Below are 56767 nucleotides of genomic sequence, written 5' to 3' on the forward strand. Positions count from 1 at the left end.
GCCGGTCTGCGGGACGGCACGAGGCAGGCCGTCGAGCCACTGCGGCCGGTGGTCGTGGTCGCCGAGGAGGAGGTCAACGACGTCCGCGCTGGGCAGGTGAAGGCCCTCGTCGAGGAGCTGGTCACCGCGGGCTGTGCCGAGCCGGCCCTCGACAGTGAGATCGCCGATCCCGCCACCGGTCGTCTGCTGGGTGTGGCGGAGGCGTACTGGCCGGACGGGTTGCAGCCGGGGCTGGGTAACCCGGTCGTGCTGGAGCTGGACGCCAACCCGGAGCTGGCCCGGATGGAGGAACTCGGCTACGAGGTCTTCACCTCGGTCGACGCCCTGCGCGGTTACGTCGCCCGGCGCAACGAGCAGGCGGCGGGTCTCGCCGACGCTGAGTCGCTCGTAGAGGAGCCGGACGCCGACGAGACGACCACCGGGTCCGAGAACGCGCCGGGCGTACCGGCCCAGTCCGGCGGCGACCAGGGGACGGTCGCGGACTTCGAGCGCGCCATGCGCGGGGTGTACGAGACGGCGCGGCGCGAGGCCGGCTACAACGCCACCTACTTCCTCGGCATGATCGCCGAGCACGGTGGGCTCTCCACCGCCAAGAAGCTGCTCGCCAGCCCGGTCGTGTCCGACGGGTTCGCGGCGCTGTGGGAGCGCGGGAGGCTCGACCTGACGGTGGAGGCCCTGGTGGTCAAGCCCGAGTACGAGTCGCTCTTCACGCCCCACGAGCTCGACATCGCCCGGCACCGACTGCGGCAGTTCGACTACGACACTGGGGCACGGCGGTGAGCGCCAGGACCACCCTGCTCCTGCCCGATGCGCAGGCGGACCCGCCGGCGGTTCAGGCCGAGCGCGTCATCACCGAGGTGCTGGCCGACCTGCGCTCCGGCCTGCACCTCGGCGTCGTGGTCGACTCGCCTCCCGGGGCCGGCAAGTCGACCCTCGTCGTCCGCGCCGCCGCCGAGCTGGCCCGCGCTGGCGAGCCGCTGATCGTCATCGCGCAGACCAACGAGCAGGTCGACGACCTGATCGACCGATTGGCGCAGAAGGCGCCGGAGCTGCACATCGGGCGGCTCTCGGCGACCGACTACACGGCGACCGACCGGATCAAGCAGTACGCGACGGTCCGGGTCGCCGCCAAGGTCGCCGACCTCGGTGGTCCGTCCGTCATCATCGGTACGGCCGCCAAGTGGGCCATGGTGTCTGACGGGTGCTGGCCCTGGGCGATCGTCGACGAGGCGTACCAGATGCGGTCGGACGCGCTGCTGCGCGTGGCCGGACGGTTCGAGCGGGCCTTGTTCGTAGGTGATCCCGGTCAGCTCGACCCGTTCTCCACCGTCGATACCGAGCGGTGGATTGGGCTGACCTGGGACCCGATGCAATCCGCGGTGGCGGCGCTGCTGCGGCACAACCCCGACCTACCGGTGCACCGGCTGCCGGTGTCGTGGCGACTGCCGCCCTCGGCAGCGCCGGTGGTGGCCCAGGCGTTTTACCCCTTCACTGGGTTCCAGTCCGGCACGACCGCTGGTGAGCGGTCGCTGTCGTTCACCACTGCCGGGTTCGGGCACGGGCCGGTCGACTCGGCCGTGGAGACGGCTGCGGCGAACGGATGGGCGCTGTATGAGCTGCCGGCCCGGCACACGTTGCGGACCGATGCGGAGGCGGCTGTGGCATGCGCGGCCCTGGCACGCCGGGTGCTGGAGCGGGGAGCGGTCGCGGTCTCGGAGCGCGAACCGGGCGGCGCGCCGGTCACCGCGGACCGGATCGCCATCGGGGCCGCGCACCGCGACCAGGTGGCGGCTATCCGCGCGCAGCTTGGCGCGGCCGGAGCGGACATCACCGTGGACACCGCCAACCGGCTCCAGGGCCGGGAATACGACGTGACGATCGTGCTGCACCCGCTGTCCGGGCGGCGGGACGCCACCGCGTTCCACCTTGAGTCGGGGCGACTCTGTGTGCTGACGTCCCGGCACCGGCAGGCCTGCATCGTGGTGGCTCGTTCGGGGATCGCGGAGCTACTCGACGCCCACCCGAGTGCTGAGCCGGTGCACCTCAACGTGCCGGTCAAGTTCCCCGACGGCTGGGAATCGAACCAGGCATTTCTGGCACGTTGTTTTCAAGATCGCGTGCGTGCCGGGAGCTTGAGGAAGCAGGAGGCATTGCAATGAGCGAAGCGTCGGGGGAATCGCTGTTCTCCGTACTCACCGTCGGGGCGACCGTTAAAGGTCTTGCCGGGCCCGTCCCGGCGAAAATCCTGTCCGTTGACCGGCTTACCGACGACTCTGCGTCGGTTGCCTACCGCACTGAAGAAGGCGGACTTGCCGAGAAGATAATTTTCGCGGACATGCTGCCGCACCTCAAGGCCGTCAAGCCAGGCAGCGCGTTCACTTTCGACGCCGACCCGGACGCATTTCTCCTCGCCGCCGAAGCGCGCCGGATGCGGCTCGCGCACCTGTTCGACCCCCTGGCTGCGCTCGGCACCTCGGATGTGGACCCGCTGCCGCACCAGTTGCGTGCCGTGTACGGTGAGATGCTGCCCCGGCAGCCGCTCCGCTACGTCCTCGCAGATGACCCCGGCGCGGGAAAGACCGTCATGGCCGGTCTCCTCATCAAGGAACTCCTGTTGCGTGGGGACGCCGCGAACGTCCTCGTCGTCTCGCCCGGCGTCTTGGTGGACCAGTGGGACGAGGAAATGCGGGAGAAGTTTGCCCTTGAGTTCGAGATGCTCACCCGCGACAAGATCCTCGGGGAGGCGAACCCTTTCACCCGCGGTGGGCTGTGGCTCGCTCGGCTCGACATGCTTGCACGTAACAGCGAAGGCATCCTCGACAAGGCGTGCAACATCGACTGGGACCTCATCATCTTCGACGAGGCCCACAAGATGTCCGCGAACGTGTTCGGGTCCGAGGTCAAGAAGACCAAGCGGTACCAGATGGCCGAGGAGATCGGGAAGCACACCCGCAACCTCCTGATGATGACCGCGACGCCGCACTCGGGGAAGGAAGAGCAGTTCCAGTTGTTCATGGCGCTGCTCGACTCCGACCGGTTCGAAGGTGTCGCCCGTGAAGGCACCCGCAAGGTCGACGTGTCCGACCTGATGCGGCGCCTCGTGAAGGAAGAACTCCTCACCTTCGACGGCACCCGCTTGTTCCCCGAACGGTTCGCCTACACCGTTCAGTACGAACTGAGCCAGGCCGAGAAGGACCTGTACGCCGCCGTCACCGACTACGTCCGCGACCAAATGAACCGAGCCGACAGCATGGAGGGCGACAAGCGGCGCAAGGTCGCCGTCGGGTTCGCGCTCGCCACGCTGCAACGGCGGCTCGCATCCTCGCCCGCCGCGATCCACCGGTCGCTGGAGCGCCGCAAGAAGCGCCTCGAGAGCGAACTGCACGAGGCCCGTATCATGGCGTTCGCCATCAGCGACGACATTGACGTGCCCGAGGACGAGACCGACCTCGAAGACCTCACCGATGCTGAACGTGAGGCCCTTGAAGACCAGGCCGTCTCGGGGGCCACCGCGTCGCGGACGCCCGAGGAGCTCGAAGCCGAGATCGCGATACTCGACCGGCTCCTGGTGAAGTCGCTCGCGGTGAAAACCAGCCTGTCTTACGCCAAGTGGGACTCCCTGCGCGACACCCTCGACGACGCCGAAGAGATGCGCGACTCCACCGGCGCGCGCCGCAAGGTCATCATCTTTACCGAGCACAAGGACACCCTCAACGACCTCGTCGCCCGGCTCACCAACCACCTCGGACGCGACGACGCCGTCATCACCATCCACGGAGGCACCAAGCGCGAAGACCGGAAGAAGGCCAAGGAGACGTTCGAGCAGGACGAGAAATGCGTCTTCCTCGTCGCCACCGACGCCGCCGGTGAGGGCGTCAACCTGCACAAGAACGCGCACCTGCTCATCAACTACGACCTGCCGTGGAACCCGAACCGAATCGAGCAGCGGTTCGGACGTGTCCACCGCATCGGGCAGCCGAACGTGTGCCACATGTGGTCGCTCGTCGCGAAGGACACCCGCGAAGGCGACGTATACACCCGGCTGCTGGAGAAACTGGACGAGCAGCGGTCCGCGCTCGGCGGACGCGTCTACGACGTCCTTGGCAAGTTGTTCGAAGGCAACAGCCTCCGCGACCTGATGATCCAAGCCATCCGCGAAGGCGACAAGCCCGAGCGCCAGAAGTACCTCACCGAGGTCGTGGACGCGAAGGTCGGCGACGGCATCGCCGACCTACTCAACGCGAACCAGTTGGTGCCCTCCAGGCTCGACGAGTCGGAGATCGACGAGGTCCGCAAGCAGATGGAGCGTGCCGAAGCCGCCCGGCTCCAGCCGCACCACGTTGAGGCGTTCTTCCACAAGGCGTTTAAGGGCCTCGGCGGGAACCTTCGCATGCGCGAGAGCCATCGGTTCGAGATCAAGAATGTTCCTGCCGACATTAAGGAGCACGACCGCGTCACGGGCTACGGCGCACCCATCGTCAACGCCTACCACCGCATCACCTTCGATCCAAAGTACGTGCGGGTGCCCGGCAATAACCACATAGCCACGCTCATGCACCCCGGCCACCCGCTCATGGCTGCCACTATCGGCGTTATCACCGACCGGCACCACGACGCGCTCCGCCGAGGCGCCATCCTCATCGACCGCCCCGACCTGTCCGTAAGCCCGTACGTCATCTGCCTCCTCGAACACGACGTAACCGACGGGCGGACCGGACGGGACGGGCAACCGCAGGTCATCTCCCGCCGAGCCCATTACGTCCGCGTCAACGCTGACGGCAGTATCACCGCGCTCACGCAGAGCCCCATCCCGAACATGGACGCTGTCACCGACGACGAACGCGCCGCAGCCCACGAGGTGCTCAAGGAGCCGTGGTGCCAGGCCGCCGACCTGGACGCCCGTGTCGTCCGGCACGCCTCGATCACGGTGGCCCGCGAGCACGCCGAAGCCGTCACGGCTCGCACACAAGAGCGCGTCGCCAAGACCGAACGGCTCGTCCGCGAACGGCTCATCAAGGAGATCAACTACTGGGACCAGCGGGCGTTCGAACTCGGCGAGCAGGAACGTGCCGGGAAGAAGACCCGCCTACCTGCATCGCAACTGCGCCAGCGGGCAGAAGCGCTGTCACGTCGGCTAGACCGTCGCCTCAAGGAACTGGACAAGGAACGCGACATTTCCGCCCGGCCGCCGCGGGTCACCGGCGCATGCCTCGTCATCACCCAAGGCTGGCTCGACGCACAGACAGACCCCGAAGGCGCAGCGAACCGTGCCAGGGAGACCACGCGCATCGAACGGCTCGCTGTAGAGGCGGTGTTGCGCGTTGAACGTGCTCTCAAGCATCAACCCATCGAGATGCCGCACAACAACCCTGGTTACGACCTTGAATCCGAGACGCCCAACGGGCGCGACTTCATCGAAGTCAAGGGCCGGTTCGATCGTGGGGAGACATTCATTCTTACCCGACAGGAAGCCGTCACTGCCCTCAACAAGGGCGAACACAGCGTCCTGGCGCTCGTCCGAGTAACCGCCGACGATAGCACCATCGTCCGCTACCTACGCCAGCCGATAACCACCCCGATAGATCCCCGAGCAGCCCGCGTCGAGTTCGACTGGGACCCGTTCTGGAACGATGCCGAGGAGATGATCCAGCAGTGACCGAGAGTAACCGCAAGAGGAAGTTAATCGAGGTCGCTCTGCCCCTCGTCGAGATCAACGCCGCCTGCAAAGCCGACAAGGACCGCAAGACCGGCACCATCCGTAACTTGCACAAGTGGTTCGCCCCCATGCCCCTTCCAGCATGGCGCGCTCTCCTCTTCGCCGCACTCATCGACGACCCGGAAGACGACAACCAGCGCGTCTACCTGCTCGATGTCATCAAACGCCTCGTGGCCAACGGTGCAGATCTGCCAGACAAAGACACGCTTGAAGAAGCCAAGGGACTCCTCGTTAAGCAGTTCCCGCACGGAGTGCCGGCGGTCATGGATCCGTTTTGTGGCGGTGGGTCAACATTGGTCGAGGCTCAGCGCCTCGGTCTTCCTTCATACGGGTCTGACCTAAACCCTATTCCTGCCCTTATCTCCCGGACACTCACGGATACCCTGCCTCGTGTTTTTGGCCAGCCGCCAGTACACATAACAGCCGATGACGATCGGGCCCTCATCGGACGCGCAAGGCAGTCGTCCTACCAGGGGTATCGCGGGTTGGAAGAGGATGTTGCCTATTACGCCAACGTGGTTCTCGACAAGGCGCACGACCGGCTTCGTAAGCACTTCCCCCGCAGGTCTGACGAGGTTCCAGTCGCTTGGGTGTGGGGACGAACCGCCTACTGTGTCAACCCGGCATGCGGGATCGAGACAGTGCTGGCTACCACTTGGTGGCTTTCCAAAAAACCCGGCGAACTGGCATGGGTTCAGCCGAGGATCGAGAACGACCAGGTGATCCTCGATGTGGTCTCGGGGCAACGCAGCGGGCAGCCACAGGAGAGCCCGAAGACGGGCCGGGGTGCAAACTTCAACTGCCTCGCATGCACAAGTCTGATCGATGAGAATAGTCTGATCCAGCAGGGGGCCGAGGGCGGTATCGGCTACCTGCTGATGGCAGTGGTTGCCAACGTGGGCAAACGCCGTATATACCGGGCTGCGACGGATGAGGAGCACTCCGCTGCCTTCTCTGTCCCCACCGTCGATGATCTCGTGCGTGTGTCTCAGCCCACGAACCCAAGATGGTTTAGCGGTCCGAGATTTGGCTTCGGTGACTTTGCTGACATGTTCGCTCCCCGCCAGCTGTTGACTCTTGCCACATTCGCCGACCTCGTCGGCGAGATGCACGGCCAACTCGTCGGCGAGGGTGTTAACGAGGAGCGCGCCAAGGCAATTTGTTCCGTGCTTGGTCTAGCAGTAGGACAGATGGCCCGCTTCGGCTCGACTCAGTGTCAATGGAGGCTGAGGTCATCCGCCCATGCCAAAGCCGAAGCAGCCTTTGCTCGCGCCGACATGCAACTGATGTGGGACTTCGCAGAGACCTACTATGCGAGCGGCAGCGTCGGGGACTGGATTGATATATGTGCCTCGATGTGCAGGTCTTTCGAATACGCTCCCAAAGGGGAAGGCGAGGTTAAGCGGGTCGACGCTAGAGCTGCGAAGGCATCTTCTCCATGCCTCGTTGCGACAGATCCGCCGTATTTCGACGCGATCGGTTATGCAGATCTATCAGACTACTTCTACATGTGGCACCGTCGGGCGCTCAAGAACGTTCACCCTGACTTATACGTGACAATCGCCGCGCCGAAGTCTGGGGAACTTACAGCGGTTCCCAGTCATCACGGAAATAACAAGAACAAGGCTCGTGACTACTTCATCGAAGGCTTTACTAAAACGTTCGGCAACCTGACCGAATCGTTGGGTAGAGACCTGCCGATGTTGGTCGTGTACGCGTCCAAGGAACAGAAGGGTGGAAAGGAGGAGGAGACCCGGTGGGCCTCTATCCTCACCGCCATGGTGGCTGCGGAACTGGAGATCGTTGGCGCGTGGCCGATCCACGGCACTGGCTCCACGAGAATGATTGGGATCGGGACGAACGCCGTGGCGTCATACATCGTGATGGTGTGCCGCCCGCGCCCGCCTCACGCCCTAACCTCAAGTCTCGCTGACTTCAACCGTGCGTTGCGTCGAGAACTTGGTCCGGCCGTCCGGGACCTGCAGGCGGCATCGATCCTGCCTGTGGACCTCGCTCAGGCGGCCATGGGCCCAGGCATGCAGATTTACTCGCGTTATCGCGCGGTCTTGGACCAGTCAGGGCAGCGAGTTCTGGTGGACCAGGCCCTGCGACTTATCAACGCTGCACTCGCCGAGGTGTTGGACGAGCAGGAAGGCGAGTTGGACCCAGAATCCCGCTTCGCGGTGCGGTGGTGGGAGACCCATGCTTGGAACTCCGGCACCTTCGGAGAAGCCGACAAGGGGGTCCGACCGCTGGGCATCACCGTTGACGACGTTGCCCGGGCTCAGGTGGTCACCAGCCACGGCAACAAAGTGCAGTTGCTCGGCTTGCGGGAGCTTGATCACAAGTGGGTCCCGTCTGCCGATATTCGACCTACTGCATGGGAGGCGGTGCACCACCTTGCGCACCGGCTGATTGACCGGGGCGGCGAATTGGAGGCCGCGCGGCTTATGGCCGTGCTCGGTAACTTGCAGGACCCGGCGATGGCGCTGGTGTACCGGCTGCATGACATCGCGGCAAAGAAGGGCCGCACGGGGGACCAGGAGCGGTACAACGCGCTGATCAACTCGTGGACTGAGTTGGTGAAGTTGAGTTCGGACGGGTCGACTGCGGCTGAGGGGTTGTTCTGAGATGGCGTTGACCAACAAGGAACGCGTTGGGCGCGTCCTTGATCTCGTGGCCGAGGGGCTCGGTCCGTGGATGATCGGGCTTTTGGAGGCCAAGTACGGCCCGGATTGGGCGGACCAGGTCGTCCGGGCTGCTGGTACGACGAGCCGTGACACGACGCCGAACGCGACCGACCCTGCGTACCTGTTCTGGGTATTCGACAAGCAGTGGCATGGCCTGTTCAAGGAGCACGTCAGTTTCGAGGACAAGCGTGCTGTGTCGGCTCTGTGGGATGCCAGGAAGGAGTGGGCGCACGGCGCGAAGATCTCCTCCGAGCGGACCGAACGCGTCCTGATGGACGGTGAGCACCTGCTCCGCTCCATCGGCGCCGTCGAGCAGGCAGACGCCGCTGACGAGATGCGCCGGGACTTCCGTCGGGTCATGTTCGAAGAAGACCAGAAGCGGCTCCAGCGCGCGAAAGAGAGGTCCCTCTCCGTTCAGGTTGACTCTACCGGCCTTCCCGCGTGGCGTGATGTGGTGGAGCCCCACGATGACGTGGCGCGTGGGTCGTTCCAGTTGGCCCAGTTCGCGGCCGACCTTCGGCAAGTCCACCAAGGCGTAGCTGGGCCGGAGTACGGCGACCCGACTGAATTTTTCGGCCGCACCTACCTGACCCGTGGTCTGAGGTACCTGCTGGAGCAGGCCGTGCAGCGGCTCAACGGTGTCGGCGGCGAGCCGGTCATCGACCTGATGACGACGTTCGGTGGGGGCAAGACGCACTCGCTCCTCGCGGTCTACCACGCGGCCTCCGGCATGTCAGCGGACAAGTTGCCCGGTATGCGTGAGGTCCTCGACAACCTCGGCATCGCGGAACTGCCCGCCGAGGTCAACCGCGCGGTCCTCGTCGGCAACGACCTGTCTGTGCTCGGCTCCACGAAGCCGGACGGCACGGTCGTGAACACGATGTGGGGCGAACTCGCGTGGCAGTTGGGCGGACCCGAAGGGTTCGCGATGCTTGCCCGCTACGATGCCGAGTCCGACTCCCCGCCGACGACCGACTTGGCCGCGCTGTTCCGCAAGTACGGCCCCTGCGTCATCCTCATCGACGAATGGGTCGCCTACCTGCGGAAGTTGTGGTCGCGAGAAAAGACCGCTGCGGCAGGGACCTTCGACACGCATATGACGTTCGTTCAGTCCCTGACTGAAGCGGCTGCCGAGGTGCAGAACTGTCTCCTCGTTGTCTCCCTGCCGGCCTCGGATGTCGTTCGTGACATGCAGTCCGCCGACTCGCCCCATATCCAAAACGCGCATGAGGTCGGGGGCACCGCTGGCTTGGAGTCGCTGCGCCACCTCCGGTCGGTGATCCACCGCAAGGAGGCCGCGTGGCAGCCTGCCACCGTGGACGAGTCGTACGAAATCGTGCGGCGCCGGATCTTCAAGCCGTTCGGGAACGCTGAAACCGCCTCACGCGATCTAGTAGTCAACAAGTTCGTGGAGCACTATCAGAAGTTCGGCATGGATCTGCCGAGCGATGTCATGCAGCCGGGCTACCGAGCGGCGATGAAGACCGCCTACCCGATCCACCCGGAGCTGTTCGAACGGCTCTACCAGGACTGGTCCACGCTGGAACGGTTCCAGCGCACACGTGGCGTCCTTCGGCTCATGGCCACGGTGGTCCACGCGCTTTGGACCAGCGGTGACAGGTCGCCGATGATCCTTCCGGCATCGATCCCGCTAGACAACCAGAAGGTGTTCGAGGAGATTACCAATCATCTGGACGACACCTGGAAGCCCATCGTCGACGCTGACATTGCCGGGAATTCCTCGGCGTCGAGCACCATTGACAACGAGATCAAGATCCTCGGACGAACGATGGCGGCTAAGCGCGCCGCCCGCTGCGTCTTCCTCGGCACGGCACCGATGGCCAATCGACGCGAACGAGACGGGTCGGCGGCAACCATCCGAGGGATCGAGCAAAAGCGCGTCGTGCTCGGCGCCACCTACCCTGGTGACAACCCGTCTCACGTAACGGACGGGCTGCGGCGGTTGGGTGACCAAGGCAGGTACATGAACCGGGACCAGGACCGCTATTGGCTCAGCCTGCAGCAAACTGTTTCCCAAATTGTTCAGGAACGTGCGGACGCGTACCACGACGATCAGGTCTTCGATGAGCTCGCCTCGGTGGTGCGGCAGGAGACCGACAAGGGGCTGTTCGAACGAGCCCACCGTTTCCCTGGCGGCAGCATCGACGTAGACGATGACCCGTCCATCGGGCTCGTGATCTTCGGCCCCGACCGGGCGTTCTCGAAGAAGGCCAAGTCGACCGCCGAGGCGGCTGCGCTGGAGTTCTTGAACAAGCGGGGCACTAACGCCCGTATCCACAAGAACAGCCTGGTGTTCCTGGCCTCCGAGGTTGACCGGGTCGACGTCATGCTCAACGCAGTCCGCAACCGGATGGCGTGGGAGTACATCCTCGACAACAAGGACTCGCTCAACCTCGACCAGCACAACATCAAGTTGGCTACCTCACGGGTGAAGCAGGCCCAGCAGACCGTCGCCGATTCCATCCGAGAGGCGTACCGCTGGATTCTCGTCCCGCACCAGGAACCCGGCGAGGCGAGCATTGGTCTTGAAGCCATCCTCATGAATGGGGAGGGCACCCTCGCGGCTCGGGTCACGAAGAAGGCCGAAGCGGGCGAGTTTGTGGTTCGGAACTACTCGCCGGCGTTGCTGCGCATGGACATCAACCGGCTGAACCTGTGGAAGGACAAGCCTCACGTCCCGGTGGAGACGCTAGCGGGGTACTTCAGCCAGTACGTCTACATGCAGAAGGTCACTAACCCGAAGGTGGTCATCGACTGCGTGTGGCGGCTCGATGAGGTCCTTCATGTCGATCTTGACGGCTTCGCCTACGCGGATGCCTACGAGAACGACCGCTATGTTGGCCTCACGATGACGGGCCCGTCCGACGTCCGGCCCGGTGGTCTCATCGTTGCGCCGGCGGTGGCACGGGCACAGATGGAGAAGGACGTGGCCGCCGCCCAGGCAGCCAAGGCAGCAAGCGGTGGCTCTGCCACCGCGAGCGGCGCCACCACGACGACAACCTCAGGCGCTAGCGGGTCGACAACGTCGAGCGGCTCGACCAACGGCGGAACCACCACCGGTGGCGGGTCGGAGGCAGGGACGCCGGTCACACGGTTCCACGCTACAAAGGAACTGACCGCCGCCCGGGTGGTGCGCGACGTGTCCCAGATCTATGAGGAAATCATCTCCCACTTCGTCAGCGCCGGAGTCAACGTCAAGGTGACCATCGATGTCGAGTCCGACCAGATGAACAAGCTCGGCGATGACAAGCGCACCGCCATCGGAGAAAACCTCAAGGCCCTCGGCTTCGGCGACGAGGACTGGTCGATGGACTGACCTACCTCAGAAATCTAGCGGTGGCTTGCTGACTGTCGGCAAGCCACCGCTGACGGATGGAAGGGCTGAGCTCGCCTCAGGTGAGTGCGTCGACGGGCATTAATAGTTCTTTGGGCAACTGGAGGCGAGTGGTGGTCCAAGCTGCGTGGGAGCTGGTGCTGGATGCGGCACCGACCTGATTAGGCGCGGCCATACGGAGTTCACCAGGGCTCAACTCCTCGACGAGGTGGTGCGCCGGGACCCGAGTCGGCTTCCCCAGTCACTTGGCCCGGTCATCCAGCGCATGACGGTCAACGCGACGGGCGGTCCGCCAAGTCCATGTGGCACACCGCTGGAGCGTGTCGCCCACGGCCAGTATCGGCTCGTGACCCAGCTATCGGCGACTGGTCGGACGGCTTCGGGACCGACTGAACGGCAGCCAGCACCCGAAGCGCCGGACAGCGGCGAGGTTGACATCGTCTTGGTGGGCTGCAGTAGGACGAAGGCGAGCAGGCCATGCTCCCTCGGAGTCTCTACCGATCTCCGCTGTTCGAACGGCGCAGCCGGTATGCCGAGACCCGCGGACGCACCTGGTACGTGTTGGACGCCGAACACGGGCTGGTGCATCCCGACAGCCTGCTGGAGCCGTGCGACGTGGCTCTTGCCGACCAGAGCGAGGACTACCGGCGGGCGTGGGCGCAGTGGGTTGTGGCCAAATTGCGGCGGGTCGAGGGCAACCTTCATGGTCGCGTCGTCGAGGTTCACGCGGGGGAGGCGTATGCCCGTTCTTTGCTGCCGTTGCTCAGCGCCGCTGGCGCGACCGCGTTGCAACCGACGGTCGGGTTGCGGCAGGGTGAGCAGCTGCCCTGGTATGACCGGCGTCCGGAAACACCTGCCACCGACCCGCCAATCGGCTGGCTCACGAACATGACCACCGCCGACGGACCACACCCGATGCCCGGATTCACCTACCGCTCGCCGAACCTGGCGGAGACATTCGAATCAGCAGCCGAACTCACGGTCACCGTCGCCGGGGCGAATCACCGGGTGCGGCTCGCAGCATGCGACCGCGAAGTCTACGGACGTGTACGACGCCGGATAGTCGTCTTCGTGGGCTCAAAGCCGGTCGCCGAGGCGGTCGCCGCGGACGATTACCCACATTCGCGGACGCTTCTTGGACTCCTCGAGGACGCCGACGGGCGGATCGTTCGCCCCGGTGAGACCGTGCCCGAGGCCTACGCCGGGTTTTCGCTCGTCCCCTTGGCCGATGGAGTGACCGGGCCGCCTGCCCGCAGTGGCCTGGCCGTGTGCCTCAGCGAGGATGACATCGTCGGATGGGCGGCGTTCGCATTGGCCCACAAGGCGGTCCGTGCCCGCGGCCTTCCGGCGCCAGCGTCTGACCCGCTGCCGGCCCGCGTGCCCATCCAGCGGAGCGCGGGCCCGAGCCCCACCGTGGATGCCCTTTTGCGGTACGGGCGTGAGCACGTCAACGAGCGCGTCGGAAAGGCGCCCCAGTTCACCCCCCACGACGAGGCCAACCGCCTCGTCGTCGAGGACCAGTTCGCGTTCCTGCTCGCGGTAGTCAAGCGTTGATAGAAGCCACTCCCGTATGCGCGAGCGCTGAAATCCGACACTCAGCGGTCTTCCTGTCAGAGTGACAGTAAGTCTATGGTCGGTCCATGTCTGACGATCGCTGGGTGCCACCGCCGGTTCTACTGACGGTTGACCTCGTCATCCTCACCTTGCGGGAGTCCTGCCTTCATGTGCTGTTGATCGAGCGCGGGATTGAGCCCTATCAGGGCGCCTTGGCTCTGCCTGGCGGTTTCCTCGGCCACGAGAAGGAAGACCTGGTGACGGCTGCCCATCGGGAGCTTGCCGAGGAGGCTGGCTTGGGGCCGGATCAGTTGCACCTCGAACAACTTGGCATCTACGGTGCGCCGGATCGTGACCCCCGAGGGCGGGTGGTCTCCGTGGCTTACCTGGCCATTGCCCCTCGGCTACCCGAGCCGGTTGCCGGCACCGACGCGTCCCGGGCGTGTTGGACCTCGGTGGCGCAGGCGCTGTCCGTTGACTCGCAGCTCGCCTTCGATCATGAGCGGATCCTGACCGATGGGGTCGACCGGGCGAGGGAGAAGTTGGAGCGCTCGGCGCTCGCCACCGCCTTTTGTGGTCCGACCTTCACGATCTCGGAGCTTCAGGACGTCTACGAGGCGGTGTGGGGCGTGCCGCTCGATGCGCGGAACTTTTACCGGAAAGTGCAGAGCGTGGACGGCTTCATCGTCCCCGCCGGCCCGAGTCGCAAGACCGATGGTGGGCGCCCCGCTCGGCTATTCCGTCCCGGGCCCCGCACGATTCTTCACCCTCCGATGATCCGACCCATCAGCCAGGCAGACAGGGAGACAGCGTGAGCACGAACAGCGGTCTCGTCGTGATCCTCACGGCTCTGGACCTCGAGTACGCAGCGGTCCGCGACCAACTGACCGACCTACGTGTACGGCGGCACCCCGCCGGCACCCGCTTCGAGGTCGGCCGGATCGGCCAAAGCGACTGCCGGGTCGCCCTGGGGCTGGTCGGCAAGGGCAATCATCCGGCTGCGGTGCTCGCCGAGCGGGCGATGGCCGAGTTCTCCCCGGCCGCTGTGCTATTCGTGGGAGTCGCCGGTGGCCTTTGGCCCAACATCCGACTCGGTGACGTCGTCGTCGCCAGCAAGATCTACGCCTACCACGGCGGCACCAGCGAGGACGACGGTTTGAAGGCCCGACCGAAGGCGTGGGAGATCCCCCACGAGGCCGACCAGATCGCCCACCACGTCGACAGGTCAGCTGTGTGGCGTCGTGGACTTCCCATAGGCGCAGCACCCAAAGTCCACTTCGGGCCGATTGCCGCAGGGGAAGTGGTGCAGGACTCGGGGATCTCCGAACAGGCCCGCTGGATCCGCCAGCACTACAACGACGCCGTAGCGATCGAAATGGAAGCGGCCGGTGTGGCCCAGGCGGGCCATCTCAACCGTGCCCTGCCCGTGGTGGTCGTGCGCGGCATCAGCGACCACGCCGACGGCAGCAAGGCAGCCACCGACGGACAGGACTGGCAACTGAAGGCCGCACGCCACGCCGCCGCGTTCGCCACCGCATTGGCGCGAGAACTGATCATCGACGGGCCGTCCAGCCGAGGCGGCGCGGACCGGGACGGGAGCCCCACGATGCCGACGACCAACCGCAACATCGCCACCGGAAACGCCCACGTCGGGGTGCAGGCCGGACAGATCTACGGCAACGTCACGGTCGGCGCTGGCGCCGATCAGCCGATCGATCTGGCAGCGAGCATCGCAGACCTGCGAACCCACCTCAAGCAGGCCCACCTCGACGGACAGTTGGACGAAGAAACCTACGCCGCGGCCGAGTCGGAACTGGAGGCGGCGACGGCATGCGTCTCAGCGGGCACAGCCGAGAAGAAGAGTGGCCTGATGGTCGCGCTCAAGCGGTTGCGGGGTCTGGTAGCCGACGTGTCTGAGCTTGCGGCGCGGCTTGCGGCGATCATCGCCGTGGTGCGGGGCATGTGATGACGACCCCGACCGCGACCAACGTCGCCCAAGGAGATGCGCACGTCGACGTACAGGCAGGTGTAGTTCACGGTGACATCAACTTCTACCGGCTGCCGCCAAATCCGAGTCCGGAGGAGCAGTTCGCGTTCGCGCTGAAGTATCTCGACGCGCGAGTTCGTGATCAGGCGCGCGAGCTCATTGAAAAGGCGGTCGCAGGTGGGTATGTGACCACGCAGGTCCAGTTCTACCGCCTCATTGCCCTATTGAGCGGACGTACCCTGCGCCAACTCGCCTCCGAGGAACTGGAGCGCCTCACCGCCATCTGCGCCAGCCTCCCCCACCTCGACGACCATGACGAGTGGACTGCGGGGTTGAAGGTAATCATCCGCCTCCTGGCCCCCGTCGGCGCCGCCGAGACGGATCTCGTAGTCAAAGAGATCGACGCGCTGAACCGGCGTCAACGCGACGGGATCTACGGCCACCTCGAGGCGCTACTCGAAGGCGCGATGCAAGAAGAGATGTGGCGGAAGTCCGTCGCCCTGGCGGACTCGCAGCGCACAGCGGAGGACCGATTCAACCGCGTCTGGAAGTTCTTTCACCCCACACCCGCGCAGCCTCGGACCCTACCGGTGCAACCCGCTGCTGTTGCGCTGCGCGACTGGTTACGCGCCGGCGCCGGCGCGGCCGTGTTCACTCTCGCCGGGGTGCAGATGATCGTGCTGGTGACGGCCGGCGGCACGCTCGACCCGTTCCTCGGTCTACTCGCCGCCCTGGTCGGGCTGGCCGCGTTTTGCGTCGGTGGGGCGGACCGGTACTACCGCGGGACACGGCTGCGCGCAAAGGAAGCCCAGATCCGTCCACCCCGGCAGCGGCGACGAGATGCACCACCGGGAGGCTTCGCCCGCAAGGTGGACCGGCTCTTCGACCGCTACTTCCGCTGGTACGTGCCCGAAGGAACCGACCGAGCCTACTGGCTCGACCAGACGGCGGGGATCCGGCGGCACCTCCGCGACGAGGTGGTCGAGCTCTACCGGGAACAGCGCATCGAGGCCGAACGGGTCGCCTGGCTCGTCCGATACCTGGTGGGAGATGTCCGAGGGCAATGGGAACGAGACACGCTGACGGCGTACCGCCAGCAGCTGCGTAACCCTGCCAGGACCAAGGCCCTCCACGTCGGGGGACTGGCCCTCCTTGCCGCGGGGAGCCTCTGGGCCGTTCCTGCCGTCGTGACCAGCGCCCCCTTGTCTGGCACAGGTTGGTTCCTGCTCGCGGTGGCGTCGGCGGTGCCGGCGGTGCGCTCGTCGTTCCGGATCGTCGCCGAGCGACGCTCGGTCGCCGACGACCATGCGGAACGCAAAGACAAGGACACGGCCCGCTGGGCGGCATACCACAAGTGGTGCCACGAGCTGTCCGACAAGCCGTCGGACACCGAGATGGCCACCTGGTTGGAAAGCGACCGCAAAGTCCTGGTCGACCAGGCCATGCAGCAATACCGACTCCGCCCGAGCCAGGTGATCGCACACGCCTTCATCGAGGCGCCGGCATCCTCATGCAAAAAGGCCCGCTACCCGCAAGGACCATGGCGGTACTCCCGGTATCGCCTGCTGCTGTTTCTCCTCACCGACGACGGCGTCCGGCAGGTCAACATCGATCTCGACTTCGAAACCTCCGCAAGCCGCACCACCCAACGGCTCAACTACCGCTTCGACGCCGTCGCCGCCGTACGGATCGACGGCATCGCCACCCGACAGCAGACCTTCGAGCTGACTCTGTTCAACGGAGAACCCATCTCAATCCAAGTGAGCGATCCTGACGACGGGACGCTCCAGCACGACGAGAACCCAACCAAGATCGCTGAGCTGTCGCTAGACGCTGCCGGGCTCAGTCACACCCTGCACGTCCTCGAAGGCGTCGCCGCCGAAGGCAAGGAATGGGTCAAACACCGACGCGACCGCGCAGACGAAAGGCTTGCCAACCTTGCGAGCGCCATAAGCGGGCTACTCGATTAGTTCAGGGTGGTATCAACACTATTGCCAAGATTGGGTAGGAGTCGACCTATTTGGATGGTGCACCTTCACAATCGTCGTCGATCAGGGCATCCCCGCCGAGCGTGCTTGGCGGGCGCCGTACGAGCTCAAGCTCCGCCTGGGTCATCTCGGCCCGGCGCGGGTTGCCGCCGAGCCCAGCCAGGTGAGGGCGGCGATGGCACAGACACCCGCGCTGCACCGCTTTGTGAACAGAATGCCACGCTGGCTGGTGCGGGCGGCCCGAATGGTCGTTGAGCAGTACGGCGGCCAGCCGGCGCGATCTGGGCCGGCGCACCAAAGGCTGTGGAGCTCGCGACGCGCCTGGACATCTTCCCAGGCATTGGGCAGAAGAAGGCGGCTATGGCAGTCGAGATCCTCGCCCGGGACTTGTGGGTGCCCATCGCTGAACTGTCGGGCAGTGACATTGCCTTCGACGTCCACGTGCGCCGGGTGTTCCTGCGGACGCAGCTTGCCGAGTACGACGACCTGGACCACATGGTGGACGTGGCCAGACGTCTGCACCCCGAGCGACCCGGCGAACTCGACTACCCTGCCTGGCTAATCGGGCGGCGGTGGTGCGGTGCCGGAGTTCCTGACTGCGGAGCCTGCGTGTTGCGTGAAGTCTGCCCCCGCGACGTGGATCAGGCGGCGGCCGTTCGAGGTAGCGGACAGCAGCGTCTGTGGTTGTACCGACGGCTTGGTGCCCTCACCCCATGCTGGAGTTGCCAGCTGAGTCGGCGACGAACGTGCCCTTGCCTTGTTGGCCCTCGACGAGGCCTCGGTCGCGAAGGATCCGTAGTGCCGCTTGCGCGGTCGAGACGCTGACCTTGTACTGCGGCCAGCTGGGCGTACGTGGGCAGCTTGTCGCCTGGCGACAGCTCTCTGCTCTCGGCCTGCTCTGTTATGGCGTTGACGACACGTAGATACTCCGCGGGTCGGTTGGACATGTGATGGCACTCCTCGCTCGGCTCAGCTCGCCGCTCTTGCTCACTTTCACCCTGAGCGTGCGCAGCGGGTGGTGGCCGAGCGGCAGGTGCGCCGCGGGTTCGGCAGCGTAGAGGAGTTCGCGGCCGTCGCGAATCTCGCGCCGCACGAGTTCGCCCATCTCAAAAACCTGGTGATCTGCGTACCGCGGCAGGGGCTGCCCGCCAGCTAGTCAATCGGATGAGGACGGGTCTCTGCGGTGCGCAGCAAGACATCGAAGACTGGCGCATTCTCCCAGATCGGCTGCAGCTTGGTGACCTTGCTCCAGCCCCAGGAGCGGTACGCCGCTTGAGCGGCAACATTGTCGGGACGGACTAAAAGCGTGGTTCGCGGCTCAGCCCGGCTAGCGACTAGCTCGTCATGCAGCGCTGCCGCAATGCTTTGACGTCGCCAGGCGGGGTGAACCAGTAGCTCGCTGAGGGCGAAGGTGCGCGTGCCGTTCTCCACGGTGAACCCAGGCGGCACGGGCTCGTGGATCCCGTCCCACCACCGCGTCTGCGCTGGGAGTGGGAATCCATAGATGTAGCCCACCAAGGCCCCGTCGACCGTAGCGGTGACCAACTCCCACCCCAGCCGCTGCATATGCAGGTCGAGCTGACGCCGGTAGCGGTCCTCGCTGTAGAACTCGCCGCCGCCCGCGTAGACCTCCAGGTAGAGGTTCACAAGCTGATCGAGGATCCCCTTAGCCTCGTCAGCGCTGTGGTGGCGAAGTTGCAAGCCCTCGATCACACACTCACCCCCTGGTCGTAGGCATCGACGAACTGGCGGGTTGTCATGGTTGCCTGCTGTGGCGCAGCCAAACTCCGGCGCACCTGTGCAAGATGCTGACTTACCCTCTTCGAGTTGATCTGGTTCACCGCAGGCAGGACGTCCAGAGCGATGCGTGCAGCCTCGTTGACGTCGCCCTGCCGGTGCGCCGCCTCCGAGAGGCGCACCGTGTAGTAGACCTCGTTCCGTCGATGGCTGGGTGACGGGTTGGCGGTGATCGCGCGCAACGACTGAACAGCGCGCTCTGCTCTGCCGAGGGCCAGATAGGAGAGCCCCTCAATCCCGTTCAGCTCCTGCTCGTTCACGAAGTGAACAAAACTTTGGTCATCCTCGTGGACGCCGCGGTCCAACTCCCGGCGGGCCTTGGTCATCTCGCGACTGAATCCACTGGTGTCACCGAGAACGGCGTAAGCAGGTGCCCTCCGCAGGTGCAGCAACGTGGTGAGTCGAGGGGTGGCCCAGCCGGCGGAGATCCGTAGGGCCGCTTCCGCGCATTGCAGCGACTCGCCAGGTTGACTCTCGTAGATCAGTAGCGACAGGTGCGCGAGAGCGCGGACTTCCACACGTGGGTCATCCGCGATTCGGGCACGAGCAATCGCCTCATTCAGATACGGCCTCGCCTCAGACCGGCGTCCGGCGTCGATGGCGAGCCAGGCGGCCTCGATGGAGAGATCGGCCAGGGCGCTTTGGAGCGCGTCACCGACCTCTCTGCTGTAGCTCGCCCTCGCCGCCCAAGCCGACAACCTGGAGTGCGTTTGGATGGCGACATCGCAGAGCATGTCGGCGCCGGCTGCCGCGTCTGCTCGCCGGAGATCGTCAACCAGGGAGTTGGCTAGTTGAACCTGCTCCAGGCCGATGCTCCTGGGCACCTCGGCAGGCCCCGCGAGCAAGTACGTGTGACCGCCCGCCGCGAGTCCCGCGAGCGCGGCCAGTACGTTGAAGCGCCGGCGGTCCGTAGCGCCACCCCCTTGGCTTGGTGCCTGCTCCACGTTAACCGCCATGGCAGCCCGCTCGCCTTGCTTGGCCACCTGATCGGCGCCAGGGGCGCTATCTGTTTCGCCTCCCGTGAGGCTCGCATCCCTCCAGCAATGCTGATCAGGAAGGCGGAACCAGAGGCTCCCCGCCGGCACCCGGAGGAGCTGTACCCAGTGCGCCAGCCGATCCAGGTGCACGAGCGGCGGGCCGTTCTCCACCCGACTCAACTGGGCCTGCGTAATCCCCAGCCACCCCGCCACCACGGTCTGCGGCAGGGCGACCCGCCCGTGGTACGGATGGCAGCGGTACGCCCGGATCACCCGCCCCAGATGCCGCTCTGCCAGCGCCCGCCGGACCGGCTCGTGGTCCCAGAAGCTCACCGGCACCACTGGCGGCGCGCTCAGCCGGTCTCGCTCGGCGACCTGGCACGGCGTACACCGTCCGCTGTCGTTGTCCCGGGCCAGCCTTCCGCCGCACCGGGGACAGTTCGCGTGGGTCACCGGCGGTTCCTTGCCGGGACGGCAAGATCGGCGAAGGGCCTCCAGCGGGCTGCCGAATCATTTTGTCCTACCGAACGGAGGCGGTTTGCGAACTCGGCCACGACGCTCGGCGACGTAGCTAGAAGCGGTACGGCGGCTGCGATCATCTTCAACTCCCGAGCCTCTCGCAGGACTATCCATGATGGGTCGGCGGTGACGTCGAAGCCGTAGGCGGTGGCCAACGAACGGTGCCCCCCTGTTCCTCCGAACCTCGCCTCGCCGACCGCAACCGCTGCCAGATCAACCTGCCACGGGCCGACGCACGTGGCGTCGAAGTCACACATGACCGTCCGGCCCGACGACTCTCGGAGAAGGTTGCCGGCGTAGGCGTCCCCGTGGATCAGCGTCCGCGTCCCGCGTTCGATGAGGGCCGCGACTTCCGGCTCCAGGCGGTAACACCAGTCGGCCAGGAAATCCCGGTCGGGTTTGCTGAGTCCGTCGGCGTCGGCCAGCCGTCGCCGTGCGTCGCCAACTGGGTCCCAGATGGGCAGCGGAAAGGGGGGCACGCCGAGAGCATGAAATTTCCGTAGCACCGTGCCGAGGTCTTCGACGGTCAGGGCCGGTGGATGCGGTGGGACGAATTGCCACACCGAAGCGACCAATTCCCCGACTTCGATTGGCTGCTCGACGTCGCGCGCTAGACGGATCGTCGGCGCGTCGATTTCGGCGAACCACCGCCCGAGCTGGACCACCTTCGTCACCCTGTCCCGCAGCTGATGGGTCCGCGCGATCCGGATTACGATTCCAGCCCTTGGCAACGCGAAGACGGCGTTGTTGGTCAACCGCAGCAACTGGGCATCGTCGGCCGGAACGTCCAGGGTGGCGGCGATGTCTCGCATGGCTGCCGTCATCGTTGCCTCGGAGAACCGCCCGCTCATGCTGCTACCGCAGCCCGAGCAGCGAGGACGCGATCGAACTCGGTCACCTCGGGTAGCTCCCGATGCTGGGCGAGGTCGCGACGCAGATTGACGACCCGATCGATCACGCGCTTGGAGCTCATCGCCTGCGACCTCTCCAGCACTCGGGTGCCAATTGCAAGCGCCTGCTCGGGCTCGTCAGCGAGGAACAGCGCGCTACACAACCCGACCTCGTTCAGCACGGTGCTCCGTACGTTCGCCGGCCCAAAAGCGGCGATGGCGTCCTGGACCCAGCGCACCGCCTCGGACGCCTGCCTGCTGTCTCGGCGTGCTCTGTCCCGGTAGACGCGGCCGTACTGCGCGAACAGCTCGCCACGGTCGTAGAAGCTCATCCAGTCCGGCTCGCGGTCGCTGTTGATGCGCTCAAACTGGTCGCTCGCCTTGCCGAGGGTGGTCACAGCGCTCTGGTGATCCCCGAGGGCGGCGGTTGAGGCGGCCTCCGCGCCCCAGAGCAGGGCCTTGACCGCTGGAGTTGCGTGCGACCCGAGCTGCGCGTGAGCGAGTTGCAGGGTTGCGAGGGCGTCCCGGTTGTGTCGCAGGTGTTGAAGCTGCTTGGCCTGTGAGTACCGGATCATCGCAGCGAGCGGGACGTCCCCAGCGGTCAACGCGGCGCGCTCGCCAGCCACGAAGTGCCGCTGGGCGTCGTCGTGGCGGCCTGCGTCGAGAGCGGTCCACCCCGCCAGGTGTCGAGCTGCCGCCACCGCCGCGACGAGCCGCGGAGTGAGCCCCGTCGGGTGCGACCAGTCGAGCATCCGATACACCGACTCGGCGAACCGGGCCATTTCCCGGTACAGCAGACCGCCACCACATTCGTAGTCCACGGAACGGTAAAGCTCCAGTACGGCGTTCAGTCGGGTGACATCCGCAGCGCCTACACGTCGGGGCTGGACAATCTCGGTGCTTCCCAGCAGTCCTGCTCCCGCAGCGACAGCGGCGATGCCGGCTAACAACGCCCGCCTACCCTCGTCGGGTGCACCGCTTCGCGGCGCGGCTGAGGCGCTGGCGGCTCTACCGCTTTCGCTCGCTCGATGGCTTCGACCAGGGAGCGCGAACCAGAGGTATGCCTCGGGGATGTGGAGCACCTGTGCCCAGTGCGCAAGCCGGTCCAGGTGCACCAGCGGCGGGCCGTTCTCGACCCGGCTGAGCTGCGCCTGCGTGATCCCCAGCCACCCCGCCACCACGGTCTGCGGCAACGCGACCCGTCCGTGGTACGGGTGGCATCGGTAGGCCCTGATCACCCGCCCCAGATGCCGCTCCGCCAACGCTCGCCGGACCGGCTCGTGGTCCCAAAAGCTCGTCGGAACCACCGGCGGCGTACTCAGCCGATCCCGTTCGGCGGCCTGGCAGGGCGTACACCGTCCGCTGTCGTTGTCCCGGGCCAGTCGTCCGCCGCACCGAGGGCAGTTGGCGTGTGTCACCGGCGGCTCCGTCCGTCTCGCCTCATCGAGCCTATCCATTGAACATGGCGCGTGGAGAGCTGGTATACGCACGACGCATATCTTCAAGGACCGCCAAACAAGGGAACAGACGGCAGTTGCTCAGGATGGGCGAACCATCCGCAGCGCCTCGATGACCACGGTCCAGCGCTCCGGCCCGTGCGCCGAGTCCAGCGCCTTTCCGTCGGCGACGACAACACCGGCAGCGCGCAGGACCGACAGGTGACCGGCGTAAGCCGGATGTGCGGCCAGCTCCGCCTTGACGTGCGGAAAGGCAACGATCGGTAGGCCCGCGCCCAGCGACTCGTTGAGGATGCCGAGCGCCAGAGTGTCGTTGATGCCCAGCGCCCACTTCGCCATCGTGTTGAACGTGACCGGCGCGGCCAGCACCACATCAGCTGGCGGGTGCGGCTCCGGGTCGCCGGGCATCCGCCACTCCACGCGTACCAGATAACCGGTCTTGTCTTGCAACGCCTCTCGGTCGAGCCACGGCGCGGCGGTCGGGCTGACGATCAGGCACACCCGCCACCCGTCGACGATCAGCAGGTCGACCAGCTCGTCAATGTGTTCCGCCGGACCCGCGGCGCAGACCACCAGATACAGGACCGGAGGTTCCGTCATGCCCGCAGTCTGCCCGACTCGGGCGGCCTGTAGTCGAGCGCATACGGAACGCGCATGCTGCCGACGATCACCGTGACATGCCGTCGTACCCGGTCAACCGCGAGGGTCGACGCATGGCCCGGGGCGGGTGCTGGCTCCGGAGCTGTGCCGACCCGAACGGCGCAGCTCCGCACCCGCCCGCCCCGGCGCCACTTCATCCGTCAACGTCTCGGAGCCGGCATGCCCACCCTGATCGACGACTTCCCGGTCCTCACGCCCGTCACCGACGAGGACCTGTGTACCGCGCTGCGGGCGGTCACCATCCACGTTCCCGAACGCTGGCCGCAGGGCGAGCTGTGCCGCAGTGAACGCGTCCCGTACCCGTGCCGGCTCGCCCGCTGGGGTCGGGCGACCATCGAAGCCGCCGGCTTCAGCGAAGCGCAGCTCACGCAGGGCGCACCGGCATGACGTCGAGCGAGGTGGTCGCCCGTTGGCTGCGGCTGGTGGTGGCGGACGCGGAGCTGTCGCCGTACCTCATCGGGGTTGACCTGGGTCGGCTCTCCGCGCACCTCACCGCGTGCCTGGCAAACGCGCTCGACGGCGAGCCGGCGGCGGCGGACGGCTGGCGCGGCCTGGGGTTGTCGGAGGCGCAGCACCGGAGGATCGTCGACTACCTGGTGGGGGTGCTGTGGGCGGCCGAGCTGCCGGACGGCCACATTGCCCGGGCGAGGCGGGCGTTCGAGGTGCCCGCGTGAACCTGGCTGCCGCATGGGCGTCGGTCGACGACCGGGCGGCCGGCGACTTCTGGTGCACCCTCGAAGACCGTCGACCCGGGCTGCTCCCACACCGCGACGCGCCACTGTTCTTCACCGCGTTGGGTCGCCTCATGGTCGGCGGTGACGACGCGGCGAGCCGGGCGGCGCTGCTCATGGTGCTCGGCCGCGCGTACCGTCACTTTGACCTACTCCCGCACGCCACCACCATCGGCGACGCGCTGCTCGCCACCGTGGCCCGGCACGCCAACCCACTGTGGACACGGTCGCTCACCCTCGCCGGGGAGCGCGCCGTGTGCCGCGCCACGCACGCCATCCGTCGCGCCGTCGCCCAAGTCGACGACGGCCCGGCCTGGTGGCACGTCCAGGTGATCAGCCACGAACGGCCGTCGCCCGGCATCGCCATCCTGACGGTACGTCCCTGGCGGCGGTTGCCCTTCCAGCCAGGCCAGGCGGTCCCGGTCTGCACGCCCCGCCTGCCGGGGCACTGGCGTTGGCTATCCCCGGCCAACGCCCCACGCGCCGACGGCACCGTCGAGCTGCACGTCCGCGCCGTACCCGCCGGCACCGTCTCCCACCGCCTGGTCCATGAGGTACGCCCCGGCGAGCTGCTCTGGCTCGGCCCACCGGGCAACACCGGCCTGAGCCTGCCTACCGGTGATCTGCTGCTCGTCGCTGGTGGCACCGGCCTGGCGCCGCTGCGTGCCCTGGTCGAACAGGTCGCCGCCGCACCAGATGGTCGGCGGGTGACGCTGGTCGTCGGCGCGCGCACGTTCATCGACCTGTACGACTCGATCACCCTCGACAAGCTGCAATGCGCCCATGACTGGCTGACCGTGGTGCCGGCGTTCTCCGACGACCTCTGCGCCGAGCCAGCCGAACAGGGCGATGCCCTGACCATCGCCCTCGACCACCACCAGCGCGGCCAGGAGATCTACCTCTGCGGCCCACCCGCGATGCTGGCCGACGCGCGGCCACGGTTGCTCGCTCTCGGCATCCCCGCCGCGCGCCTCCACCTGCCTATTGGCTTCAGCCGCTGATGGCTGTCTACCGCAGTCGACACACCCTGACCGGCGCGCTGACCCCCGAACGGGTCGCCGCGCTGGACCTGCCTCGTACTCGGCTGGGCCGCCGCGGCTATCAGCCCGATTTCGTCCATGAGCTGCTCCACCGCCTCGCCCACGAGCTGCACGAACAGGGCCGCCAACTCGACCTCGTTCAAGCCGAGAACCACCGCATCAAGAAGGCCCTCCGCACCTGGCAGACCCGGCAGGCCGGGAGATTCGGGTGCTGAATGCCCGATCGGTAACTGGCTATCCCGACCAACGCTAGTCGGATGATCGGACCGATCCTGACGAGCCGGAGTTGGCGGGGCAGTGCGTGATCCGAAGATTCACTAGCATCACGCTTCCCCGGCCGCGCGTAACCTCCGGCGGCGGGACAGCCCCGGGTCGGACGAGGAGTCGGTGACATGCCGGAAGAGCACGCTGGCAAGAGCCAGTTCGAACGCTTGGTGGCCGGTCCGTACTACGCCGCGGTGGTCGCTGCGAACCGTGCTTACCTGAAGGTGGCCGTTCCCGACGCGTCCGCAATGGAACGGGAGTACTGGACGCTCTCCTGCCTACCGAACACGACATCGAACCCGCGTCGGCTCTCGGCGGTCTCCATGAAGAGGATGGAGACCTTCGTCCTGCATGAGCCCACCAGGCCGGCGGAGGACGGGATGGCCGAGGGATTTGTGATCGTCCGGCAGTCGGTCCTGGATCGGTACTGGCCCAAGCGTCGGGCCTTCGAAAAGGCGTTCCCAGGGCTGACGCTTGAGGATTGCGACTACGAGGACCCGGGACCGGACCAGGTTCGGGTCAATGGCCGACACGACGAGCTGATCGCCGCACTCGCGGACGAGCGCTTCGCCATTGCGGTGCGTGACCTGGTCGCGCCACTGCTCGCCGTACGGACGATGCAGGGTGCCGGTCATAGTTATTCGCTGGTCGACCACGTGCTGAGTCGCGCCTCCCGCCCCGCCGAGTGGGTTTACCCGGCCAACGAGCGGAGCGAGGCATGGGGGGATGACTTGGGAGTCATAGAGACCTTCCGTGGCATCCGCGAGGGCGACGTCGCGGAGTGGCACCTCTCCTCCTGCTTTCACCAAATCAAGGCTGGCGACCGGATATGGGTCTACGCCACGGCACCCCACCAGCGTGTCGTCGCCACTGGCGTCGCCTGGTCGAACCCGTGCCAGCGTGTCGACGACGGCAGCGTCTACTGGACGTTGGAGATCCGGTGGGACGTTCCATTGACCCGATCTCTGTTGGCGACCGTCGTCGCCGCGTCGGATGTGCTGCAGGTGGGGGTGCAGCGGGTGCGAGCGATGCAGCCGGGGGAGTCCGACAACCTGGCAAAGATCCTGACCGACCGTCGAGCCCCCGAGCCAGAGGGCCTGCCCGAGGGCCGACGGCGCCGGCTTGCGGAAGTCACCGCCCGGCAGGGCCAGGCTGACTTCCGGCAGCGGCTGCTTGCGGCATACGACGGGTGTTGCGCCATCACCGGCTGCGACGTTGAGGCGGTGCTACAGGCGGCCCACATTTCGCCATACAACGGACCCGCCACGAATCGAGTCACGAACGGTCTGCTGCTCCGCGCCGACTTGCACAATCTCTTTGATCGGGGCTATCTCTGGATTGACGGCTCCTATCGGGTCCGGGTTGCGAGCGGGCTTGACCACTACGCCGAGCTGGACGGCCAGCGGCTCTCGCTCCCGCCTTTGCACGACCGACCGGATAAGGAAGCGTTGGCCCGGCACCGCGAGGAAGCGATAAGGCGGTTGCTCGCCTGAGGGCGGTGCGACGGTCTCCCGAAGTAGCGGGTCAGGTGTTCGTGTCGCCGAACTCGCGGACCCCGCCGACGTCCAGCGTGATCCGCCCGTTCTCGGTCCACTGCCCGGTGGCGGCGAGCCAGCTCGGGTCGTCGCGCTCGTCGATGTCGCTCCAACTGTGCCGGTGATGTCGTAGCTGGATCGGCCCGGTCGACGCGCCAGGTTCGAGCACCCCGTCAGTAAAGGTCAACTCAACCCAGCCGGGCGCCGCGGTGCCCGGGATCGGGTAGCCCGGCGGCGCTGGCGTCGTCAACCCGGGTGGCCCGCCCGGCGGGATGAAGAACTGCACGGTTTGCCGGATCCGGTCGCAGCCCAGCGCGGCCCAGTCGCAGTTCGGCACCAGCGAGGTGTTGCCGCCCTCGAAGCGCAGGTGGTAGCGCACCCGCATCGTGCTCAGGTCGAGCGATCCGGTGCCGGTGTTGGTGACCCGGAGGACGTGCTGGATCTGGTTGTTCGTCGGGGCCCAGTCGAGATTGAGGTAGCTGACCGTCGCGCGGCCGCTGGCGGTGCGCACGGTGGTGACGGGCGAGCTGTCGGAGTAGCCGCCGAGCGCGCGGGCGGCAACCGCTATCCGGTACGTCGTGCCGGGTGCGAGGCCGGTCAGCGTGATCGTGGTGTCGAGCGTGGTGCCGAGCCAGCGGTACGTGTTCGGGCCCAGCGGCACCTGCACCTCGTAGTTGATCGGCTGCTCCGCGGCCGGATCGCCGATCCAGGTGGAGGGTGCCCAACTGAGAGTGAGTTGGTGTGGTTGGTTGGCCACCACCGTCGGGCTGCCGGGGGTGCTGATTGCCGGGCCGTCATCGGCACGGGCGGCGTTGACGGTGAGCAGGCTCGCCAGCGCGGCGAGGGCGATGGTGGCGGCGACGCGGCGAGCACGCATGGTGCGAATGCTAGGGCGAACTCGTCGGCGACGATAGGCGGGTGTCAATATCTGGGCCGGGTTCCGCGAGCATTCGCGTGGGTCATCGGACCGCCTGGCCGACGTGGGGTGCGATGACTCGCAGGAATGGCAGGGCGATGAGCAGTGCGATCGCAACGAGGAGGCCGCTCACCCACACCGGGCCGAGGTCACCAGCATTGGCCCCGAGGGTCGCTGCTGCGACGGCGGGGCCGCCAGCAGCACCTATGTTGAGCGCTGCGGTCGCATACGACCCTCCCATGGTGGGGGCGCCCGCCGCCTCATAGAGCACCCTGGCGATCAAGGTGCTGCCCAACGCGAAGGAAAGCATGCCCTGCACGAACACGAGGAGCAGAAGCACTACCGGCTGGGCAGCCAGGGTCGCCAACGCCACCCAGCCAAGCAGTAGCAGCGGGCCACCGACTGCGATCACGATGCCGGGACGCTGATCGGACAGCCGTCCCGCGAGGGTGACGCCGGCAAAGGACCCGAGACCAAAGAGCACCAGCACGACCGAGACCCACAGCTCGCCCAGGCCGGCGGTGTCAGTCACGATCGGCGCCAGGAAGGTGAACGTGGCGAAGGTGGCAGCGTTGACCAGGGCGCCGAGCAGCATGACCAGGACCAGCCTGGGCATGCAGAGCTGGGCGATTTCGGTCCGAAGCGACGAGCGAGCCGGAGTGCCCTGATGGGTCGTTCCGGCACGGGCCGGGATGCTCTTCACGACGCCGTAGGCAGCGGGAAGGCAGAGTAGTGCGATCGCCCAGAAGGTTGCCCGCCAGCCAAGCACCGTGCCGAGCACCGCGCCGCAGGGCACTCCGGCGATGGTGGCCGCCGTCGTACCCGAGAGCAGCACCGCCAGCGCGCGCCCTTTCTGATCAGTTCCGACGAGCGTGGTCGCCCTGCTCAGAGCCACAGCCAGGAAACCCGCGTTGGCCAGGGCTGCGATCACCCGGGTGGCAAGCAAAACCGCGAAACTCGTCGTGAGGGCGCCCACGACGTGGGCCACGGCGAAAACCAGCACGAAGCCCAGCAGGCTGGTTCGGGCCGGCCACCGACGCGCAAGCGCCGCCATCAGCGGCGCGCCGACGACCATCCCGACAGCGAACGCCGAGGTCAAAAGCCCGGCGGCCCCGACCGACACATCGAGACTTGTGGCGATGTCCGGCACCAGGCCGGCGAGCATGAACTCCGACGTACCCATGGCGAAGACCGCCACGGCAAGCAGATAGAGCGGCAGAGGCATCCAAAACTCCGAGGTGAGTGAGAACGAGGAAACGTCTCGTCACCGCGGCCAGCGCCCCAAGGGTGCGCGCAGATGTCCCAGGCAGCAGAACTGCTGGGAAGCGGGCTGAAAACTCAGCGGTTCAGGGGGCTGACGGCGTGACCGAAAGCCCCCACCGTGGATGCCTCAGGGCTCGACATGGCGCAAACACTACTCAAAACCACCGGTCATGACGCAACCGGATTCGGCCTGGGCGAGTGTCGTCAACCTCGTGGCCCGCAACAGCTAGTCATGAGCTGCGGTGAGACTGCCGTCGTATCGAACGGGGTTGACGAGGGTGAGTGTGCCGGCGTCGAGCAGCTGGCGGACGTTCCTGAGTTGGCACGTTCCTATCGATACCGCGATATGGCGTCAGCGGGCGGTGGGCACGGGTGCCTCGGTCGTAGCGTCCGGACAGAGGGCGCGATCCGAGGGAGACGACATGCAGGCGACCGAGGGTGTGGTGTTACCGGGGGAGCAGGCCCCGGTCATCGTGAACATCGACCGGTGGCGGGCCGGGCTGCCACCGGACGCGTGGCCCGACAACCTTCCGACGAGCGGCGAAATCTGGCGGCGCGACGTCTTCGCGGTCGCCGACGCGTACCGGGCCGGTTCCGCGAGCGCGCGGCAACTGCTGACCGCCGTGCTGGTCTGGGGTTACGGACCCATCGGGTACGGCCCGTGGCGCGCGACCAGGTCGCTCGCCGCCGATCCGGAGGGCAAGCGTCTGGCGTACGCGCTGGAAGAGGCGTCGGATGAGGACGCGCTGCGCACGGCGTACCGCCGCTTGTCCGACCCCAACCACGCGCGGCTGCCGTGGTTGGGGCCGGGCCTGTTCACGAAGGTTCTCTACTTCGTCGGCTACCGACGAGGCGTGGGCGGTGTGCAGCCCTTGATCCTCGACCGTGTCGTGGCCAGCCACCTCCCGGCCGAGGCCGGTGTCAGCCGCCGAAACGCCTGGTCAACCGAGGAGTGGCTTGCGTATCTACGGTGGGCAGCCGGGCAGGCTCAGGCCAGGGGGATGGAACCGGACGCGGTGGAGATGGCGGTCGTCCACGACCGGTGAGGCGGCTACGACGCAGCGCGGAGGCGAGCGTCGAGCGCGTCGAGGTCGGGGACGAACCAGACGTGTCCGGCCTGGTTCGACTCGTACACCAGGGCGCGCAACGCGGAACTCTCCGCGAGTTGCGCCGAGATGTCGCCGACGACCGCCAGCCGCAGCCGGTAGTTGACGAACTTCTGCATCACGTCGCCCGCGAAGCGGGTGCCCAGTGCGAAGAAACGCTCGTCGAGCCGGTTGGCCGGCATGGCGACCACCTGGGCGCCGAGGAACGCCGCGCCGATCAGGTCCAGCGCGTCCTGCTCGGTGGCGACCGTCGGGCCGGTCGGGTCGCAGACCAGCACCTGCACCCCGGCGCGTTCCTGGATCTCGTCAGGCATTGCGGACCTCCCGGTTGAGCAGGCCGTTGTCGGCGTTGAGGACGGCGTCGAGCAGATGCAGCAGCTCGGCGGTGGCGGCAGGGTCGCCCAAAATAATGATCTTCATGCGGCGGCGTTCCTCGTCGTGCACCGTCTGCACCCGCAGCGGGTGGGCCTGGTCATGGCCGGTGTTGGCGCTCGCGAGCATGAGCGTGCCGAGCCGGTCGGCGGCGGCCCGGTCGACGCCGTCGATCTGCACGATGCTCGACACCTCCGCTGGCCCGGCAGTCGTGGTGACGGCTCGGGTCTGCCCGGTGAACGCGTCGAGATCGCCGGCGGTGATCCGGTACTGCTTGCCGATCCGCACCGCCCTCAGCCGGCCGGAGCGGATGTAGCCGCGCACCGTCCGCACGTGCAGGTCGAGCCGGTCGGCAACCTGCTCTACCGAATACATTTCTTCCTTCATCACTCCCTATCCTACCCCAATAGGGAAGGTTAGGGAGTTACGGGGACTGCCGGTGACGTGAATCGTTAACGACATCAGCTCCAAAGGGCCTGGAAGACACCAGTACCGGCAGCGGCAGCGGTGCCCGGGGGCAGCCGCAGCCGACCCGAAAAGCAGCCGACCTGTGTCGGACGGTTCCAGTACCGTCTGGAAACCATGGACGCGGGGCTCGGCGACGCCATCATCGGGCGGGATCATCCCGCGGGTCTGCTGCGCGCTGAGCTGGACCGATCCGCCACCAGTCACGGCGGTCTCGTCCTGGTCACCGGTGAGCCGGGCATCGGCAAGACGACGCTGGTCACGGCAGCCGCGAGCGAGGCCCGGCAACGCGGGGCACTGGTGCTCGGCGCCGCCTGCTGGGATTCCGACAGTGCCCCCGGCTACTGGCCGTGGCTGCAGGTGCTGCGTGGTCTGCGTCGCTCCGCTGACGACTGGGCGGTGGCGCGGCAGGCCGCGGAGCCGGCTCTCGCGGCCCTGCTCGGCGAGGTCGGCGCCCCCAGCGAGCAGGTCGGTCTCGCCGCCACCTGGGCCGGCCTCGACACGGGCGGAGGCATCGCCGACCGCCACGCGTTCGCCCTGTACGACGCGGTGACCGCCGCGCTGGTCGCGGTCTCTCAGGAGCGGCCGGTCGTGGTCGTCCTGGACGATCTGCACTGGGCCGACCCGGCCTCGCTGCGGCTGCTGGGGTTCGCCGCCCAGCACACCTGGTTCGAACGACTGCTGCTGATCGGCACCTACCGCGACGCGGAGGTCGAGTCAGGCGACCATCCGCTGCGTCCGCTGCTGATGCCGCTGGTCACGAAGGCGACCACGATCACTCTCACCGGCCTGTCCCGGCACGAGGTGGCCGCGCTGATGGCCCGCACCGCCGGGCGCGAGCCGGACGCCGACCTGGTCGACAGGGTGCACGGGCGTACCGGCGGCAACCCCTTCTTCGTCGAGCAGACCGCACGGCTGTGGCGCGCCGATGGTGCGGCCGGGACGATCCCACCCGGCGTACGGGAGGCGGTGCGTCGTCGGCTGGCCCAGTTGCCGGCGGCAGTGGTCGAGGCGCTCACTGTCGCCGCCGTGCTGGGCCGCCAGTTTCACCGTCAGGTCCTGGCGGCCAGCTCGGCGGCCCCGCCGGCGCAGGTGGACCGGCTGCTCGACCGGGCGGTCACCGCCCGGCTGGTGGTCGCCCGGGGCGGCGGCCGGTTTGCCTTCGCGCACGATCTGGTTCGGGAGACGCTCTACGACGGGCTCACCGAGGAGGATCGGCGGGCCCGGCACGCGGCGGTGGTCCGGGCGGTCGACCCGCCGACGGACCTCACCGACCGGCTGATCCCGGCCGACCTGGCCCGCCACGCCTACCTGGCCGGCCCCGCGCTCGACCGGGCCCGGGTCACCGAGCTGCTGGTCGCCGCAGGGCGGGATGCGTTCTCCCGGCTCGCCATCGACGAGGCGGGAGTGCACTTCGGCAGGGCGCTGGAGGTCGTCGAAGACCGGGTACAACGGGTCCGGACCCTGGTCGAGTTCGGTCAGGTGCGCTACCACCACGCCGGCCGGGAGGAGGCCGGGAAGCTCTTTGCCGAGGCCGCCACGCTGGCCCGCACGCTCGACGACCCGGTCCTGCTGGCACGCGTAGCGCTCACGGTCCACCGCGCCCGGCAGGTGGAGATCGGGCGCTCGGACCAGGCGGCGGAGCTGGTGCGGGAGGCGTACCGGCGGCTGATCGGCGAGCCGGACGACACCGCGTTGGTCGGCACGTTGATCGCCGACCTGATCACCGCCACCGAGACGATCGCCCGCCGGGGCCGGGACGACGAGACGCTCACCTTCAGCCTGTGGGCCCGCCACGACACCACCTGGGGGTTGGGCACCGCCGGTGCACGGGCGGCGTTGACCGCTGAGATCCGGGACGTGGCCCGCCGCACCGGCGACCGGGAGACCGAGCTGTGGGCCACCTCGCTGCGCTGGGTGGCGCTGTTGGAGCTGGGCGACCCGCGCTTCGCCGAGGAGTTCACCGCCTTCGTCACCGCCGGCCAGCTGGACAACCTGGCCCGACCCCGGATGGCGGCGGCCGTGGACGGTGGGATCATCGCGGCGTTCCGCGGTGACTTCGCGGAGGCCGATGAGCATTTCATCGTCCTCACCGACCTTGCCGACCCGGGCCACGCCGAGTTCGCGTTCATGGGCCATCACGTGCGCTGGTCACGCCTGCTGCTGCAGGGCCGGTTCGACGAGGCCCACGCACTGCTGGGCGAGCTGGCGCCGACCGACTACCCCTACCGGGACCTGCTGCTGGCGACCACCGCGGCAGAGCGCGGTGACGACGAAGCCGCGGTCCGGCTGACCGCCGGCATCGAGGCCGCCGGCATCCGCTACCCCCGCCCGGTGTCGCCGCTCTGGCTGCGGCTGCGCGCGCAGGCCGCGGCGGCGTCCCGCGACCCGCAGCGCTGCGACGACGCACGAACCGCGCTGGCCCCCCACCGAGGAGAGTGGACGGTCGGGCTGTTCGGCTGCGACATCAGCGGTCCGGTCGACCACTGGCTGGCGATCGTCGACGTGGCGCAGGAGCGTTGGGATGACGCCATCGCCGGTTTCACGGCGGCCCGCGACTCCGCCGACCGGATGGGCTCCCGGCCCTGGGCGCTCATCGCCGGCGCCGGGCTGGTCGCCGCCCTGGCCGGTCGTGACCAGCAGGGCGACGCCGCGACGGCGGCGGCGTTGCGCGCCGCCACCGTCCGGGACGCCACCGCCCTCGGCATGACGCAGGTGCTCGACCGGCTGGCCGCCCTGACGCCCACCGACGCCGCCGCGCCGGGCCAGGCTGCCGCGCCGGGCCTGGCCGCGCCGGTCGGTGTGCTGGTCCAGGAGTACGAATTCCGCCGCGACGGGCCGGTCTGGCAGCTCGCCTACGCCGGTGCCGTCGTGCACCTGCCCGACGCCAAAGGGTTGCACGACCTGCACCTGCTGTTGAGCCGGCCGGGCAGCGACGTGCCGGCGGTGGAGTTGCTCGACCCGGCCGCCGGCCCGGAGCTGGTCGCGGCCCGCCGGATGGGCGCTGATCCGGTCCTGGATGACGAGGCGAAGGCCCGCTACCGGCGGCACCTGGCACGCCTCGACGAGGAGATCGACCGGGCCGCCGCACGCGACGACGACCGGAAGGTGTCCACACTGGATGCCGAGCGAGGTGCGCTGCTCGACGAGCTACGTGCCGCTGCGGGGCTGGCAGGCCGGAGCCGCCGTCTGGGCGACGAGGCTGAGCGGGCCCGCAAGACGGTGACCGCACGGATCCGGGACACGCTGCGCAAGCTCGACGAGCGGCACCCGGCCCTCGCCAGCCACCTGCGCGAAGCCGTGTCGACCGGCAGTACCTGCCGCTACCTGCCGTCCGAGCCGCTGCGCTGGCGGCTCTGAGCCCACGGCCGGCGCGACGCCTGATCGCCGCCGGCCGTGGGTCCGGGTTCAGTCCTGGGGCTTGGGGCTGGGGTCCAGGACTCGGGTGAGCCAGTCGGCCTGGGTGCGTCGTGCCGCGTCCGAGACGCGGATCTGCGGGAACAGCGCCGAGAATCCGTGGAAGCCCCCGGCCCACAGGTGCAACTCCGCCTGGCCGCCGGCGGCCCAGATCCGGGTCGCGTAGGTGACGTCCTCGTCGCGGAAGACCTCGGCGGTCCCGGCGTCGATGTAGGTCGTCGGCAGGCCGGACAGGTCGTCCGCCAGCGCGGGTGAGACGTACGCGGAGACGCTCTCGCCGGTGTGCTCGCCGAGGACGCTGCGCCAGCCGAACTCGTTCATCTCCCGGGTCCACACGCCGTCCAGCCCGCTGTACTGGAGGCTGGAGGTGGTGTCGTTGCGGTGGTCGAGCATGGGGCACGACAGCAACTGGGCGGCGATGGCCGGGGTGCCGAGGTCGCGAGCCATGAGCGTGACCCCTGCCGCCAGACCACCTCCGGCGCTGGCACCGGCTACGACGATGCGGGCGGGGTCGATGCCGAGGTCCGCGGCGTTCTCGGCCACCCAGAGCAGGCCCTGGTAGCAGTCGTCGACCAGGGTCGTACCGGTTGCCTCCGGGGCCAGCCGGTAATCCACGGAGATCACGACGGCGCCGAACCGGTCGAGCCATTCCAGGGGGACGTCGATGTTCGAGAAGCGGTCGCCCCACATCATCCCGCCGCCGTGGATCCAGTAGACGCAGGGCGCACCGGCGGCACGATCGGTGGGGCTGAGGATGGACAGCGGGATCGGGGTTCCGTCACCGGCGGGAACGGTGACCTCGCGCCGCTCGACCGCGCGGCCCTCCAGGTGGGTCTCGATCGACGGTTGTGGGAAGTGGCGTAGCTGTTCGATCACCTCGGGGCCGAGGGGCGGCATGGGCGGCAGTTCGGCCAGGGGTACGAGCAACTCGGGGTCGATGCCCGGTCGGGGGGAGTTCATGGGGGTCCTTTCGCTGAATCGGGTCGGGGTGATGGGTGCGGTCGCCGGTTCAGAAGGTGGCCTTGCCGCCAACCGGCACCGCGTCGGTGTACGCCGAGTCGCCAGCCAGCATCGGCTGAAGCTTCGCGACCAGGGCCTGCGCCTGCTCGCCAGCGAAGAACGCGCTGTGCGCCTCGGCGCTGGTCCAGCCTTCGATGACGTGGACGACGTCGGGGTCCGACGCCGAGCGGGACACCAGGAAGACGAGGCAGTCGTCGTGGGGCAGGGACGGCGCGTCGAGCAACAGCGCGATCAGCTCGTCTGCCTTTCCCGGCTGGGCGGTCATGGTGGCTTGGAACCCGTGGTGGACGGTCATCATTGGAGACTCCTGATCGTCTATGGCGCTGCGTTGTCGGGGAAACTGACACTCCAATGGAAGCACCGCCACCAGCAGAATCGTTAGAGAGATGCTCTCTGGTCCTTGCCTGATCCTCTCGTTGTTACGAGGATCGGTTGTGTGCTTCAATCGGGCCGTGGACCTCGATGAGCTGCGGGCGTTGCTGGCCCGTCACGCCCGGCCGGACATGAGCACCGCCATCGACGGGGTGCTGATTTCAAAGGTCGAGCAGCAGACAGCACCAACCACGTCGATGTCGGGCACGGTGCTGGCACTCATCGCTCAAGGCGCCAAACAGATGGCGCTGGGCGACCGCGTGTACGAGTACCGGGCCGGCCAGTACCTTGTCGCGTCGGTCGACCTGCCGGTCACCGGCCGCTTCACCCAGGCCAGTGCCGACTCGCCGGCTCTGGGGTTCGGGCTGGTGCTGCACCCGGCCACGGTCGCGGAGTTGCTGTTGCAGGCGGCGCCGGGCGATCTCCCGCCGCTGGCCGGCGGGACGCCGTCCGGGATGGTGGTCAGCGACGCTCCCGACGAGCTCGGCGACGCGGTGGTCCGACTGCTGCGGCTGCTGGACCGGCCCCGGGACGTCACGGTGCTCGCGCCGCTGATCAAACGGGAGATCCTGTGGCTGCTGCTCACCGGGGAGCAGGGTGCCGCCGTCCGGCAACTCGGTCTGGCCGACAGCAGCCTCAGTCACATCGCGCGGGCGGTCCGGTGGATCCGCGACCACTACGCGCAGCCGTTCCGGGTGGAGGATCTGGCGCGCCTGTCCGGGATGAGCGTGTCCGCGTTCTATCGCAACTTCCAGGCTGTGACCGCCATGAGCCCGATCCAGTTCCAGAAGCAGATCCGGTTGCAGGAGGCGCGGCTCCTGCTCGCCACACACCCGAACGACGTCACCGGGGTGGGCATTCGCGTCGGCTACGAGAGCCCGTCGCAGTTCAGCCGTGAATATCGCCGCCAGTTCGGCGTACCTCCCAGCCAGGACGCCGCCCGCCTGCGCGGTGTCACGCGAGCCGAGGTGCCGGCGGTCGTCTGACCGCCGACGGGCGCCCCGACAGCAGTGGCGGCGCCCGTCGGTCGGGTCTGGGTAGGGTCAGCGGCGGTTGTACTTGTACATGGTCAGCGAGCCGAAGACGAGCACGAATCCGGCGCTCCACACCAGCAGCCACATCGTGGCCGACGGGTCAGACTCGCCGCTCATCGCCCCGCGAATCGCGGCCACCAGCTGCGTCACCGGGTTGACCTTCACGAACGCCTGGAGCCAGCCGGGCATGGTGCTCGGCTCGACGAAGACGTTGCTCAGGAACGTCAGCGGGAACAGCACCATCATGCTGACCCCCATCACCGACTTCTCGCTGCGCAGGATCAGCCCGAAGAACGTCCACACCCAGGAGAACGCGAACGAGAAGATCACCAACAGCCCGATCCCGACGGCCGCTCCGACCACCCCGCCAGCGGGCCGGAACCCGAGCACCAGCCCCAACCCCAGGATCACCAGGGCGGCGAGGATATAGCGCAGCACGTCACCGAAGATCATGCCGACCAGGGCGGACGGACGCCAGACGGGCAGCGTCCGGAACCGGTCGAAGATGCCCTTCTCGATGTCGGTGTTGAGGCCGACACCGGTGTACATGGTGATCATCACGACGCTGGTCACCATGATGCCGGGCAGGAAGAACTGCAGGTATTCGCGCGGGCTGCCGGCGAGGGCACCACCGAACAGGTACGTGAACATCAGCACCATGATGATCGGGAACGCGGTCACGTCGAAGAGCTGCTCCGGCACATGCTTGATCTTCAGCATGGCCCGCCAGCCGAAGGTGAGCGACGCACCGAGCGCGCTCGGTCGAGGCGGTCGAGCACCGGGCGCGAGCACGGTCGCCAACGCCTCGGCGGACGGGATGTAGACGGACGGCGCCCGTTCGGTCGTGGTGGTCGTGGCGTCACTCATCGGGCTGCCTCCAGCTCGTCGTCGCGCTCGTCGGCCGGCACGGCGGGGTGATCGGTCAGGGCGAGGAAGACCTCGTCCAGGCTCGGCTGGCCGAGGGAGAAGTTGTCGACGACGATGCCGGCGCGGGCCAGCTCGCCGAGCGCGCGGGCGGCCTGGGCACTGGCGTCGAGGTCGGTGCCGGCCTCACCGACGCGGGCGGTCAACGCCACCGGGTCGGCGGCGAGCTGCACCGGTACGTCGAGCGCCTCCCGGAGCACCTTCTCCGCCTCGGGTCGCTGCCCGGGATCACGCAGTCGCAGGTGGACCGTGCCGGAGCCGATCGACGACTTCAGCTCGCCCGGGGTGCCCTCCGCGATCACCCGGCCGTGGTCGACGACCGCGATCCGCCCGGCGAGCTGGTCGGCCTCGTCGAGGTACTGCGTGGTCAGCAGCACCGTCGTGCCGTGTGACACCACCGCCCGGATGATCTCCCACACCTGGTTGCGGCTCCGCGGGTCGAGGCCGGTCGTCGGCTCGTCGAGGAAGAGCAGATCGGGGGTGTTGAGGATGCTGGCGGCGATGTCGATACGGCGGCGCATCCCACCCGAGTACTTCTTCACCTGGCGGTCGCTCGCCTCGGTCAGCCCGAACGCGGCGAGCAGGGCGGCCGCGCGCTCACGGGCGGCCGGCTTGCGCAGGCCGAGCAGGCGGGCGAGGAGCACCAGGTTCTCCGTACCGGTCAGGTCCTCGTCGACCGAGGCGTACTGGCCGGTGAGGCTGACCCTGGAACGGACCTTGTCGGCCTCGGTGACCACGTCGTGCCCGAAGACCCGCGCCGAGCCGCCGTCGGGGCGCAGCAACGTCGCGAGCACCCGGACGGCGGTGGTCTTGCCCGCGCCGTTCGGGCCGAGCACGCCGTAGACAGTGCCGGCGGGCACCTGCAGGTCGATCCCGGCCAACGCCTTGGTCTCCCCGAACGTGCGGGTGAGACCCTCGGCCTCGATGGCCAGGCCGGTGGTGCGTCTACTCATGATCCTTACCTTTCGTCAGACGTTTTCAGGAGGCGTAGGGCCGGGCAGCCCGGCCGTCGCGTAACGCCAGACCCCACCAGCGAAGCTGGTCGAGCAGGACGTTTGTGTCGCGGCTCAACTCATCGGTGCACTGTGGTGTCGGCTCACCGGCGAGCAGGTCGATCCCGACGACCTCGCGCACCGTCATCGCGTGCAGTGCGGTGAAGACCGTGCGCAGCTGGTCGACGGCGTGCAGACCGGTGGAGCGGCAGCCGTACGACACGAAACCGACCGGCTTGGCCTGCCACTCGTCATACGCGTAGTCGATGGCTTGTTTCAAGGGTGCGGGGAAGCTGTGGTTGTACTCGGGGGTGACCACGACGAATGCCTCCGCCCGACCCACCTCGCGGACGAACGCCCGGATGGACGCGGTCGGCTCGGCGGGATAGCTGGTCGGGAAGTCGTACTCGGTCAGGTCAACGACCGTCACTGCCAGGTCGTCGTGCCGCGCGGCCTGATCGATGAACCAGCGGGCGATCCGGTCGCCGGCCCGCCCCTCCCGGGTGCTGCCGATGAGCACGGCAATCCTGAGCGGTGTCATCTTTTCCCCTCCCGAGCTGGTCGGTCCACCCGTTAGGCGCGAGGGAACGGCAGGCCGTCCGCTAGATCCGATCTAGCGGACGGCGTTGCGGTGCGGAATGTCGGAGGGGTCGGCTTGACTGAGGCCGACGAACAGGGGAGTGGGATGGCACAGGTCCGCATCGAACCGTGGCACGAGGACGACCTCGACCTGCTGCGGCAGCTCAATTCTCCGGACACCCGCAAGCACACCGGCGGTCCGGAGACCGACGAGCAGGTGCTCGCCCGGCACGAGCGCTACGTGCACTTCGCCGAGGGCGGGCAGGGCTGCATGTTCACGCTGGTGCTGCCGGACGGCGCACGGGCGGGCAGCGTCGGCTACTGGGCCCGCGAGTGGCGCGAGCGACCGGTGTACGAGTTGGGCTGGGCGGTGCTGCCCGCGTACCGGGGGCAGGGGCTGGCCACGGTCGCGGTGCGCGCGGCGGTCGACGTGGTTCGCGCTCGACGGGACCGGCGCTACGCCCACGCCTACCCCTCGGTCGACAACCCCGCCTCGAACGCGGTCTGCCGCAAGGCTGGCTTCACCCTGCTCGGCGAGACCGGCTTCGAATACCCGCCGGGGCAGATGATGCGCGCCAACGACTGGCAGCTCGACCTGGCCGCCCCGCCGGTCGAAGGCTGACACCGGCGGGGCGGCTGAAGCGCAGTCGCCTCAGGCGCTCACCAGGGCAGCACGCCGTACCCGCCGCCGGCGTCCATCTGAAAGCCCCACAGCAGCCCGCTCGGGCCGTCCGCCGGCAGGGTCGCCAGGTGCACGCTGACCTCGGCGCCCTGCTCGGGCGTGCGGAAGCCGCTGTTTCCGTTGAGGTCGGTGGCACAGTAACCCGGGTTCGCCGCGTTCACCTTGATCGGAGTGTCCCGCAGCTCCTTGGCGTACATGGCGGTGACCATGTTCAGCGCCGCCTTCGACGACGGGTACGGCACGGAGGTCAGCGCGAACAGCGCGCCACCCGGGTCGGTCATCACCGCGATCGAGCCGACCTCGCTGGAGACGTTGACGATCCGGGCCGCCGGTGCCCTGCGCAGCAGCGGCAGCAGCGCATTGGTCACCGCCACCACCCCGAAGACGTTCGTCTCGTACACCCGGCGCAGCGTCGCCACGGTCGTGTCGCTGGGCAGCGCCCGCGTGCCGTCGCCGAGCACGATGCCGGCGTTGTTGGCCAGTACGTCCAGCCGGCCGTACTCCGTCTCGACCAGCTTCGCGACGGCCGTCACTGACTCGGCGTCGGCCACGTCCAGTGGCACGAACCGGGCGTCGGTGCCGCCGTCGCGCAGATCCCGTTCCGCTGCCCGGCCCCGCTCGGCGTCCCGCGCCCCGATCAGCACGGTCATCCCCAGGCCGCCGAGCTGTCGGGCGGTGGCCAGTCCGATTCCCTTGTTGGCCCCGGTGATCAGGGCGATCATGTTCGTCATGCCGTCGAGCCTGCCGGTGTGGGTGGCGTTCGGGGAGAGTCGGCTGAGGCTGGGACCAGCGGTACCACCCTCCCGGGCTTCGCCCGGGGCATGCTGGAGGCATGACGAGCACCGGCCTGCGGCGTGACGAACTGGCGGCGTTCCTGCGCAGCCGCCGCGCCCGCCTGCGCCCCGCCGAGGTCGGCCTCCCCGACGGGGTACGCCGGCGCACCCCCGGCCTGCGTCGGCAGGAGGTGGCCCAACTCGCCGGAATGTCGATCGACTACTACATCCGACTGGAGCAGGGCCGCGGGCCGCACCCCTCGCGGCAGGTGCTCGCCTCGATGGCCCGGGCGCTGCTGCTGAGCCGGGACGAGCGCGAGTACCTGTTCCGGATCGCTGGGGAGAACCCGCCGCAGACCGTCGGGCCGAGCCGGGAGGTGCCACCCGGGCTGCGGCACCTGCTCGACGCGATGACCGAGACTCCGGCGTACCTCGTCGACGCCGCGTACCAGGTCCTGGCCTGGAACCACCTGTCCACGTACTTCATGGGGAACCTCGCGGCCGTGCCCGACGCGGACCGCAACATGATTCGCTGGACCTTCCGGCAATCCGCCGCCGGCAGCCACTGGAGCGACGCCGAAACGGTGCGGTTCGTCCGCAGCACCGTGGCGGACCTGCGGGCCGCCTACGGCCGTTACCCGGCCGACCCGGCGATCCGCGAGCTGGTCACCGAGCTGCTCGGCACCTCGCCCCGGTTCGCCCAGCTCTGGGCCGAGCACGACGTTGAGGAGCGCCGTCCGATCGTCAAGCGGGTGCCGCACCCCGACCTGGGTCCGTTGGAGTTCGAGTGCCGGGTTCTGCTGGTGCCGGAGACCGACCAGAAGATGATCGTCTACGTCCCCGAGCCCGGCTCGCCGACGCAGGCGGCGTTCCGGCGGATCGCCGAGCGCGTCGGCGCCTGAACCCGCACGGGCCGTACCTCACCGGACCATGTCCCGCCGGCGGCGGGGCCGGATCAGCGGGGGACGTAGGCGAAGATGTCCGGGTGCGCGCCCTGCCGGCCTGCCTCGCCCTTGTTCAGCTCGGTGATCCGCTCCATCGCCGTGTCGTCCAGCTCGAAGTCGAAGATCCGGAAGTTCTCCTCGATCCGCTTCGGGGTGGTCGACTTCGGGAAGATGATGTCGCCACGCTGCACGTGCCAGCGGAGCACCACCTGCGCCGGCGTCCGGTCGACCTGCTCGGCGATGTCGACCACCGTCGGGTCGTCCAGCACCTTGCCCTGCGCGATGGGCGACCACGCCTCGGTGAGGATGTTGTGCTCGCGGCCGTAGGCGCGGACCTCCTCGTTACCGAAGTACGGGTGCGCCTCGACCTGGTTCACCGCCGGTACGACGCTCGCCTCGGCGGCCAGCCGTTGCAGGTGCGCCACCTGGAAGTTCGACACACCGATCGAGCGGGCGCGGCCGTCACGCTGGAACTCCTCCAGCACCTTCCAGGTCGAGACGTAGTCACCGTCGTACAGGGTCGGCAGCGGCCAGTGGATCAGGAAGAGGTCGATGTAGTCCATCTTCAGGGCCGCGAGCGTCGAGTCGAACGCCTTGCGGGCGTCGTCCGGGCGGTGGAAGCCGTTGTTCAGCTTGCTCGTCACGTAGACCGCGCCCCGGTCCAGGCCGGACCTGCGTACCGCCTCGCCGACCTCGGCCTCGTTGCCGTACATCTCGGCGGTGTCGATGTGCCGGTAGCCCGTCTCGAGCGCCGTGGTCACGGCCGCGACGGTGTCCTTCGGCTCGATCTGGAACACCCCGAAGCCGAGCTGCGGAATGGTGGTGCCGTCGTTCAGGCTGATGTCGGGAATCGTGTTGGCCATTGCGGCTCCTTCGCGTCATCTTCGTTGCCTGTCATCCATACCCGGGCGGGAGGTCGATTCACCGTCCAGGCCGGGGTGACGAGCATGACGTCGGGTCTGGTCACCCGGTCGTGTCGAACAACACCGGCCAGGGCCGTTCCGCTGGCACCGACGGCTGAGCCGGCGCGGGCGCGACGGGCTCGGCGTCGGCCAGCACCTCGGCGGCGAGCTGCCCGAACATTGACGCCGCCGGGTGTGCCGACCGGTCCGGCCAGGCCGCCGAGGTGCGCTTCGCCAGCGGCGCGTCGGCGATCGGCCGCCAGGCGATCCGGGGTTCCCGTCGCGCCACCGTCGCGGGTTCCACGGCCACCGCGCCACCGGCCAGCACCAGCCCGAAGAGGAACTCCGGGTTGCGGGCCGGGCGTACCCGAGCCGGGCGCCAACCGTGCTGTCGGCACACCGCCAGCAGGTGATCGTGCCGGTCGGGCGCGGTGGCCCGGGGCGCGGCCACCAGATCCAGACCGGCCAGCGACGCGAGCGTCACCTCACGGCCGCGGGCCAGCGGCGAGGTGCGCGGCAGCAGCACCCCCAGGGGTACGTCGACGGTGGCGCCGAAGCGCAGCCCGTCCGCCGCCACCGGGTGGTGCACCAGCCCCACGTCCAGGGTCCGCTCGGCGAGCATCCGTACCTGCTCGGCGGTGGTCAGCTCGTGGAGCTCCACGTCCAGGCCGGGTGCCCGGGTGGTGAGCCCGTCCAGCAGTGCGCGCAGCGTCACCGCGGGCGTCTCCGGCGGCACCCCGGCCCGGAGTACGCCGAGCTCACCCGCGCGGATCTGCCCCATCAGGTTGCGGAGCCGACCCTCGCCGGCGAGCAACTCCTCCGCCTCGCCGAGCAGCAGCTCACCGGCGGTCGTGAGGCGTACCTGGCGGCGGGACCGGTCGAACAGCTCGACCGTCAACTCCCGTTCCAGCCGTTGAATCGACTGGCTCAGCGGCGGCTGGGCCATCCCGAGCAGCTCCGCCGCCCGCCCGAAGTGCAGCTCCTGGGCGACCACCACGAAGTGTCGCAGGTGCCGGAGCAGATCCACTCCCGGACCCTACGCCAGCGCCGGCACGGTGCCGCTGGATACCGTGCGGACGTGGACGTGGACGAGCGCATCGAGGCCATCTTCGCCGCTGCCGGGGTGACGGCCAGCCTGCACGTCGTCGACCTCGACGCCGTGGACCTGACCCTCGACAGCCCGGCCGACGGTGGTCGGGAGGTGGGGGTCCGGGCCGACGAGCAGGTCGTGATCGCCTCGATCTTCAAGATCCTGCTGGTGCTGGAGTTCGCCCGGCAGGTCGAGGCCGGTCAGCTGGACCCGACCGAGCGGATTCTGGTCACCGCCGACGACCGGCTCGGCGGTTGGGGCCTGGCCGGCTGCACCGACGACGCCGAGGTGTCGCTGCGCGACCTCGCGTACTTCGCCATGTCGGTCAGCGACAACACCGCCGCCGACCTCCTGCTGCGCCGGGTCGGCCCGGATCTGCTGCCGATGCTCGCCGCCGAGCTGGGGCTGACCCGTACCCGTGTCGTCGGCGGTCCTCGGGAGCTGGTCGAGGTGATGCTCGCCGACGTGGGTGCACGGACCGAGGCGGAGTTCGCCCGGATCTTCCCGACGCTGTCGGCGGACCGGGTCCGTGCGATGCGGGTGTTCGACCCTCTGCACACCACGTCCAGCACCGCCCGGGAGATCACTCGCCTGCTCACCCTGATCTGGCGGGACGAGGCTGGGCCGGCGGCGGCCTGCGCGATGGTCCGCACCTGGATGGCCCGGCAGATCTTCTGGACCCGACTGGCCGCCGGCTTCCCGCCCGGTGTCCGGGTGTTCGGTAAGACCGGCACCCTGCCCGGGCTGCACCTGGAGGCCGGGGTCGCCGAGTATCCCGTCGGCGGCCGGTACGCGATCGCCGTCTTCGCCCGCGCCGACCAGTTGGCCCCGCGCCGGATCGACGTGGACCTGGCGATGGGGGACGCCGCCCGGACGGCCGTCGAGGCGCTGCGTGGCGGCTGATTTCTCACCCGTTCGAGCGTCGACGCACCGTCGCTGAGCAGGCCCGATATGCGACGGCGTATCGGAGTCAGCGGTGTTCGATCTTGGACTGGAGCCCGGTGGCACTGGTTGGCTCGTGTCGACCAATCGCCCGACCACGGGGAGTAGATCCGCATGCCCAGTCTCGACCGCCGACGCTTCCTGCGCGACGCCGCCGCCACCACCGCCCTGGTCTCCGCCGGTGGCCTCGTCGCCGGCACCGCCACGCCGGCCCAGGCCGCGCCGCCGGCCGCCGCACCCACGCCGACCACCCCTCGCAAGGGCGCGGTCAGCTTCCGCTGGTGGGGTGCGGCCGGCTGGCGCGTCGACATCGGGGAGCGGACCGTTCTCGTCGACCCGTTCCTCAGCCGGATCGACACCGGGCTGTTCACCGGCGCGTTCAAGACGGACACCCCGTTGACCGTGCGCACCGACGTGATCGATCCGCGCGTCGACCGGGCCACGACGGTGCTGGTCACGCACACGCACTGGGACCACTTCATGGACGTGCCGTACATCGCCAAGCGCACCGGCGCGCGGGTGTTCGGCACGCTGACCGCGTACCACCTGGGGTTGGCCTACGGGGTGCCGTCGACGCAGCTCAGCGCGGTGAAGGGTGGGGAGGTGCTGGACTTCGGCAACCACACCATCGAGGTGGTCGGCTCGCTGCACAGCCGCAACCCCTCGTACTCCCTGGCCTTTCCGGGGGTGCGGGTGAGCCAGCCCGCGCAGCCGGCGACCATCGCGGACCTGCCGGAGGGCGACACGCTGGGCTACCTGCTGCGGGTCGAGGGTGGGCCGTCGGTCTACTTCACCGGGGCCAGCGACGTCGCCGAGCGGAATCTCACCGGGCTGGCGCCCGACGTGGCGATGGTGGCCCTGCAGAACGCCACCACCACCGGCGACTACCTGCCCCGGTTGCTGGCCGGCCTCAACTACCCGAAGGTCGTGGTGCCGGTGCACTTCGACAACTTCGAGACGCCGCTGGAGAACCCGCCGTCGGTCGCCGAGACCGACCGCACCCGACTGAACGACATGATCGCGGCGGTGCGTCGTATCTCGCCGCGTAGTCGGGTGCTGGTGCCGGAGTACGAGACCGCGTACCACTTCTGACCGGCTTCGGTGGGGGCCGAGATGGCCCCCACCTGGTCAGCCGGCGGCCATCTCGGCCAGGGCGCGCACCGACTTCCAGTTCCGCGTGGTGGCCACCACGTCGAGCTTCTTCTCCAGGTACATGTTGTTGAACCTCGACCGCCCGTACCCGTCCTCGACGTAGTGCAGGAAGACCTCCCGGCCGGTCACCGTGAACGACACGTTCTCGCTACCGGGCACGGTCAGCGCGGCCACGGCCGCTTTCGTGGGGCTGGTGCGCAGGAAGGCCACCAGCAGCCTCTTCGGGTCGTCCTCCCGGTCGACGTACGGGTTGCCGCCGGCCACCGCCGCCAACTCCCGGCCGCTGCGCACCAGCACCGGCACGGTCAACGCCAGCTCGTCGGCGAGCGCCCGCTCGATCCCGGCGGCCAACTTCTCGGCGTCGCGCACGGTGCTGCCGAAGGCCACGTTGCCGCTCTGCAGGTACGTCGCGACGTCGAAATGCCCGAGGTCGGTAACCAGCCGGCGCAAATCGGCCATAGCGAGTCGGGTGGTGCCGACGTTGACCCCGCGCAAAAGAGCGACGTACCGCGCCATCCCGTCCCTGCCTCTCGCCCTCGTCCGCCGATCTAGGGACTATCGTCGTTGTTGGAGATCAGCTGGCGACGATACTCCCTAGATCGACGGAGGATGCTCACTCCACGACCGGCAGCACGACCTCGTTGCGGCGGAGGAACCACGGCTTCCACGGCGGGTCGAAGCGCGCGTACCGGATGGCCCCGGTGGGTTGCAGCCCGGCCGCGGTGACCGATCGGCCGAGCACGGTGGCCCGCTGGCTGAACGCCTGCTCCGTCCACCGCCCGGAGAAACGCATCGCCGCTGCCAGTTGCGCCGGAACCTCGCGGATCCGCACCCGGGCGTCCACCGGCTCGGGCAGGGTGGCGGCGGTGAAGGTGGCCGGCATGACGAACTGAACCAGGTACGCCCCCGGCCGCTCACCCTCCACCTGGACCACCGGCACGGTCATGCCGATCTTCTCCGAGTCACCGGCCGCCGACGTCGCCGGGGCGGCCGGTCCGATCGGGTGCCGGGCCCGGTTGGCGCCCCCGATGTACGCGGCCAACGGCCGGAACGCCTCTATCGGCGCCCGGGTGAACGACGCCTGGATCTGCATCTCGGCCACCAGGTGGGCGGGGTACCGACGCAGCTCGAAGCCGGGGTGTCGGGACACCACCCGGTACGGCTGCTGTTCGGTCATCGCGCGCTCCCAGTGATCTACTGGGACAGACGCTACCGCCCATCCGGCCCGCGCTCGCCAGAAGTCGTCTCCTGCTGCCCGGGCGTGACGGCGCGCCCGTTCAGCCGCCAGTACTGCCGCTTCTCCTCGTCGCGCAGCACCACCCCGAGCAGGCCCAACTCCCGGCGCAGCTCCCGCGCGTCGTCGCGGCGATCCTTCCGGACCGCCCGCTCGCGGGCCTGCAGCAGGGCGTTCGCCCCGCCGGGCAGGCCGGGCAGCTCGGGCACCCACAGCCGGTACGCCGACCGGTGCGGATCGTCGTCCGCCCAGCCCCAGCCGTGGGTGCGGAACGCCGCAGCCAGTTGGGCGGCGGGTAGGTCCGTCGACTCCCGGACCAGTTCCGCGCCGTCGCCGTCGAGCAGCACCAGGTGCCCGTCGGCGAGGAAGACCACCCGGGTGTCGACCCGTGCGACGGTCCGGTTCTGGTCGGAGCGGCGCAGCTGGACCTGCGCCGCCTCGACGGTGACGATCAGTCGTTCGGCGGTGCCGATCCCGGCGATGACCAGGCCGGCCAGCGCACCCACCGCAGCCGTGCCGGCGGTGGCCTGCGGCTCGGGCAGCCGGTCCAGCCACTCGATCAGGTCTCCGAACGGCACCCAGGGCAGCCGGGCGAGCCAGCCCGTCGTCGCCGCGAGGAGCCATCCGGCGCCGGCGCCGAGCAGCGGGAAGCCGCCCCACATGACCGCCAGTTCCAGAGGGCCACCGCTGACCACGGTGCGCGGACGGTTGCCAGCGACGTCCATGGTCAGGACACCTCGCGACGGAGCGTCCGGACCAGGCCGACGGCCAGCGGGAGGACCATCCAGACCAGCAGGGACACCGCCATCCGCCCCCACTGCTCGCCGGTGATGGTGTCGCTGCTGAACAACGGTTCCATGGTCCGGCTCGTGTCCAGCCATCTGGCCGGACCGTTCAGGGGCCGGACCAACTCGCCGAGCACCCCCCAGAGGGTGGGCAGCAGCAGGTAGCCGACGATGGCCAACGGCGGGTTGAGCAGCAGCAGACCGAAGGCGGCACCCATCAGCACGCTGGTGACCTGGAGGATTCCCGCGTTCAGGATCAGCGACGCGTCGATCTGCCAGGTGCCCGCGCCTCCGCTGGCGGACGCCACCAGCGTGCCGACGGCGGCGACAGCCAGGCTGGCCAGCACCGAGGCGAGCGAGGTGAGCACCACGGCGATCAGCTTCGCGGTCACCACCCGCTCCCGGCGGGGCACCAGCGCGTACGTGGTGAGGGCGGTGCGCTGGGACCACTCGCTGGTGATCGACAGGATGCCGAGCACCGGCAGCAGCACCCCGACCGGCAGCAGTGAGGGGGTGAAGAAGTTGACGAAGGTCTGCTCGGCATCCTTCGCGTAGATCAACTGGATGGTGACGATCGCGGCGGCGACCAGACCGATGGTGATCAGCAGCCAGCGGCCAGCCCGGGTGTCGACGAGCTTGCGCAGCTCAACGACGGTGAGTCGAAGCAGCGACGGGCGGCGTACCGGAGTGTGTTGTCGGGGCGCGACGGCGCCGACGGCGGGCGCGGTGGTGGTGGTCATCGGACGGCCTCCTTGGTGGATTCGCCGGCGGTCAGGGTGAGGAAGAGCTGTTCGAGGCCGCCGCCGTCGGCGGGGCGCAACTCGGCGAGCGCGACGCCCGCATCGGCGGCGGCCTGGCCGACCGCCTCGGCGTCGGCCTGCACCAGCAGGCCGTCGGCGCTGTCTGCGGCGTTCAGGCCGGCCGTGTCCAGTGCCCGGCGCAGTGCCGCGCCGTCGCGGGCCCGGACCATCGTGCCGCCGCCAGCCAGCAGCTCGTTCTTGTCGCCCTGGGCCACGATCCGGCCGCCCCCGATCACCACCAGCCGGTCCGCGACCGCCTCCACCTCGCGCAGCAGGTGGGAGGAGAGCAGCACGGTGCCGCCCCGGTCGGCGAAGTCGCGCAGCAGCCCGCGCATCCAGAAGATCCCCTCCGGGTCCAGGCCGTTCGCCGGCTCGTCGAGGATCAGCACCCGGGGGTCGCCGAGCAGCGCCTGCGCCAGACCGAGCCGCTGGCGCATGCCCAGCGAGTACGCCTTCACCCGCCGCTTGGCGGCCACCGCGTTCAACCCGACCAGGTCGAGCTTCGCGGCGACCTCGCGCCGGTCCAACCCCATGGTGTACGCGGACAGCGTCAACGCCTCGCGGCCGGTGCGCCCGGCGTGCTGGGCGGAGGCGTCCAGCAGGACCCCGACCTCCCGCCCCGGGTTGGGCAGCTCCCGGTAGGAGCGCCCCGCGATGGTGGCGTGTCCGGCGGTCGGTGCGGTGAGCCCGCAGATCATCCGCATGGTGGTGGACTTGCCGGCGCCGTTGGGGCCGAGGAAGCCGGTGACGGTGCCCGGCTCGCACTGGAAAGACACGTCGTCCACGGCCGGGTGTGGCCCGTATCGCTTGGTGAGGTTCTCTACGGTGATCATGTCGTCGAGCCTGCCCGCGCCGCCCGGCCATCCGCTGCGGCCACCGGTCGGCACCGCACCGACCTTGGTCGACCGTTGGGTCTCGACTTTGGTAGCTGGTCGTGGCGCCGGTCGGCTGCCTAGCATGGCCTCGTGACCAGCATCGCCGTCCCCGAGCACCCCTGGCTGCTGCCAGGGGAGCTGGTGGTGCCGGCCGAGCCTGACCGCGCGCGTCCGCGCCGCACCACCCGCGACTGGATCGTGGACAGCCTCGCGTTCCTGGTCTCCGTGGTCTGGGTGCTGTTCGCCACCGCCGACGCCCTGTCGCCCGACCCCGCGATGGCCGTACCGCTCCCGCACGACTGGATGACCGGCGCCGACGCCCTGATCGGGCTGGTCTGCTGCGGGCTGCTCTGGTTGCGCCGCCGATGGCCACTTGGGCTGGTGGTGGCGACGACACCTCTGACCCTGTTCTCGATGGCCGCCGCCATCCCGCTGTTGATCTTCTACTTCACGGTGGTGGTGCACCGACGGACCGCCATCGCGATCGCGGTCACCGGTGCGGGTCTCGTCACCAACCTGGTCTTCAGTTGGACACGTCCGGACCCGAGCATGCCGTACTGGGCCACCGTGTCCTGGGGCGTCGTGCTCAGCTTCGCCGTGCTGGCCTGGGGGATGTTCGTCCGGGCCCGGCGGCAGCTGATCGTGTCGCTGCGCGAGCGGGCCGAGCGGGCCGAGGCCGAGCAGCAGCTCCGTGTCACCCAGGCCCGCCACCTCGAACGCACCCGGATCGCCCGGGAGATGCACGACGTGCTGGCCCACCGGATCTCCCTGCTTAGCCTGCACGCCGGCGCGTTGGAGTTCCGCCCGGACGCGCCCCCGGACGAGGTGGCCCGAGCGGCCGGGGTGATCCGGGGCAGCGCGCACGCCGCTCTGCAGGACCTGCGGGAGGTGATCGGGGTGCTCCGGGCCGAGAGCGACGGCGGTGCCCCGGAGCCCCCACAGCCCACCCTCGCGGACCTGCCGGCCCTGATCGCCGAGTCGCGGTCGGCCGGGGTGCGGGTGAACGTCAGCGACAGCGTCGCCAGCCCGGGGGAGCTGCCGGCGGCGCTGGGCCGGGCCGCGTACCGGATCGTGCAGGAGGGGCTGACCAACGCCCGCAAGCACGCGGCCGGCGCGGCGGTCACCGTGGACGTGGCAGGCGGGCCGGGCACCGGGCTGACCGTGGCGATCGGCAACCGGTGGCCCGTCGGTGCACCGACCGGCGGCACACTGCCGGGTGCCGGCACCGGCCTGGTCGGGATCAGCGAGCGGGTCACGCTGGCCGGCGGCCGGCTCGCCTACGGCCGGGACGACGCCGGCGACTTCCGGCTGGCCGCCTGGCTGCCGTGGCCGGCGTGACCGGGCCTTCCGGGGCAGCCGGGCGGCCTTCTGGGGCAGCCGGGTCTTCCGGCGTGGCCGGGCCTTCTGGGGTGGCCGGGCCTTCTGGGGTGGCCGGGCCTTCGGGCGTGACCGGGCCCGAGTCGGCCGTGCCGCCGGTGCGGGTGCTGATCGTGGACGACGACGCGCTGGTGCGGGCGGGGCTCTCGATGATCCTCGGCGGCCTGTCGGACCTGATCGTGGTCGGCGAGGCGGCCGATGGCGGCGAGGTGCCGGCCGCAGTCGCCGCGTACGCCCCGGACGTCGTGCTGATGGACATCCGCATGCCGAGGGTGGACGGGCTGACCGCCACGGAGGCGCTGCGTGCCCAGCCGCGACCGCCGGAGGTGCTGGTGCTGACCACCTTCGACGCCGACGAACAGGTGCTGCGGGCGCTACGCGCCGGGGCGGCTGGCTTCCTGCTCAAGGACACCCCGCCGGCGGAGATCGTGCACGCCGTGCGCCGGGTGGCGGCTGGGGAGGCGACGCTCTCCCCGACGGTGACCCGGAAGCTGATCGCCCACGTGACTGCCGCCACCCCCGGCCCGGTCGGTCCCGATCCGCGCCGGGAGCGGGCGCTGCGGCTGCTCACCGGGCTCAGTGAGCGGGAGCGGCAGGTGGCGGTCGCCCTGGGGCGGGGCCACACCAACGCGGAGATCGCGGGGCAGCTGTTCATGAGCGTGGCGACGGTGAAGGCGTACGTCTCTCGGCTGCTGACCCGGCTCGATCTCAACAACAGGGTCCAGGTGGCCCTGCTCGTGCACGACGCCGGCCTCGTCTGAGCGGAGCGCGGTCCGCCGACAGCCTCATCCTTGGCAATAATCATTGATACACTCACCGCTGAGTGTTCCAAAAATGGAACTATCAGGGGTGGTGGCATGGACGGCTTCGTGGGGCGAGATCGTGAGCTGTCGCTGCTGAACGGCATGCTCTCCAGGGTCGAACGCGGTGGACGGGCTGGTCGGCCTGGTCGTGCCCTGCTCATGCGCGGTCGCCGACGTGTCGGCAAGTCGCGACTCGTGGAGGAGTTCGTCGAGCGGGCGGAGGTTCCGCACCTCTTCTTCACGGCCTCTGCGCAGCCGGCCGTCGCTGCCGACCTCGCCCTCTTCGTGGAGGCGGCGGCCGGGTCCACGCTGCCGGGGGCGCAGCTTCTGCTTGAACAACAACCACGAACCTGGGACGCGGCCCTCACTCTGCTCGTCGCCGCGCTGCCGACCGACCGGCCGAGTGTCGTCGTCCTTGACGAAATGCCGTACCTCATCGCGAGCGACCCGGGCTTCGAGGGAACGCTGCAGAAGATCTTCGATCGTGAGCTGTCCCGACGCCCGGTCCTGCTGATCTGTGTCGGATCGGACCTGGCGATGATGGAGTCCCTGAACGACTACGGCCGGCCGTTCCACCAGCGGGCCACGGAGATGGTCATCCCGCCGTTGAGCCCCGCCGACGTCCGCGACATGCTCGACCTGTCTGCCGCCGACGCGTTCGACGCCTACCTGGTGTCCGGCGGCCTGCCATTGATCCTCGACGAGTGGCCAACTGGTGCATCGGTACACGAGTATCTGATCGACGCGGTACGGGATCCGACCTCGGCCCTGCTGGTCAGCGGCGAGCGTGCCTTGGCGGCCGAGTTCCCGCCTCAGTCCCAGGCGGGGCTGGTGCTCCGAGCGATCGGCTCAGGTGAGCGGACCTTCTCGCTGATCTCCCGTGCTGCGGGGGATCTTCCACAGGCATCGCTGAGTCGCGCCCTGCGCCTGCTGACGCAGAAGCGGACGGTGGAGGCCATCCTTCCGCTGTCGGTCAAGCCGTCGCGGGAAACTCGCTACGTGGTGGCCGATCCGTACCTGCGGTTCTGGCTGTCGTTCCTCGGACCCCACCTTCCCGAGATTGAGCGAGGTCGAGGCGACCTGACCCTGGACCGGGTCGTCACGTCGTGGGCGTCCTGGCGGGGCCGGGTCATCGAACCTGTCGTCCGGGAGGCGCTGCGCCGGCTTCCCGGAGACCATCTGCCTGCGGAAGCGGCGGTGATCGGCGGCTTCTGGACGCGGACCAACGACCCGGAGATCGACATAGTTGGCGCCGACCGTGAGCCCGTTGCTCGACGCATCAGCTTCGTCGGGTCGATCAAGTGGCAGGAGAACCGGCCCTTCGATGCTCATGACCTGGGCCGACTGCTCCTGCACCGGTCCCAGTTGCCCGGCGCCGACGAATCGGTTCCCGTCCTTGCCGTGTCGCGCAGCGGCAGTGTCGTCGACGGGGTACGCGTGCTGTCTCCGGAGGATTTGCTTACCGCGTACCGGAATTGAACTTTCGTCCGGTGTCGGCCGTACCAATGGCCGAGGATGTCGGTGCGGTAGGTCCGCCGTACCGCTGCCGAGCTGCGGGAGGCCTGCCGTGCGAGTTGGTGAGCAGTCGACGGATCCCATCGATCAGGTACTGGGTGAGGTGCCAATGCCGACACCTCTGACCCCGGAAGATGTTCGGCTCGCGGTCCGGGCGGTGGTCGTGCACACCGCCGAGGAGTGGCCCACCGGGCCGCTGTGCCGCAACGACGGTGCCTCCTACCCGTGCCGCCTGCACCGCTGGGGGCGCCGGGTGTTGGAGACACACGGGCTCAACGAGCGGCAGATCGAGGCGTTGATCCGGCACGGCAACCCGTTCGTCCACGTGCCCTTTCCGTTCACGGCGACCGGGCCGTCACGGCACCCGGCCGCGCGGGTCGCCCCATCGGGGGTACGGCCCACCGCTGCTGGCCGGCCGGTGACTCCCCCCGTCACCGCGCCGCGCTGGCCCCGGGCGAGCTGAGCGCGCTACCCCTCCGCCCACCCGACCCGGGGCGACACAACGTCGGCCCGACGCGAAGATTCCCCCTCCGCGTCGGGCCGACGTCGCTCTGACCGACCAACTCAGTCGCTGCCGGCCCCGATCCCGCAGTCCGGCGCGGACCAGCTCGTCGTGTTCGAGCTGCGGTCGCTGTTGTTCTCCCGTCGCGAGTCGACGTGCACGTGATCGTCGTGGTCGGGGTAGCCGGGCCCGTAGATCCCGCTGAAGCCGTTGTTACGGGCGCTGCGGGCGACCTGGCACAGCGACGACGTCCGCGAGGTGACGTCGGCCGCGTTGCCGTACAGGTGCTGGCTGTCGGATGCGCCGCCGACCTGGTTGTTGCAGGCGCGGCTGCGGAACCCGCTGGACACGTTGAGCGGTTTGTCGCCGAGGCTCTTGCGCAGCGCCTCCAGCTTCCACATGGTGCGCAGCGCGTTCTGCTTGGTCTGGGCCGCCGACACCGGGCCGCCGCTCCACCCACTCCCGCCGCACCCGTTGTCCAGTTCGTTGTAGCTGAAGTGCGCGGGCGTGCAGTCGTTGTCCTGGAGTTGGTACAGCTTGGCGTAGGTCTGCGGGCCGGCGATACCGTCGGCGCGCAGCCCGTACGCCTGTTGGAACCGCTTGACCGCGGCGGCGGTCTTCGGGCCGTAGCGGCCGTCGTTCTCCACGATGTCCCGGTTGCCGGCCCAACCCGCGACCCGGATCTGCAACTGGCGGACGTCGTCGCCCGAGCGGCCCTGGGTCAGGTTGCGGTTCCAGGTGTAGCAGCCGTCCGCGTGCGCCGCTGGTGCGGCGACCAACGTGGCGATCGCTGCCCCGGGCAGCGCCAGGGCGAATGCGACGGCAGCACGCTTCAAGGTGTTTACGCGCACAGAAGTCCTCCCGATAGGAGAGCGAATGGGGTGGCTCCGGGACATCGACCGAGAAGTCCCGCGATTTCCACCCTGGCACTGATCCGTGCGGTTGGAGGGGATTAACGAGAATCGTCCTCACAATCCGCGATCCCTGGGTATTGCCTGGGAATTCGACTGATTTGCGAAACAGCCATTTACCGCAGATCCGCTCTTCTGCGGTCAACCGCACCGAACGTCGCAACCGCCGACACCGAGGGTGATGTTCCCCGGCCACTGGCAGCCGGTAACGTCAGCCCGGGCGGCGGACTGGCGGAGGTGCACGTGGCACGCGGTGGCGTCTTCTGTGTCGAGGGTCAGTGGCACCGCGACCTCAACGAGCGGGGTTCCGTGCTGCCCACCCTCGAGCTGCTGGAGCGGCTGGGCAAGATCCGATTCATCCACAAGGACGCGGCCACCCGCGACGAGTTGTTCTACTTCCTGGACCGCTGGCTGCTCAAGCAGTACGCCGACCACCGGGTCGGCTTCTTCGCCATGCACGGCGAGCCGAGCCGTCTCTGCCTCACCGACTGGCAATCCGTGGAGTTGAGCGAGGTGGCCGAGCTGATGGCCGGCCGCTGCGAGGGACGCCGACTCTATTTCGGCAGCTGCTCGGTGCTGCGGGCCTCGGACGCGGTGCTGCGCGAGTTCCTGGAGGTCACCGGAGCCGCTCTGATCTGCGGTTTCACCCGAGAAGTCGACTGGGTCGAATCGGCGGCCTTCGAAACCGTCCTCCTCGACGTGCTCGCCAACGGCCAGCGGCACAATGCCGCCGAGCTGCGGATGGGCTCGGCCCACTGGGCGCCGCTCGCTTCGTACCTCGGCTTTCGGGTGATCTACGCCAACGGCCGGGCCTGGCGCCCGCCCGCCCGCCCCCGGGTGCCCACCCAGGCGGTGCACCGCTCGGAGGCCCGGCCCCGCTGACCCGCCGCCGCCGCTTCGCCATCAACCTGGTAGGAACGAGTGATGGCGCGCAGCATCGCACGGAACACCCGGGTCGACCGGGACAGCCTGCTCGACTTCCTCCGGCCGCGACACCGCGTCCTGCTGATGACCACCCGGGCCGACGGTCGCCCGCAGTCCTCCCCGGTCTCCGCCGGCATCGACGGGCAGGGCCGGCTGGTCGTCTCCACCTACCCCGAGCGGGCCAAGGTGACCAACATCCGCCGCGACCCCCGCGTCTCGGCGTGCGTGCTCAGCGACGACTGGAACGGCCCCTGGGTGCAGATCGACGGCACCGCCGAGGTGCTCGACCTGCCCGAGTCGGTGGAGCCGCTGGTCGAGTATTTCCGCAGCATCTCCGGCGAGCACCCGGACTGGGACGACTACCGGGCGGCGATGGTGCGCCAGGGCAAGTCGCTGATCCGGGTCACGATCGACGCCTGGGGCCCGATCGCCACCGGAGGCTTTCCCGCCCGGCTCGCCGACTGACGGTTGGCGCGTGGCCCCTGGGGAGCGATTGGCTTGCTGTCGAGCTGCCCCAGATATGGGGCGCGGCCGGCGTGCTCGCGACCGATCTCTGCATGAGGTGCGGTAGGTGCGCTGCCAGGCTGCCCCACATCCAGGGCAGCTCGACAGCGTCGGGATGGCCGGGACGGTCCCGGGTGTGCCAGAAATGGGGCAGCTCGACAGCGCCGCGGAAGGGTGCTCAGTACGCGGCGGTGAACCGCGCGTTCTGGTGCCGCGGCTGCTCGATCTCGTCGACGATCGCCACCGCCAGGTCCTCGTACGTCAACACCGAACGGCCCTGGTCGTCGGTGACCGGCTGGTCGGTGCCGGTGCGGTAGTGCCCGGTGCGCTCGCCGGGGTGGAACTCCAGCGGAGGCGGCGACACGTAGGTCCAGCTCACCCCATCGGCGGCGGTGCGGTAGTAGTCCAGGGCGTCAGCCTGGCCCAGCGCCG

53 protein-coding genes (2 of these 53 running past the window's edge) are annotated in these 56767 nt (G+C 68.7%); 28 read left to right on the plus strand and 25 right to left on the minus strand.

The features are described from left to right. The 9 genes from ABZS37_RS12570 to ABZS37_RS12610 form a co-directional block, all read left to right on the plus strand. Positions 1-780, plus strand: the final stretch of a protein-coding gene (locus tag ABZS37_RS12570; RefSeq protein ID WP_355168303.1) for a DUF262 domain-containing protein. The gene continues 1557 nt to the left of window position 1, outside the view; 780 of the gene's 2337 nt are visible here — the last part of the coding sequence; its start codon lies beyond the left edge, outside the window; the stop codon is at positions 778-780. Further along, positions 777-2159 (plus strand): AAA domain-containing protein, encoded by a 1383-nt coding sequence (locus ABZS37_RS12575; protein WP_355168305.1) that lies wholly within the window; start codon positions 777-779, stop codon positions 2157-2159. The genes ABZS37_RS12570 and ABZS37_RS12575 overlap by 4 nt, the downstream gene beginning before the upstream one ends. After that, entirely contained in the window at positions 2156-5656 is a 3501-nt protein-coding gene (locus ABZS37_RS12580) for a helicase-related protein (protein ID WP_355168307.1), read from the plus strand. Before ABZS37_RS12575 ends, ABZS37_RS12580 begins: the two co-directional genes overlap by 4 nt. Further along, positions 5653-8346: a DUF1156 domain-containing protein gene (locus tag ABZS37_RS12585; RefSeq protein WP_355168309.1), complete on the plus strand. Its 2694-nt coding sequence runs from the start codon at positions 5653-5655 to the stop codon at positions 8344-8346. The genes ABZS37_RS12580 and ABZS37_RS12585 overlap by 4 nt, the downstream gene beginning before the upstream one ends. A 1-nt stretch (position 8347) precedes the next feature. After that, entirely contained in the window at positions 8348-11743 is a 3396-nt protein-coding gene (locus ABZS37_RS12590) for a DUF499 domain-containing protein (protein ID WP_355168311.1), read from the plus strand. 495 nt (positions 11744-12238) lie between these two features. After that, a complete protein-coding gene (locus ABZS37_RS12595) occupies positions 12239-13315 on the plus strand; it encodes a DUF6884 domain-containing protein (protein ID WP_355168313.1) in 1077 nt (358 codons plus the stop codon). An 86-nt stretch (positions 13316-13401) separates the two neighbouring features. Then, positions 13402-14130, plus strand: coding sequence for an NUDIX domain-containing protein (locus tag ABZS37_RS12600; RefSeq protein ID WP_355168315.1), 729 nt, complete (start codon positions 13402-13404; stop codon positions 14128-14130). Then, a complete protein-coding gene (locus ABZS37_RS12605) occupies positions 14127-15281 on the plus strand; it encodes a 5'-methylthioadenosine/S-adenosylhomocysteine nucleosidase (protein WP_355168317.1) in 1155 nt (384 codons plus the stop codon). The genes ABZS37_RS12600 and ABZS37_RS12605 overlap by 4 nt, the downstream gene beginning before the upstream one ends. After that, positions 15281-17272 (plus strand): hypothetical protein, encoded by a 1992-nt coding sequence (locus ABZS37_RS12610; protein WP_355168319.1) that lies wholly within the window; start codon positions 15281-15283, stop codon positions 17270-17272. The genes ABZS37_RS12605 and ABZS37_RS12610 overlap by 1 nt, the downstream gene beginning before the upstream one ends. 724 nt (positions 17273-17996) lie before the next feature. Here ABZS37_RS12610 and ABZS37_RS12615 read toward each other — a convergent pair. Beyond that, positions 17997-18083, minus strand: a complete 87-nt coding sequence (locus ABZS37_RS12615; protein ID WP_355168441.1) for a hypothetical protein — start codon at positions 18081-18083, stop codon at positions 17997-17999. Between the two features lie 225 nt (positions 18084-18308). Between ABZS37_RS12615 and ABZS37_RS12620 the strand changes: the two genes are divergently transcribed. Next, entirely contained in the window at positions 18309-18446 is a 138-nt protein-coding gene (locus tag ABZS37_RS12620) for a hypothetical protein (RefSeq protein ID WP_355168321.1), read from the plus strand. Here ABZS37_RS12620 and ABZS37_RS12625 read toward each other — a convergent pair. The 5 genes from ABZS37_RS12625 to ABZS37_RS12645 form a co-directional block, all read right to left on the minus strand. Then, entirely contained in the window at positions 18443-19003 is a 561-nt protein-coding gene (locus ABZS37_RS12625; protein ID WP_355168323.1) for a GNAT family N-acetyltransferase, read from the minus strand. The genes ABZS37_RS12620 and ABZS37_RS12625 overlap by 4 nt on opposite strands. Next, positions 19000-20397, minus strand: coding sequence for a hypothetical protein (locus ABZS37_RS12630; RefSeq protein ID WP_355168325.1), 1398 nt, complete (start codon positions 20395-20397; stop codon positions 19000-19002). The genes ABZS37_RS12625 and ABZS37_RS12630 overlap by 4 nt, the downstream gene beginning before the upstream one ends. 116 nt (positions 20398-20513) lie before the next feature. Continuing rightward, positions 20514-21434: an aminoglycoside phosphotransferase family protein gene (locus ABZS37_RS12635; protein WP_355168327.1), complete on the minus strand. Its 921-nt coding sequence runs from the start codon at positions 21432-21434 to the stop codon at positions 20514-20516. After that, positions 21431-22666, minus strand: coding sequence for a helix-turn-helix transcriptional regulator (locus ABZS37_RS12640; RefSeq protein ID WP_355168329.1), 1236 nt, complete (start codon positions 22664-22666; stop codon positions 21431-21433). Before ABZS37_RS12640 ends, ABZS37_RS12635 begins: the two co-directional genes overlap by 4 nt. A 345-nt stretch (positions 22667-23011) precedes the next feature. Further along, positions 23012-23530, minus strand: coding sequence for a flavoprotein (locus ABZS37_RS12645; protein ID WP_355168331.1), 519 nt, complete (start codon positions 23528-23530; stop codon positions 23012-23014). A gap of 219 nt (positions 23531-23749) precedes the next feature. Between ABZS37_RS12645 and ABZS37_RS12650 the strand changes: the two genes are divergently transcribed. From ABZS37_RS12650 to ABZS37_RS12670, 5 genes are all read left to right on the plus strand, one after another. Next, positions 23750-23977 carry a hypothetical protein gene (locus ABZS37_RS12650; protein WP_355168333.1) on the plus strand — a complete coding sequence of 76 codons (228 nt, stop codon included), beginning with the start codon at positions 23750-23752 and terminating at the stop codon, positions 23975-23977. After that, positions 23974-24264: a hypothetical protein gene (locus ABZS37_RS12655; protein ID WP_355168335.1), complete on the plus strand. Its 291-nt coding sequence runs from the start codon at positions 23974-23976 to the stop codon at positions 24262-24264. Before ABZS37_RS12650 ends, ABZS37_RS12655 begins: the two co-directional genes overlap by 4 nt. Continuing rightward, on the plus strand, positions 24261-25322 hold the full coding sequence (locus ABZS37_RS12660; protein ID WP_355168337.1) for an FAD-binding oxidoreductase: 1062 nt from the start codon (positions 24261-24263) through the stop codon (positions 25320-25322). The genes ABZS37_RS12655 and ABZS37_RS12660 overlap by 4 nt, the downstream gene beginning before the upstream one ends. Beyond that, positions 25322-25576 carry a hypothetical protein gene (locus ABZS37_RS12665; RefSeq protein ID WP_355168339.1) on the plus strand — a complete coding sequence of 85 codons (255 nt, stop codon included), beginning with the start codon at positions 25322-25324 and terminating at the stop codon, positions 25574-25576. The genes ABZS37_RS12660 and ABZS37_RS12665 overlap by 1 nt, the downstream gene beginning before the upstream one ends. Positions 25577-25753: 177 nt before the next feature. Then, complete coding sequence (locus ABZS37_RS12670) at positions 25754-27118, plus strand: HNH endonuclease (protein WP_355168341.1); 1365 nt, start codon at positions 25754-25756, stop codon at positions 27116-27118. A 31-nt stretch (positions 27119-27149) separates the two neighbouring features. On the opposite strand, the gene ABZS37_RS12675 is transcribed toward ABZS37_RS12670, so the two are convergent. Next, positions 27150-28037 carry a fibronectin type III domain-containing protein gene (locus ABZS37_RS12675; RefSeq protein WP_355168343.1) on the minus strand — a complete coding sequence of 296 codons (888 nt, stop codon included), beginning with the start codon at positions 28035-28037 and terminating at the stop codon, positions 27150-27152. An 82-nt stretch (positions 28038-28119) separates the two neighbouring features. Next, positions 28120-29301: a Cmx/CmrA family chloramphenicol efflux MFS transporter gene (locus tag ABZS37_RS12680; RefSeq protein ID WP_355168345.1), complete on the minus strand. Its 1182-nt coding sequence runs from the start codon at positions 29299-29301 to the stop codon at positions 28120-28122. A 460-nt stretch (positions 29302-29761) separates the two neighbouring features. Between ABZS37_RS12680 and ABZS37_RS12685 the strand changes: the two genes are divergently transcribed. Next, positions 29762-30385, plus strand: a complete 624-nt coding sequence (locus ABZS37_RS12685) for a hypothetical protein (protein ID WP_355168347.1) — start codon at positions 29762-29764, stop codon at positions 30383-30385. 5 nt (positions 30386-30390) lie between these two features. Here the strand turns inward: ABZS37_RS12685 and ABZS37_RS12690 are convergent, their stop codons facing one another. Next, a complete protein-coding gene (locus ABZS37_RS12690) occupies positions 30391-30759 on the minus strand; it encodes a DUF4180 domain-containing protein (RefSeq protein ID WP_355168349.1) in 369 nt (122 codons plus the stop codon). After that, the gene (locus tag ABZS37_RS12695; protein WP_355168351.1) at positions 30752-31204 is read right to left on the minus strand and encodes a helix-turn-helix domain-containing protein; all 453 of its coding nucleotides are present in this window, start codon (positions 31202-31204) and stop codon (positions 30752-30754) included. The genes ABZS37_RS12690 and ABZS37_RS12695 overlap by 8 nt, the downstream gene beginning before the upstream one ends. Positions 31205-31399: 195 nt before the next feature. Between ABZS37_RS12695 and ABZS37_RS12700 the strand changes: the two genes are divergently transcribed. Next, positions 31400-34642, plus strand: a complete 3243-nt coding sequence (locus tag ABZS37_RS12700; RefSeq protein ID WP_355168353.1) for an AAA family ATPase — start codon at positions 31400-31402, stop codon at positions 34640-34642. A gap of 48 nt (positions 34643-34690) precedes the next feature. Here ABZS37_RS12700 and ABZS37_RS12705 read toward each other — a convergent pair whose 3' ends face one another. Continuing rightward, positions 34691-35659, minus strand: coding sequence for an alpha/beta hydrolase (locus ABZS37_RS12705; RefSeq protein WP_355168355.1), 969 nt, complete (start codon positions 35657-35659; stop codon positions 34691-34693). Positions 35660-35708: 49 nt separating this feature from the next. Then, on the minus strand, positions 35709-36017 hold the full coding sequence (locus ABZS37_RS12710) for an antibiotic biosynthesis monooxygenase (protein ID WP_355168357.1): 309 nt from the start codon (positions 36015-36017) through the stop codon (positions 35709-35711). Between the two features lie 154 nt (positions 36018-36171). On the opposite strand from ABZS37_RS12710, the gene ABZS37_RS12715 reads away from it, so the two are divergent. Beyond that, complete coding sequence (locus ABZS37_RS12715) at positions 36172-37077, plus strand: AraC family transcriptional regulator (protein ID WP_355168359.1); 906 nt, start codon at positions 36172-36174, stop codon at positions 37075-37077. A gap of 57 nt (positions 37078-37134) precedes the next feature. Here ABZS37_RS12715 and ABZS37_RS12720 read toward each other — a convergent pair whose 3' ends face one another. Genes ABZS37_RS12720 through ABZS37_RS12730 form a run of 3 tightly spaced genes read right to left on the minus strand, consistent with a single transcriptional unit; the run spans position 37135 to position 39582 of the window. Beyond that, entirely contained in the window at positions 37135-37992 is an 858-nt protein-coding gene (locus ABZS37_RS12720) for an ABC transporter permease (protein ID WP_355168361.1), read from the minus strand. Further along, on the minus strand, positions 37989-39002 hold the full coding sequence (locus tag ABZS37_RS12725) for an ATP-binding cassette domain-containing protein (RefSeq protein ID WP_355168363.1): 1014 nt from the start codon (positions 39000-39002) through the stop codon (positions 37989-37991). The genes ABZS37_RS12720 and ABZS37_RS12725 overlap by 4 nt, the downstream gene beginning before the upstream one ends. Before the next feature lie 25 nt (positions 39003-39027). Continuing rightward, entirely contained in the window at positions 39028-39582 is a 555-nt protein-coding gene (locus ABZS37_RS12730) for an NAD(P)H-dependent oxidoreductase (protein ID WP_355168365.1), read from the minus strand. A gap of 144 nt (positions 39583-39726) precedes the next feature. On the opposite strand from ABZS37_RS12730, the gene ABZS37_RS12735 reads away from it, so the two are divergent. Beyond that, positions 39727-40242 carry a GNAT family N-acetyltransferase gene (locus ABZS37_RS12735; RefSeq protein ID WP_355168367.1) on the plus strand — a complete coding sequence of 172 codons (516 nt, stop codon included), beginning with the start codon at positions 39727-39729 and terminating at the stop codon, positions 40240-40242. 38 nt (positions 40243-40280) lie between these two features. Here the strand turns inward: ABZS37_RS12735 and ABZS37_RS12740 are convergent, their stop codons facing one another. Then, positions 40281-41033, minus strand: coding sequence for an SDR family oxidoreductase (locus ABZS37_RS12740; protein WP_355168369.1), 753 nt, complete (start codon positions 41031-41033; stop codon positions 40281-40283). A 101-nt stretch (positions 41034-41134) separates the two neighbouring features. Here ABZS37_RS12740 and ABZS37_RS12745 point away from each other — a divergent pair, with 101 nt between their 5' ends. Then, positions 41135-41977: a helix-turn-helix transcriptional regulator gene (locus ABZS37_RS12745; protein ID WP_355168371.1), complete on the plus strand. Its 843-nt coding sequence runs from the start codon at positions 41135-41137 to the stop codon at positions 41975-41977. Positions 41978-42030: 53 nt separating this feature from the next. Here the strand turns inward: ABZS37_RS12745 and ABZS37_RS12750 are convergent, their stop codons facing one another. Continuing rightward, positions 42031-42882 (minus strand): aldo/keto reductase, encoded by an 852-nt coding sequence (locus ABZS37_RS12750; protein WP_355168373.1) that lies wholly within the window; start codon positions 42880-42882, stop codon positions 42031-42033. A gap of 100 nt (positions 42883-42982) precedes the next feature. Then, positions 42983-43948 carry a LysR family transcriptional regulator gene (locus ABZS37_RS12755; protein ID WP_355168375.1) on the minus strand — a complete coding sequence of 322 codons (966 nt, stop codon included), beginning with the start codon at positions 43946-43948 and terminating at the stop codon, positions 42983-42985. Positions 43949-43999: 51 nt separating this feature from the next. Here ABZS37_RS12755 and ABZS37_RS12760 point away from each other — a divergent pair, with 51 nt between their 5' ends. Together ABZS37_RS12760 and ABZS37_RS12765 are read left to right on the plus strand one after the other, a co-directional pair. Continuing rightward, the gene (locus ABZS37_RS12760) at positions 44000-44914 is read left to right on the plus strand and encodes a serine hydrolase (protein ID WP_355168377.1); all 915 of its coding nucleotides are present in this window, start codon (positions 44000-44002) and stop codon (positions 44912-44914) included. 153 nt (positions 44915-45067) lie between these two features. Then, the gene (locus ABZS37_RS12765; protein WP_355168379.1) at positions 45068-46045 is read left to right on the plus strand and encodes an MBL fold metallo-hydrolase; all 978 of its coding nucleotides are present in this window, start codon (positions 45068-45070) and stop codon (positions 46043-46045) included. A 36-nt stretch (positions 46046-46081) separates the two neighbouring features. Here ABZS37_RS12765 and ABZS37_RS12770 read toward each other — a convergent pair whose 3' ends face one another. The 5 genes from ABZS37_RS12770 to ABZS37_RS12790 all read right to left on the minus strand — a co-directional run bounded on the left by ABZS37_RS12770 (position 46082) and on the right by ABZS37_RS12790 (position 49757). Continuing rightward, positions 46082-46621, minus strand: coding sequence for a DUF1697 domain-containing protein (locus ABZS37_RS12770; RefSeq protein WP_355168381.1), 540 nt, complete (start codon positions 46619-46621; stop codon positions 46082-46084). Between the two features lie 97 nt (positions 46622-46718). Continuing rightward, positions 46719-47282 (minus strand): heme-binding protein, encoded by a 564-nt coding sequence (locus ABZS37_RS12775; protein WP_355168383.1) that lies wholly within the window; start codon positions 47280-47282, stop codon positions 46719-46721. Between the two features lie 32 nt (positions 47283-47314). Beyond that, positions 47315-48064, minus strand: coding sequence for a hypothetical protein (locus tag ABZS37_RS12780; protein ID WP_355168385.1), 750 nt, complete (start codon positions 48062-48064; stop codon positions 47315-47317). 2 nt (positions 48065-48066) lie between these two features. Continuing rightward, entirely contained in the window at positions 48067-48864 is a 798-nt protein-coding gene (locus ABZS37_RS12785; RefSeq protein WP_355168387.1) for an ABC transporter permease, read from the minus strand. Beyond that, positions 48861-49757, minus strand: a complete 897-nt coding sequence (locus ABZS37_RS12790) for an ATP-binding cassette domain-containing protein (RefSeq protein ID WP_355168389.1) — start codon at positions 49755-49757, stop codon at positions 48861-48863. Before ABZS37_RS12790 ends, ABZS37_RS12785 begins: the two co-directional genes overlap by 4 nt. A gap of 132 nt (positions 49758-49889) precedes the next feature. Here ABZS37_RS12790 and ABZS37_RS12795 point away from each other — a divergent pair, with 132 nt between their 5' ends. From ABZS37_RS12795 to ABZS37_RS12810, 4 genes are all read left to right on the plus strand, one after another. Continuing rightward, on the plus strand, positions 49890-51137 hold the full coding sequence (locus ABZS37_RS12795; RefSeq protein WP_355168391.1) for a histidine kinase: 1248 nt from the start codon (positions 49890-49892) through the stop codon (positions 51135-51137). A 107-nt stretch (positions 51138-51244) separates the two neighbouring features. Continuing rightward, positions 51245-51937, plus strand: a complete 693-nt coding sequence (locus tag ABZS37_RS12800; protein ID WP_355168393.1) for a response regulator transcription factor — start codon at positions 51245-51247, stop codon at positions 51935-51937. Positions 51938-52033: 96 nt separating this feature from the next. Next, positions 52034-53458, plus strand: coding sequence for a DUF234 domain-containing protein (locus ABZS37_RS12805; protein WP_355168395.1), 1425 nt, complete (start codon positions 52034-52036; stop codon positions 53456-53458). Positions 53459-53603: 145 nt separating this feature from the next. Then, on the plus strand, positions 53604-53957 hold the full coding sequence (locus ABZS37_RS12810; RefSeq protein WP_354996311.1) for a hypothetical protein: 354 nt from the start codon (positions 53604-53606) through the stop codon (positions 53955-53957). A gap of 101 nt (positions 53958-54058) precedes the next feature. On the opposite strand, the gene ABZS37_RS12815 is transcribed toward ABZS37_RS12810, so the two are convergent. Further along, positions 54059-54847 carry a D-Ala-D-Ala carboxypeptidase family metallohydrolase gene (locus tag ABZS37_RS12815; RefSeq protein WP_355168397.1) on the minus strand — a complete coding sequence of 263 codons (789 nt, stop codon included), beginning with the start codon at positions 54845-54847 and terminating at the stop codon, positions 54059-54061. 303 nt (positions 54848-55150) lie between these two features. Here ABZS37_RS12815 and ABZS37_RS12820 point away from each other — a divergent pair, with 303 nt between their 5' ends. Together ABZS37_RS12820 and ABZS37_RS12825 are read left to right on the plus strand one after the other, a co-directional pair. Further along, positions 55151-55789 carry a hypothetical protein gene (locus tag ABZS37_RS12820; RefSeq protein WP_355168399.1) on the plus strand — a complete coding sequence of 213 codons (639 nt, stop codon included), beginning with the start codon at positions 55151-55153 and terminating at the stop codon, positions 55787-55789. A 42-nt stretch (positions 55790-55831) separates the two neighbouring features. Next, positions 55832-56296 (plus strand): PPOX class F420-dependent oxidoreductase, encoded by a 465-nt coding sequence (locus ABZS37_RS12825; RefSeq protein WP_355168401.1) that lies wholly within the window; start codon positions 55832-55834, stop codon positions 56294-56296. Between the two features lie 217 nt (positions 56297-56513). Here ABZS37_RS12825 and ABZS37_RS12830 read toward each other — a convergent pair whose 3' ends face one another. Next, on the minus strand, positions 56514-56767 hold the end of the coding sequence (locus tag ABZS37_RS12830) for an NAD(P)H-binding protein (protein ID WP_355168403.1). 388 nt of this gene lie beyond the right edge of the window; 254 of the gene's 642 nt are visible here — the last part of the coding sequence; its start codon lies off the right edge, out of view — the gene reads right to left on this strand; its stop codon occupies positions 56514-56516.

This window comes from Micromonospora sp. NPDC005413, from assembly GCF_040606435.1.
Taxonomy (GTDB): Bacteria; Actinomycetota; Actinomycetes; order Mycobacteriales; family Micromonosporaceae; genus Micromonospora.

Coding starts and splice junctions, on each gene's coding strand:
- ABZS37_RS12665 (WP_355168339.1), top strand. CDS start 25,322: ATGGCTGTCTACCGCAGTCGACACACCCTGACCGGCGCGCTGACCCCC.
- ABZS37_RS12780 (WP_355168385.1), bottom strand. CDS start 48,064: ATGGACGTCGCTGGCAACCGTCCGCGCACCGTGGTCAGCGGTGGCCCT.
- ABZS37_RS12670 (WP_355168341.1), top strand. CDS start 25,754: ATGCCGGAAGAGCACGCTGGCAAGAGCCAGTTCGAACGCTTGGTGGCC.
- ABZS37_RS12810 (WP_354996311.1), top strand. CDS start 53,604: ATGCCGACACCTCTGACCCCGGAAGATGTTCGGCTCGCGGTCCGGGCG.
- ABZS37_RS12740 (WP_355168369.1), bottom strand. CDS start 41,033: ATGACGAACATGATCGCCCTGATCACCGGGGCCAACAAGGGAATCGGA.
- ABZS37_RS12745 (WP_355168371.1), top strand. CDS start 41,135: ATGACGAGCACCGGCCTGCGGCGTGACGAACTGGCGGCGTTCCTGCGC.
- ABZS37_RS12685 (WP_355168347.1), top strand. CDS start 29,762: ATGCAGGCGACCGAGGGTGTGGTGTTACCGGGGGAGCAGGCCCCGGTC.
- ABZS37_RS12645 (WP_355168331.1), bottom strand. CDS start 23,530: ATGACGGAACCTCCGGTCCTGTATCTGGTGGTCTGCGCCGCGGGTCCG.
- ABZS37_RS12610 (WP_355168319.1), top strand. CDS start 15,281: ATGACGACCCCGACCGCGACCAACGTCGCCCAAGGAGATGCGCACGTC.
- ABZS37_RS12675 (WP_355168343.1), bottom strand. CDS start 28,037: ATGCGTGCTCGCCGCGTCGCCGCCACCATCGCCCTCGCCGCGCTGGCG.
- ABZS37_RS12650 (WP_355168333.1), top strand. CDS start 23,750: ATGCCCACCCTGATCGACGACTTCCCGGTCCTCACGCCCGTCACCGAC.
- ABZS37_RS12790 (WP_355168389.1), bottom strand. CDS start 49,757: ATGATCACCGTAGAGAACCTCACCAAGCGATACGGGCCACACCCGGCC.
- ABZS37_RS12770 (WP_355168381.1), bottom strand. CDS start 46,621: ATGGCGCGGTACGTCGCTCTTTTGCGCGGGGTCAACGTCGGCACCACC.
- ABZS37_RS12655 (WP_355168335.1), top strand. CDS start 23,974: ATGACGTCGAGCGAGGTGGTCGCCCGTTGGCTGCGGCTGGTGGTGGCG.
- ABZS37_RS12595 (WP_355168313.1), top strand. CDS start 12,239: ATGCTCCCTCGGAGTCTCTACCGATCTCCGCTGTTCGAACGGCGCAGC.
- ABZS37_RS12725 (WP_355168363.1), bottom strand. CDS start 39,002: ATGAGTAGACGCACCACCGGCCTGGCCATCGAGGCCGAGGGTCTCACC.
- ABZS37_RS12765 (WP_355168379.1), top strand. CDS start 45,068: ATGCCCAGTCTCGACCGCCGACGCTTCCTGCGCGACGCCGCCGCCACC.
- ABZS37_RS12635 (WP_355168327.1), bottom strand. CDS start 21,434: ATGAGCGGGCGGTTCTCCGAGGCAACGATGACGGCAGCCATGCGAGAC.
- ABZS37_RS12710 (WP_355168357.1), bottom strand. CDS start 36,017: ATGATGACCGTCCACCACGGGTTCCAAGCCACCATGACCGCCCAGCCG.
- ABZS37_RS12700 (WP_355168353.1), top strand. CDS start 31,400: ATGGACGCGGGGCTCGGCGACGCCATCATCGGGCGGGATCATCCCGCG.
- ABZS37_RS12785 (WP_355168387.1), bottom strand. CDS start 48,864: ATGACCACCACCACCGCGCCCGCCGTCGGCGCCGTCGCGCCCCGACAA.
- ABZS37_RS12775 (WP_355168383.1), bottom strand. CDS start 47,282: ATGACCGAACAGCAGCCGTACCGGGTGGTGTCCCGACACCCCGGCTTC.
- ABZS37_RS12690 (WP_355168349.1), bottom strand. CDS start 30,759: ATGCCTGACGAGATCCAGGAACGCGCCGGGGTGCAGGTGCTGGTCTGC.
- ABZS37_RS12750 (WP_355168373.1), bottom strand. CDS start 42,882: ATGGCCAACACGATTCCCGACATCAGCCTGAACGACGGCACCACCATT.
- ABZS37_RS12730 (WP_355168365.1), bottom strand. CDS start 39,582: ATGACACCGCTCAGGATTGCCGTGCTCATCGGCAGCACCCGGGAGGGG.
- ABZS37_RS12705 (WP_355168355.1), bottom strand. CDS start 35,659: ATGAACTCCCCCCGACCGGGCATCGACCCCGAGTTGCTCGTACCCCTG.
- ABZS37_RS12695 (WP_355168351.1), bottom strand. CDS start 31,204: ATGAAGGAAGAAATGTATTCGGTAGAGCAGGTTGCCGACCGGCTCGAC.
- ABZS37_RS12735 (WP_355168367.1), top strand. CDS start 39,727: ATGGCACAGGTCCGCATCGAACCGTGGCACGAGGACGACCTCGACCTG.
- ABZS37_RS12580 (WP_355168307.1), top strand. CDS start 2,156: ATGAGCGAAGCGTCGGGGGAATCGCTGTTCTCCGTACTCACCGTCGGG.
- ABZS37_RS12825 (WP_355168401.1), top strand. CDS start 55,832: ATGGCGCGCAGCATCGCACGGAACACCCGGGTCGACCGGGACAGCCTG.
- ABZS37_RS12680 (WP_355168345.1), bottom strand. CDS start 29,301: ATGCCTCTGCCGCTCTATCTGCTTGCCGTGGCGGTCTTCGCCATGGGT.
- ABZS37_RS12720 (WP_355168361.1), bottom strand. CDS start 37,992: ATGAGTGACGCCACGACCACCACGACCGAACGGGCGCCGTCCGTCTAC.
- ABZS37_RS12805 (WP_355168395.1), top strand. CDS start 52,034: ATGGACGGCTTCGTGGGGCGAGATCGTGAGCTGTCGCTGCTGAACGGC.
- ABZS37_RS12600 (WP_355168315.1), top strand. CDS start 13,402: ATGTCTGACGATCGCTGGGTGCCACCGCCGGTTCTACTGACGGTTGAC.
- ABZS37_RS12590 (WP_355168311.1), top strand. CDS start 8,348: ATGGCGTTGACCAACAAGGAACGCGTTGGGCGCGTCCTTGATCTCGTG.